The sequence below is a fragment of the Streptomyces sp. NPDC101151 genome (genome assembly GCF_044768335.1).
Taxonomy (GTDB): domain Bacteria; phylum Actinomycetota; class Actinomycetes; order Streptomycetales; family Streptomycetaceae; genus Streptomyces.
This window is the reverse complement of sequence record NZ_JBIWPP010000039.1, coordinates 1-55,813: the sequence shown is the minus strand read 5'-3', so window position 1 is coordinate 55,813 and position 55,813 is coordinate 1. Positions and strand designations below refer to the sequence as shown.

Below are 55,813 nucleotides of genomic sequence, written 5' to 3'. Positions count from 1 at the left end.
GCGCCGGTCTGGTTGGACAGGCCGCTGCCGACCATGGTGGCCACTCCCGCCACCGGCCACCGGGCAGCCCGCGGGGTGGAGCCGGACGCGGCCGTGGGTCCGGTCGTGGCGGCAGGGTGTTCGAGCGCTTGAGGCATGTCCGGATGCTGCGCCACCAGGGTGCTTGCGCAAAATGCATGCGCGGGTCAATCTATACGCTGAACGTATGGATCACGCTGACATCGACCTGCGCCAGCTCCGCTGCCTCGTGGCCATCGTCGACGAGGGCACCTTCACCGACGCGGCCATCGCCCTCGGCGTCTCCCAGGCGGCGGTCTCCCGCACCCTCGCCTCCCTCGAACGGGCCCTGGGCGTACGGCTGTTGCGGCGCACCTCGCGCGCGGTGACCCCGACCGCGACCGGACTGCGCGTGGTGGCGCAGGCCCGGCGGGTGCTCGGTGACGTGGCCGAGCTGGTCCGGGAGGCCACCTCGGGGCACGAGCGGGTGCGGATCGGCTACGCCTGGTCGGCGCTCGGCCGTCACACCGTGGCCTTCCAGCGTCGCTGGACCGCCGCGCACCCCGACACCGACCTGCACCTGGTGCGGGTCAACAATCCGTCCGCGGGCCTCGCCGAAGGCGCCTGTGACCTCTCGGTGGTCCGCAGGGCGCTGGACGACCGGCGCTTCGAGACCGCCATCGTCGGCCTGGAACGGCGCCTGTGCGCGCTGGCCGCCGACGACCCCCTGGCCAGACGGCGCTCCGTCCGGCTCGCCGACCTCACCGGCCGCACTCTCTTCATCGACCGTCGTGCCGGCACCGCCACACCGGATCTGTGGCCGCCCGGCATCCGGCCGGCCGTCGGGGAGACGCACGACGTCGACGACTGGCTCACCGTCATCGCCGCGGGACGCGGCATCGGTGTGACGGCCGAGTCCACCGCGAACCAGTACCCGAGACCCGGCATCGTCTACCGGCCCGTGCGCGACGCCGAACCCGTCGCCGTGCGCCTCGCCTGGTGGCGGGACGACCCGCACCCGGCGCACCAGGCCGTGCTCGAACTGCTCACGGAGCTGTACCGGACGGGCTGAGCCGACTCGGCGTCCTCTTCGAGGGCCTCGACGTGTTCATCCGCTCCATCCCGGACAACCGCGCCACCGCAGTCGGCCGGACCTCCGGAACGGGCCGCTCCGGTGCCGTGTTCGGCCCGTGACTCGGCGGTCAGTTGCTCGCGGTGGGCAACGACGAGGGGGTTTCACCGCCTTCGCCTGGCCGGTGTGTCGTCCATGGTCTTCATCGGCATCGCGGCCCTGCGCCCGGCCCGGAGGCCGGAGCGCGGCGGCGCCGAGCAGCAGGTGAGCGCGGCCCGGTGACCGGAAGGGTGCCGCACCCGGAATCCGGGTGCCCGCGGTTTCACCTCTCGCCGGCCGGCTCCACGTCCAGTCCCGTGCACGCCAGCTTCCCGCCCGCCTCGGCACACGCCTCCACCCCCCGGGGCGAGCGGACGGCGAGCATCGGGCTGGTGCGTCCGGCGGTGTCGTCGGCCGGATAGCTCGCCGACAGCACGTCCTGCCCGGCCCGCACCGACACCTCCCGCGCCAGCGGTGAGCGCATCCCTATCTCCGACCACGCGGTGCCGCAGGCGGGGGAGTAGCGCAGCCGGACGTCGTAGCCGCTGTCCGTGACCGTGCTCCAGGTCTGCGCGTCCCGGGAGCACACCGAGGTGTCGGGCAACTCGCCCTGACAGGAGCGTGCGTGGCAGCGGGGCACGGTCAGCAGCGTCTGCGCGGCGGGAGCGGGGGTACCCTGCCGTCCGGACACGGTGACGGCGGTTGCCACCGCGGCGGCCGTGCCGAGCAGCGCGAGCGCGGACAGCGGAAGCCATCGCGAGCGGGGCCTTTCCTTCTCCTTGGGTGGATGCGGCGCGGGCCGCTCCCCGGCCGCCTCCCACAGGGCCAGTACGGCGGCGGGGTCGGCGCCGGCCAGCCGGCTGAGTGCCTCCACCGCGGACCGCGGGGGCCGCTTGGTGCCCGTCAGATAGCGGTGCCAGGCCGACTTGCTGTACGGGGTGCGCGCGGCCAGTGCCGCCAGGCTCAGTCCCGTACCGTCCTTCAGCTCGCGCAGTCTCACCACCAGTGGCTCGTCCGGCGTGGTCGATCCTTGGGGGTGCCGCATCGTGCGTCCCTCGACTCCCGTTCCGCTATGGGCGCTTTCGCCCCTGTTGTCGGAATGATTTCCCTGGAATCGGGGTCCGCAACACCTGATGAGGTAGGAGGAAGGTGAGGCACGCACGAGTCGAAGGCCCGTTCGAGGAAGGGGAGTTCCCGAACGGACCTTCGACGGTCAGGCCTTACGGCGGTCCGTGGCGGTCAGCACCACGGGACGGCGCGTCCGGTGCGGACGTAGTGGGCGGAGACGTAACCCCGGTGGTGGGGGAGCCGGTACCAGGTGTGATTGCCGTACACCCAGGAGCCGTACCTCTTGCAGCTGAGCGTCAGCAGCCGGTGTGCGTGCCGATGCCCGATCACCCGGTAGTAGGTGCCCGGGCCGGAACGGACGTTCAGCCGGGCGCCGTGCGTGGAGACACGACCGAGCACGGGCAGGCTCCCGCGGTACGACATGCTCTGTCCGGCCGCCCGTGCCGTTCCCGGCACGAGGAAGTGGTGGACGCGGCGGATGTGGTGCCGGCGGTGGTGCGCGCGGTGCGTGACACGCTTGGCGTGGTGGTGGCGGTGCTTGGCGTGGTGCGCCGGGTACTGGGCGGCGGTGACGGGCGCCGGGTGCGAGGCCGTGGCGGCGCTCGCCGGGGCGGCCCCGGCCGCCGTCGGCAGGAACGCGAACACCGCGACCGTGGCCAGCAGGCCGCTCTTGAGAGTCCGTCGGATCATGGAAACCTCCGGCTGTCGTTCTCGTGACCACGAAGGGTGATCACGACAGCCATCGTTGCCGTGACGGACCGTCAGGATGCCGTCCCCGCGTCCCGTGGGACACCGGGGACGTTCCCGGGGACGGACGCCCTCCCCGCGGATCGGCCCGTCTGGTCATCCGCCGGCAGGTGTTCCACCGTCGTGTCCGTCTCCGTGAACGTCCGGGTGACGTGCCGCGAGGGGGTGCATCCACAGAAGGCTCTGTCCGGGCAGAGGGTGCCTTCAGCGACTTGCTTGAGTTGCGCAACGAGACAGCAGACTCGCGGGCATGTCCACGGAGCCGCTTCCCAACGTCCCCCGGCCTCGCCCGAGGTCATCGAGATCGAGCGTGCGCTGACGTGTATCACCTGCCCCGGCACCCGTGCCCGCCGGCACGAGCGGCTGATGGCGTCGGCCGGATTGACGCTGGACCGGGCCGCGGTGGCGCTGTTGCGGCAGGTCGCCGACTCCGAGCCGCTCCGGCCCGGGGAGCCGGCACAGCGGCTCGGCGTGGAGGCCTCCCATGTGACGCGGACCGTGCAGCAGCTGCCGCACGGGGTACGTCACCCGCGTCCCCGACCCGAACGGCCGCAGGGCCCGGCGGACCGGCTCGCCGACGCCGGCCGGCGTTCCGTCGAGCGGGTCCGGGAGGCCGGCGCCCGGGGGATGTGGCTCGCCCTCGGCGACTCGGAGCCCGAGGAGCTGCGGCAGCCGGCCGTGCTCTTCCGCCGCCCGGTCGACGACTTCCTCGCCTGTGCGGTCGACGAAGAGTCCGGCCGGGAGGCCGACGCCCCCGCGGCGACGGCGTGACGGCGACGGCCCCGCCGATCGTTCCGAAGCGGTCTTCCCGGCCTCTACCGTCGAGTAATATCCGGCGGCAGGTCACCAGAGGAGGAACCGTGCCCCGGTCCGAACGCTCGCCCCTGCTGCTCGCCGGCCTGCTGGCCGTCGCAGGGGTCGCCCACTTCGCCGCCCCGCGGCAGTTCGACGCGACGATTCCACGGATGCTGCCGGGCTCGCCCAGGGCATGGACGTACGGCAGCGGGGCCGTGGAGCTGGCCCTGGCGGCCGGGGTGGCCGCGCCCCGGACGCGCGCCGTCGCCGCGAAGGCGGCCGCCGCCTTCTTCGTCGGGGTGTTCCCCGCCAACGTCAAGATGGCCGTCGACTGGCGGCACCGGCCGGCGCCGCAGCGCACCGCGGCCCTGGCCCGGCTGCCCCTCCAGCTGCCCCTGGTGCTGTGGGCCCGTGGGGTCGCCCGCAACGGGGAGGGACGGTCATGACCGAACGTATCGAGGTCGGGGACAAGATCGAGGACTTCACACTTCCCGACGAGACCGGCACCCCGCGCAGCCTCACCGAGCTGCTCGTCGAGGGGCCGGTGGTGCTCTTCTTCTACCCCGCCGCCCTGACGGCCGGCTGCACCGCCGAGGCCTGCCACTTCCGCGACCTCGCCGCGGAATTCTCCGCCGTCGGCGCCCGCCCGGTCGGCATCAGCGGCGACAGCGTCGAACGGCAGCAGGAGTTCGCCGGCCGGCACACCCTCGGCATGCCGCTGCTCTCCGACGCCGACGGGGCGGTCCGTGAGCGGTTCGGGGTCAAGCGGGGCTTCACGCTCGCGCCGACCAAGCGGGTCACCTTCGTCATCGCCGAGGACCGCACGGTCCTGGAGATCGTCCGCAGCGAACTCCGGATGAACACCCACGCCGACCGGGCGCTGTCCGCGTTGCGTACCCATAAGGGGTGAGACCGGCCGTCCCCGCGCTTGATGCCCCGGAACAATCGCATCATCCTTGGGCATATGGAGCGAGTCGCGGCGGCGGCGATCATCGATGCCCAGGGCAGGGTGACGGGGTGGAGCGAGGGCGCCCGGCTGCTCACGGGCCGATCGGCGGAAGAGGTCGTCGGCCGGCCCGCGGCCGACCTGCTCGCCGAGGACGTACCCCCCTCTGCCGTCACCGCCGAGGCCGGCACCCTCGCCCTGCGGCACCGCGACGGACACCGGGTCGAGCTGTCCCTGACCGCCTGCCCGGTCCTCGGCGCCGACGGCGCGCCGGCCGGATACGTGGTCACCGTCGAGCCACCCTGTCCGCCCAGCTCCGAGCTGGCCGCCCAGGCCTTCCAGACGGCCTCCATGTCCATGTCGGTCTTCGACCTCCAACAGCGCTATCTGCGGGCCAACGACGCCGCCTGCCAGGTGATCGGCGTGTCCGAGGAGGATCTGGTCGGCCGGTTCTACCCGGACACCGTCGATGACGGCGAGCACAGCCGGGTCTTCACGCGCCATCTGCGCCAGGTCGCCGAGACCGACCGGCCCGTCCACTACGAGAGCTTCACCAGTGCTCCCGCCCTGACCCGGGAACACGCCTGGAGCATCGAGATGTGGCCGCTGCGGGACGACGCGGGCGAGCCGACCGCCGTCGCCCTCGCCGCCTTCGACAGCAGCGAGCAGTACTGGGCCCGGCGCCGCCTCGCCCTGCTGAACGAGGCGGCCACCTGCATCGGCACCACCCTCGACGTGGTGGGCACCGCCGAGGAACTGGTCGAACTCCTGGTCCCGCAGTACGCCGACTTCGCCAGCATCGACCTGCTCGACTGGGTCCTCGGGGCGGACGAGCCGCCGATGATCCCGGACGGCGGTGTCGCGCTGCGCCGCGTCGCCCACGGCTCCACCCGCGAGGGCAGTCCGGGTGCGGCCCTGAATCTGGGTGAGACGGAGGTCTACCAGCCGTCCTCACCGCCGGCCCGGGCCCTGCACGAGAGCCGGGCGGTACTGGCCCACGCCGGTGAGCCGGCGTTCGATCAGTGGCTCGGCGAGCGCAACGCGCGCTCGCCCGAGGGCCGCCCCTACCGCGTGGGCGTCCACTCCATGATCGCGGTACCGCTCCGCGCCCGCGGCACCACCCTGGGCGTCGCGGTATGCGTCCGTCTGGCCCACCCCAACGACTACGGCCCCGACGACGCCGTCTTCGCCGAGGAACTCGCCAGCCGCGCCGCCGTCTGTGTCGACAACGCCCGCCGCTTCGCCCGCGAACGCACGACTGCCCACGCCCTCCAGCACAGCCTCCTGCCGAGGGGGCTGCCCGGACAGGCCGCGGTCGACGTCGCCCACCGGTATCTGCCCTGCGGGTCGCTGGCCGGCATCGGCGGCGACTGGTTCGACGTGATCCCGCTCTCCGGCAGCCGGGTCGCCCTCGTCGTCGGCGACGTGGTCGGCCACGGCATCCAGTCCTCGGCGACCATGGGCCGGCTCCGGACGGCCGTACGCACCCTCGCCGACGTCGACCTGCCCCCGGACGAACTCCTCACCCATCTCGACGACCTGGTCACCCACCTGGTCTCCGACGAAAGCGGCGAGGAGGTCGCCGAACTCGGCGCCACCTGTCTCTACGCCGTCTACGACCCCGTCTCCCGGCGCCTGTCCATGGCGGCCGCCGGCCACCCGGCCCCCGCCCTCGTCCTGCCCGGCGGCACCCCCGAGTTCGTCTCCATGACCGCCGGACCGCCTCTCGGGGTCGGCGGGCTGCCGTTCGAGGCGACGGAACTCGAACTGCCCGAAGGCTCGGTCGTCGCCCTCTACACCGACGGACTGATCGAGGACCGCGACCGGGACATCGACCACGCCACCGACGAACTGCTCCGTGCCCTCGGCGCACCGGCCGACTCCCTGGAGGCGCTCAGTGACAACGTCCTCAAGGCCGTCATGCCCGAACAGCCCACCGACGATGTCGCGCTCCTCATGGCCCGTACCAGGGCGCTCGGCGCCGACCGCATCGCCACCTGGGACGTACCGCCCGACCCGGCCGAAGTGGCCACCTTCCGGCAGGCGGCCACCGAACGACTGGCCGCCTGGGGGCTGGAGGAGGCCGGATTCGTCACCGAACTCGTCGTCAGCGAACTCGTCACGAACGCCATTCGCTACGGCGTGCCGCCCATCCAACTGCGCCTGATCCGCGACCGCGCGCTCATCTGCGAGGTCTCCGACGGCAGTTCCACCTCACCGCATCTGCGCCGGGCGCACGCCTACGACGAGGGCGGCCGCGGCCTGCTGCTGGTCGCCCAGCTCACCCAGCGCTGGGGCAGCCGGCAGACGGGCAGCGGCAAGACGATCTGGGCGGAACAGCCGCTGCCCGACGCCTGATCACTGGAACGGGCAGCCCGGGTTCGGCGCGTCCTCGGAGAACGGGGAGCCGTGCGGCAGTACGTAGAGCACATCGAGGACCAGCGGGGTGTCGCCCAGATTGCGGCCGATGTGGACGTGGCCGGGACCGAACGGCTCCCGGATCGGCTCGCCCGTCCGGTACACGCCGTCCGAGGCGCAGGTGGAGTCGAAGTGGCTGAGGGTGCCCTGCTTCACGAACCCGTAGAGCGGACCGTCGTGGTAGTGCCATCCGGTGCTCTGGCCCGGTGGGATCGTGATCTCCCGCAGGGTGTAGTCGGTGCCGCCCACGGTGGTCTGGCTGATGATCCGGCCCGTCACCCCCGGCCCCGGCGGAGTCGCCCCGGCGGGGCCGCAGGTCAGAAGGGTGGCGGCGGTCACCGCGCCGGTGACGGCGGTGCGGAGTGCGGTGCGCATGCGGGAGCCTCCAGGGACGCGAGCGGGCTTCGCCGCGAACATAGAGGCAGAGCGGGCGCGTTGGGGGCGGAACCCGGTGATCCGGATTCATGCGGCCCCGCGCCCGGATACTTGAGTCAGTCCTGGCCGGCGTCGGCGGCGACCTGGGCCAGGGTGCGTCCGGTACGGACCGATCGGGCCCGGCGGGGATCCGGGCTGCCGTGCCCGTCCGCCCGGCCTGCGGGGCCCTTGCGGACCAGCAGCCAGGCCTCCTCCTCGTCCTGGGCGCTGCGGAAGCGGGTGAGGGCGTACTCGCCGTGCAGCTTGGCTCCGTGCAGCCGGAAGCCCGCGTGTCCGTGCTCCACCGACTCCGCGAAGTCCACCGGACGGCCCGCGCGGTCGTGACTGAGCGGCTCGTAGGTCCCGCGGTCCCAGACGATCACGGTGCCGCCCCCGTACTCGCCCTTCGGGATCACACCCTCGAAGTCCTCGTACTCCAGCGGATGGTCCTCGGTGGGCACGGCCAGCCGTCTGTCCCCGGGATCCGACGACGGACCCCGGGGGACGGCCCAGGACTTCAGGACGTCTCCGACCTGGAGCCTGAAGTCGAAGTGCATCCGGCGCGCGTCATGGATCTGCACCACGAACCGGGGCCGCCCACCCGGCGTGGCCGCCGGCTGCCCCGACGGCTCGCGGGTCCGCTCGAAGTCGCGCTTGCCCCGGTAGGTCCGCAGCCAGTCCTCCGTCGCCACGAGCGGCCCCCTTCCACGCGGTGACCTCACGGACCCCCGAGTACCCCGCTACGGGCCCGTCAGCCGCCGATGCCGTCCAACTCCGCGACCGCGTCCTCGGGGAGGAATAGAGAGGCCGCGGCGATGTTCTCGCGCAGGTGGTCCGGCGACGAGGTGCCGGGGATGAGCGCGATGTTCGGCGAACGGCGCAGCAGCCAGGCCAGGGCCACCTGCTGCGGCGCGGCGCCCAGCCGCGCGGCGACCTTCGACAGCGTGTCGGACTGCAGCGGGGTGAATCCGCCGAGCGGGAAGTACGGCACGAAGGCGATGTTCTCCACCGCCGTGCGCGCGACCAGGTCGTCGTCCTGCCGGTTGGCCAGGTTGTACAGGTTCTGCACCGTGACCACGGGCGCGATCGACCGGGCCTCCTCCAGCTGCGCGACGGACGCGGCGCTCAGCCCCAGGTGCCGGACCAGGCCCCGCTGCCGCAGCTCCGCCAGAGCGCCGAACTGGTCGGCGACGGAGTCCTCGTTCGGGGTGTCGATGTCGCCGAGCCGCAGATTGACCACGTCCAGCGCCTCCACGCCCAGGTTCCGCAGGTTGTCGTACACCTGCGCCTTCAGGTCCTCGGGATGCCGGGAGACGATCCAGCTGCCGTCGGCTCCCCGGCGGGCGCCGACCTTGGTCACGATGTGCAGACCGTCCGGGTAGGGGTGCAGGGCCTCGCGGATGATCTCGTTGACGACCACGGGGCCGTAGAAGTCCGCTGTGTCGAGGTGGGTGATGCCCGCCTCCACCGCCGCACGGAGCACCGCAACGGCCCGCGCCCGGTCCTTCGGCGGGCCGAAGACATGTGGTCCGGCCAACTGCATGGCGCCGTAGCCCATGCGGGTCAGGGACAGACCGTCGGCCGGGGTGACGGCGCCGCCGAGCTGTGCAGTCATGTCGTACCTCTCGTGATGTGCGTGGCCACCGGTAGCTCCGGTGTCCTTCTCCTTGTTCTCCACGGTGCGCCGGATGCGCCCTCGGGGGCAGTGCCCCCGTGTTCCTGGGAGTGACGGGGCCAGTCACTGCCACCGGTGCGGCCGTACGGTGGTGTCATGGACGGTACGAACGCGCTCGGCGAGTTCCTGCGCGCCCGCCGGGCGCAGGTCAGGCCCGAGGACGTGGGACTGCCCGGCACGGGCCTGCGCCGGGTCCCGGGGCTGCGCCGCGAGGAGGTCGCGATGCTCTCCGGCATCAGTTCCGACTACTACCTGCGCCTGGAACAGGGCCGCGACCGCAATCCGTCGGCGCAGGTCCTCCAGGCGATCGCCAGGGTGCTGCGGCTGGACGCCGACGCCACCTCCTACCTCCTCGGCCTGGCCCAGGACCGGATCGGGCAGGCGCGGCAGGAGCCTCGTGTCCGGTCGGCGCCGCGCCGGCAGCAGGTGCCCGCGGGCCTCCTGCAGCTCATCGACGGCTGGCCCCGCAACCCCGCCTACATCCAGAACCGGTACACCGACTGCCTCGCCGCCAACGCCCTCGCCACGGCCCTCACCCCGAACTACACGCCTGGCGTCAATCTGCTGCGGGCCGTCTTCCTCGACCCCGCCGAGCGCGCACTGCGCCGGGACTGGGACGACCTCACCGAGGAGGGCGTGGCCGCCCTGCGCGTCTACGCCGGGCCCGACACGGACGACCCGCACCTGCGCGACCTGGTCGGCGGCCTGTCCCTGCGCAGCGAACGCTTCCGCATGCTCTGGGCGCGGCACGAGGTGCGGCCCCGGCGCGGCCGCATCAGCCATCTGAGTCACCCGCAGGTCGGCGACCTGGACCTGCACTCGAACAAACTCACCGTGGACGGCACCGACGCACTCACCCTCGTCGTCTTCCACGCCGAGCCCGGCAGCCGCAGCGCGGAGCTCCTCGACATCCTCGGCAGTCTCTCCGCAGCCCGGCCGGGCGCCCCGCACGAGCGCGTCGAGGAGCAGTAGCCACTGTCGAGAACCACTGTCCAGGAGCAGGGACTAGTGTTTTCCGCCGGTCTGCGCCGCGTCCGGGGGACGCAGGCGGGGTGATCTGGAGTAGAGGGCCGTGACACAGGCCGACAGACCCGCGACGCACAGCAGGGCGGGGCCGGGACCGAGGTGCAGCAGCAAGGCGCCGGCGACCGCGCCGAGGAAGACACCGGAGATGGTGGCAAGACGTCGTGCCCGTGGCAGCAGCGGGTCATGGGGAGCGGCCGGGCGCCAGGACATGACGTCCACGAGTGCCTTGACCAGGGTGGTCTGCATGACGGTCGTGGGCATGTCCGGGATGCCTGCCTGAAGCATCACGCGGTTGCGCCATCCCATGGCGGCCGCCAGCAGGACGACGGCGAGGACGGTGATGTGCTCCGGTGGCGTTCGCCGCCCGCTCGTGCCGACGACGACCAGCCCTACGACCAGGACCGTCGTCGTCTCCACGGCGAGGGAGCGCGTGAGCCAGCGCCGTCCTTGACGGCGGAGTCGCCCGACGACGACGTGGGCGGTGGCGACCCCGAACGTGAACGCGGCCAGAGCCTCGGCGGGACGGGCGGTCGGTGTCCCAGCCTTCGCCAGCCCGAACCCGAGGAACAGGACGTTGCCGGTGGCCATCGCGGCGAACGCGCGCCCGAGACCGAGAAAGATGATCGCGTCGATGGAGGCCGCCGTCACGGTCAGCGCGAACATGACGACGGCGATGCGGACTTCTACGCGCGCCGGGTGACCGCTCACGTCGTCGGCGGCCTTCGAGCCGGTCACCGGTCGGTCGCGCTCTCGCCGTTACCCGCGGCCACCGTGTCCATTGCCTCTCCTTTCGGGTGCGCGGAGTTCATCGTCCGGTGACCTGCCGCGGTCCGCACCCGGAAGCGGGTCAACCGGCCCTGTCCCGGACCGCACCCGACCGTGTCGTCCACCCGAGCTCAGGGCTGCGGTGAGGCGAGCAGTGATCAACCGGAAAGGTGGGGGCGAGGGCAGCCGACGGCATGGGCGACGGCACGGACCGGAACACCGGGGCAGGCGGACGACCTGCCTCACGGGATGCCGCCCGACTCGCCGACGTGCCGCACACCGCGGTCTCCTTCGAGTTCGACGGCCGAGCCCGGGGCAACTCTGTCGCCGCGACGCTCCCTGGCTGACACGATTTCCGACAGACCCGTACGGACGACTTTCGGAGCGTGCATGACGACGGACAGGGCCACAGCCGAGCAGGCCTGGCAGACGGAGCGGGTCAAGGGCGTCGAAGTGCGGCCGACGGCCGGGCACATCGGCGCCGAGATCACCGGTGTCGATCTGGCCGGACCGCTCGACGACGCCGTGGTGTCCCTGATCAGGGACGCGGTGCTGCGCTGGAAGGTGGTGTTCTTCCGCGGTCAGCACCTCGACCACGCAGGGCACGTCGCCTTCGCCCGCCGCTTCGGCCGGCCGGTCGTGCTCGGCCGGCGCGGCAGTGCCTCACCGGCCGGATTCCCCGAGGTGGAGACCACCGCCGACCGCCTGGAGCTGGGCGGGCGCTTCGGCATGGAGCACGAGGAGTGGCTGCGGCGCCGCCGGCACACTCTGCTGCGCGGCTGGCACTGCGACCACGGCGCCCGCGTCGACCCGCCGGCCGCGACCGTCCTGCGCGCCGAGACCGTCCCGCCGTACGGCGGCGACACCACCTGGGCCAACCTGGCAGCCGCCTACGCCGGGCTGTCGGCGCCGGTCCGCGCCTTCGTGGACGGACTGCGCGCCGAACACCGGCTCGGCGTCGGCTACCAGCCGCGGCCCGGCGACGACGGGTACACCCGTCATCTTCTGGACCACCAGGTCGCCTCCGTGCACCCGCTGGTCCGCGTGCACCCGGAGACCGGGGAACGGGTGTTGTTCGTCAACGGCTACTACGTGGAGCAGATCACCGACGTCTCCCGCCCGGAGAGCGCGGCGCTGCTTGAGATGTTGCTGGAGCAGGCGGTGCGCCCCGAGTACACGGTTCGCTTCCGCTGGGAACCCGGCAGCGTCGCCTTCTGGGACAACCGGGCCACCATCCACCTGGCCCCCAGCGACAACGCCCACCTGGACTTCCCGCGGATCATGCACCGGGTGATGCTGGCGGGTGACGTACCGGCGGGCGTGGACGGCAGGCGCTCGGAGGCGGTGACCGGCACCGAGCCGGGCCGCTGGTGACCGGGAGCCGGGCGGTCGTACGAACACGACCGCCCGGCCCGGCAGGGCCGTCCTGACTGCGCGCGTGGCGTCGCGTGGCAGACGGCAGTCCGACGAGCGGCCCTAGCGGTATCCGCGCTTCTTCTGCTCGACCCAGACGATCGTAATGCTGACGAGCATCACCAGCGTTGCCGGAAGCGTCAGCCACAGCGGTATGCCCACGAAGAACGACACCACCAACGCGATGATGCCCACGAGTCCGGCGAGGCTCGCCCACATCTCGCGGTCGCTCATCGGCTGTTCACTCATGAATCCCCCTCTCTACGCCCGCTCCCCACGGGCGTCGACAGCCTCACCCCGTCCAACCGCCCGGATCCAGGTCCTGGCGGCCGGCGGGATCAGCCTTCCGGCCGCCACCCCAGGGCAGGGCCCAGCTTCGTCGCCAAGTCCGTGAGGATCTGGACGTAGTCCTCGTGCTCGAAGGTGAACGGCAGCGCGAACGCCACCTCGTCGACCTCGCGGAACGCGGCGTGCGCGTGCAGCCGCTCGGCGAGTTCACCGGAGGTGCCGACCAGGTCGGGGGCGAACAGAAGCCGCGCCGGACCCTGCGGGGAGGCCGTCCGCGGGAGACGCTTCGCCGCGTACTCCGCGTACCTGGCCCGCTGTTCGGGGCTCGCGGAGTCCGTGGGGATCACCACCAGGCCCTGGGAGACCCGGGCCGCGTCCCCGTCGGGATGGTGGGCGCGGAACGCGCGGATGTGGGACAGCTGGATCTCCGCGAAGTCCGCCGGTCCCTCTGGATCCTCGGCCTTGACCACGCTGCTGGTCAGGAAGTTCATGCCGTGCTCGCCCGCCCAGCGCGCCGAGCCGAGGCTGCCGCCGCCGTACCACAGCCGATGGCCCAGCCCGGGGGAGTGCGGCTGGACGACATCGTAGGTGGACTCGACATGCGGCTGCCGCCGTGTGCCCTCGACGCCCTCCACGCCGCTGACGCCGGTGACCGGCTCGCCCCGCACGAAGCCCAGCAGCCGCCGCACCCGCTCATAGCTGAAGTCCTCGGCGTCCGCGGTGTCCGGGTACAGGGCCTCCCTGATCTGCTCGTAGTGCATCGGCGGACCCACACTGACGCCTGGGTTCAGCCGGCCGCCGGACAGGATGTCCACGGTCGCCAGGTCCTCCGCGAGGCGCAGCGGGTTCTCCCAGCCCAGCGGGATCACCGCCGTACCCAGCTCGATGCGGCGGGTGCGCTGCGAGGCCGCCGCCAGCACCGCGACCGGGGACGAGATCCCGTTCTGCAGGTGCCGGTGGCGGACCCAGGCGCTGTCGAAGCCCAGCCGCTCGCCCAGCTCGATGATCTCCAGCGTGGACTCGTGCCCCCGGCCCGGGTCGGCCGCGTCGAACAGACCGATCGTGAGGAAGCCCAGCTTGCGCAGCGGGCGGGGAGTGGACGGCACGGCTCCTCCAGCGGTCGTACGTCGGCTCTGCCCCGATTCTCGCAGGTGAGTGTGACAACCGTGTGATCACTTCAGTGGGATGGTGACCTCGTCCTCGACCGGCGGATCGAGTTCCTGGGCGCGATTTCCGGTCGCGGCGAAGCAGCGCAGCCGTACCGCCTCCGGGGTGACGTCCAGACGCAGGAAGCACTTGAAGAACGGTGGGCTGTAGGTGGCCGAGCCGGGTGAGAACAGCTGGGTGTAGATCTTGCGCACGGGCAGCCGGAACCGGGAGGTGCGGTCGGGCCGCCCGCCGGTGCCCAGCAGGCTCGCGACCAGACGGGTGCGCCGGGTGACCCGGGCGTCCGGGCCGGGCGCGCGGCCCGGCTCGATGCCGAGCCGTTCGGCGACCACGGCCGTCGCCTCGGACTCGGTGAGAGTGAAGAAGCGGCGCAGGCGCAGCCGGCGGCCGTAGAGGCGGCTGTAGAAGGCCAGCGAGTCGCCGCGCAGCGGATAGCAGCGGAAGTCCCGCTCGGTGACGTTCGCGATCGACACCCGCGGGATGGTGTGTGTGGCATGCATGAACGCGCCGCCACCGCCCGAGACCACGTACTGGACGGTCCGGCCGTCCACGTCGACGGGGTAGCGCTGGTAGTTGTGGATGTCGCCGCCGATCGCGGCCACATAGTGATGCTCCGGGTCGCGGACGATGTCGTCGACGGTGCCGCCGCCGTCGATGGCGCAGGGATGGTGCTCGCCGTCCACGTACAGCGGCGAACCGGTGATCAGGATCTTCGGCTTCGGCCCACGGGAGACTTCCCGCAGCCACGCGCCCTGCTCGGCGTCGACCGTGCCGAGCAGTCCCGTGTCGATGCCGACGATCCGCACCGGTCCGGCGTCGATCGCCCAGTACGGCCCCGGCTGCACGGCCTGTTGCCCCGGTGCCGACCGCAACTTCCGTGCGTCGGCGAGGTGTTGCCCGTCAGTCGGGCGTGGCCGGTGCCAGAGCACGCCACGCCACCAGGCCCGGGTGAGCGGCCGGGGTGCGGGCTCGGGGACGGGCGGCGAGGCGTCGGCGCAGAAGACGCGCATGAACGCGCCCAGATCCTCGTACCAGTCGTGGTTGCCCGGTATCGCATATATCGGCGCCGGGTAGTCCTGGTACGGCCGGAAGAACTTGGTGCCGTAGTCGTCCGCGCTGCCGACCGGATAGATCACATCGCTCGCGATCACCGCGAAGTCGGTGTCCTGACCCACCTTCAGAAAGCCCGGCACCACGGCGTACTGGGAGTCGTCCCCTTCACCCGTGTCCCCGATGACCATGAAGGAGAACCGTTCCGGCACGTCCCGTCGGACCACCTTGTCGGCCCTCGCCCCCGCCTCGGACTGCCGGGCCACCAGACGGCTGCGGGTACGGCCCGTCGGATCGCCGAACCACGACGCCAGCACCCCGTTGCGGGCGGCCCACAGGGTCCTCGGGTTCAGCCACGAAATCTTCTCGACGGGGGCGGGCAGGAGCTGACGGTAGGCGCCGTGCTCGGCCGAGCCCCAGCCGGCGCCCTGTGCGGTATCGCGTGAGGAGTCAGACACGCGATGCACCGTAACAACCGGTCGATCACGGGCTGCAGGGCGGGTCCTGACGCGGTGTCGCAGCGGTGCTGGTGTGCCGGTCTGCCGGTCTTCCACCTGAACTGGAACCTGCAATGCCGCACGGTGCAGACAGAACGTGAGCCGGAACCGGAGCGCAGACAGCACCGACCGATGCCCTGGGGTGCAACGTCGCGGCCCTGGCGCCACCTTCGTTCCAACCCGCCATCACCGGGAAAACTCATGCGTGTGGCAACCGTACTCCTCCTGGCCGGCGCTCTGTTCGGGATCGCGCCCGCCACGGCCCAAGCGGGGGTGACCCCGGCTCGTACGTCGCGCTGTCGTCGCAGCGGGGTGGTGGCAGCAGCGGGGGTATCAGCACGGTGGGCGGCCGTGGTGGCGGCGTCGGCAAGACGCGTGGCGGTTACAGGAGTTCGAGCGGCGGCGGCTACTCCTCCGGCAGCAGCGACGGCAGTTCGTCCACCGGAAAGAAGAAGATGCCCCTGTACCAGGCGATCCTCTTCCTGCTCGTCCTGGGATGCTTGATCGTCTGGGTCGTCGTCAAACTCGTGCGGAAGCCGCAGAAGGCTTTCAACGGCTGACGATCGTTCGGCCGTGCTTCTGATGCCCCGGACGGCCCGGCTACTACGGGGACGTGCCTCCCCGGCGCCTGGGCTTGGGGCGGCGCCGAAGAGCGGGAGGCGCCTCTGGCAGGATCACCCGATGTTCGATTTCGGCATCGCGGGCTACCGCTCGGTGTGGTTGAACCGACGCAGCGAAGTCGTGCGGGAGCACGGGTCTCGCCCGAGCGGTCTTGCCGGCCGGACAGCTGCAACGCCTCGCCGAGTTCAGCCCCGTGGCCGGGCGGGCGGATGTCGGCATGGTGGAAACCGGGCCTTTAACTGCACTGTCAGGGCTTCACACAGGCTGCCGCCTGGCTGTCGAGGGGGGTGCCAAGTCGGCCGGCCACGGTGGTGAGAGCTGTTCCCAGGGGGAGCGCGACCCGGGTGAGGGCGTGGCGGTCGCCTCGGGTCGGGTCCCGGTTGACGATCAGCACCGGTTTGTCGGCCTGGGCGGCCTGGCGGACGAACCGGAGCCCGGACATGACTGTCAGCGAGGAACCCAGGACAAGCAGTGAGGTCGCCTCGCGGACCAGCTTGCGGCAGTGATCGACCCGCCGCGGCGGAACGGCTTCGCCGAAGAACACCACGTCGGGTTTGAGGATGCCGCCGCAGACCGTGCAGGGCGCCACGCGGAAGTCCCCGACCTGTTCGTCGGTGAGGTCGGCGTCACCGTCCGGGTTGATTCCGGCGGCCGCCGGCTCGAAGCCCGGATTGCCCTCCTCCAGCCGCCGGGCGAGTTCGCGGCGCGAGCTGAGGGCGCCGCAGGAAAGGCAGACGACCCGGTCCAGGCCTCCGTGGAGTTCTATGACGCCCTCGCTGCCGGCGGCCTGGTGCAGCCCGTCGACGTTCTGGGTGATCACTCCCGAGAGCAGGCCGTGCCGTTCGAACGCGGCCACGGCCAGGTGCCCGGCGTTGGGGCAGGCGCGGCCGAAGGTGCGCCAGCCGAGATGGCTGCGAGCCCAGTACCGGCGCCGGGCGTGGACGCCGGCGGTGAAGTCCTGGTAGGTCATCGGGGTGTGCCGGCTCAGGCTCCCGCCCTCGCCCCGGTAGTCGGGGATGCCCGACTCCGTGGAGAGGCCCGCCCCGCTGAGCACCAGCACACCGCCGCGGCTCAGAGCGTCGGCGACCGGCTCCAGATCCGTGGTGCCCGGCGGCAGGTCCTCGGCAGGGGTCCAGCTCAGGGTGGGGCGCATGCGCATGCCGCCAGGGTACGGAACAGGCTGCCTTCAGTGCCGGGTGGCGGCCGTACCGCCACCCGCCTGTGCTCGCTCGGGGCCGCCCCCGACGGCGCCCATCTGGCCGGCCGGCAACCCGCACCAGCCGGCAGAGGGCGCAGGACCTCGGGGAGAACCAGGGGGAACCCTCGCCGCGCTGGAGACGGAGGGGGGACCGGCGCGGCCGCTGCTGCGGCCGTGGCCGCCTGGTGTACGGGCTGCTGACTCGCGCGCCCGGGAGCTGATGCGTGCGTGTGTCGCGGCGCGAGGCGCTCGCGAAGCCGCTGGGGATCGTGGAGCAGAGACCGCCACGCGCCGCTGGATAGGGTCGGGGGGTGGACCGCAGCAGCAGACAGTGGGACGACGCGTTCGCCGGGGAGGCGCGTGGCGAGCTGTCGCCCCGGCTGGCCCGGGCGCTGTGGTGGGGGTCGGCCGGTCTGGTGCTCGCTGTCCTCGGCACTTCGGTGCTCGTCGCCGGCGCGGAGCACGGCCGACGACTGCCCGTGGCCGTGGCTCTGGTCCTCGCGCAGGCCTGCGCCCTGAGGTGGCAGACGCGCGCCCCGGTCGCCGTACTGGCCGGGAACGCGGTGGCGGGGCTCGCGGTGTGGGCGCTGCTGCCTGCGGTGACCTTGACGGGGGCGTTGCTCGCGGCGCAGGTCGCGCTGTGCGTGCTGTCGGCCACCAGGCCGCGGCGGGTGTCGCTGTGGGCGCTCGCGGCGATGTGCCTGCCGGCGCCGCTGGCGTTCGGGGCGGGCGGTCCCGCGGGGCTGGCGGTCTATCTGCTGACGGTGGTCCTGGCGTGGACCTCGGGGCAGTGGCGCAGGGCGCAGCAGGCACGGACGAGGGCGGAGATGCGCCGGGCCGTGGTGGAGGAGCGGGCGCGGATCGCGCGCGAGGTGCACGATGTCGTGGCGCACACCCTGTCGGTGATGGTCATTCAGGCGGGTGCCGCCGACGATGTGTTCACCCAACGGCCCGAACAGGCCCGTCAGGCGCTGCGGGCCATCGAGACGGGCGCCCGCTCGGCGCTCGGCGAACTGCGTCTGCTGCTCCGTGCGTTCCGGCTCGATGCGGAGGAGGACCCGGCCGGGGGGCAGCGGGAGCCGGGGCCTTCTCTCGCGCGCCTCGACGAGCTGGCCGACACCGTGCGTGCGACCGGGATGACCGTACACGTGCATCGCGAGGGCGCCACCGACGATCTGCCGGCCGCGGTGGACCTGGCGGCGTACCGGATCGTCCAGGAGGCTCTCACCAACACGCTGCGCCACGCGCCCGGCGCCGACGAGGTGACCGTGCGCGTGATGGCCGAAGGGGAATGCGTGAAGGTCACGGTGGTCGACAACGGGGATACGTCGCAGGGCCGGCCGGCCGCGGCGGGAGCGGGACGCGGACTGGTGGGGATGAAGGAGCGCGCACGGCTCGTGGGCGGCAGCCTGCGCGCCGGTCCGCTGCCCGGAGGCGGGTTCGAGGTGGCGGCGCAGCTGCCGGTGGAGCGCGCGTCATGACCGTGCGCGTGGTGGTGGCCGACGACCAGACCCTGGTCCGTACCGGATTCCGCATGATCATCGACGCCCGGGACGATCTCGAAGTGGTCGGTGAGGCGTCCGACGGCCAGGAGGCGGTCCGGCTGACACGGGAACTGGAACCCGACGTGGTGCTGATGGACGTACGCATGCCCGTCGTGGACGGCATCGAGGCGACCCGGCAGATCGCGGAGTGCGGCAGCCGGTCCCGGGTGCTCGTGCTGACCACCTGGGACCTGGACGCGCACGTGGTCGCCGGCCTACGGGCCGGAGCGAGCGGTTTCCTGCTGAAGGACATGCGCCCCGCCGAACTCGTCGACGCGATCCGCCTCACCGCGCGTGGCGACGCCCTGCTGGCGCCGGCCGTGCTGAGCCGTGTCCTCGACCGGTTCCTGCGCACCACGCCCGACCCGGCGCCGCCACCCTCCCTGCAGGGCCTCTCCGGCCGCGAGCGGGAGGTGCTCACCCTGATCGGGCAGGCGCTGTCGAACGCGGAGATCGCCGAGCGGCTGCGCCTGTCGGAGGCCACCGTCAAGAACCATGTCACCGCGGTACTGCGCAAACTGGACCTGCGCGACCGCGTCCAGGCCGTCGTCGTCGCCTACGACCACGGCCTCGTGCGGCCGCGCCACCCCTGACCGCATTGCCTCCTCCTCAGGGAGGAGGCCGGGCCGCAGTCCTCCTGCGTTCCCGGTGCCGGCCCGTTCCCGCGGCCGATCCGTGGCCGGGGCACCCGGACATAGCGTCGAGATGTGATCGACGACCTGCCCTGCCTCATGTATCTGCTCGCCCACGACGAGGCGGCCGAAGGCCCGTACGACCGTTCCCGGGCGCAGCTGCTGCTCCGTGCCGCCGCCCTGGTCGACCTCGCTTTGCGCGGCCGGCTGGGGGAGGACGGCGGCACGGTCACCGTGTCCGGCACGGAACCGACCGGCAATCTGGTCCTGGACGGCGTTCTGCGCGACGCCGCCGCCGGGCACGGCTGGAAGCACCTCATGCGCCGCCACCGCAAGCGGACCCTGACGGAGGTGGAGGACCGGCTCGCCACGGCGGGACTCCTCACCGTGAAAGCGCCCCGCACCCGCTTCGGCACACGGCGGCTGACCATGACGGACCGCGCCGTGCCCGGCGCACTCCGCGCCCGCGTGTCCGCGGCGCTGCACGGGGACGGCCCCGTGCAGGAGATCCCCGCAGCCGACGCCGCACTGCTGGCGCTGGCCGCGGCGGGCGGTGTCCGCTCGGTCGTCTCCCGGCGGGACCACAAGACCTTCCGGGCCCGTATCGACACCTGCACGGGCAATCTGGCCGCCCTCGCGCCCGGCCTGGAGAAAGCTGTACGCGCGCTGCCGACTACCATGATCGCCGCGCGGGGCGGCATGGGCGGCAGCTGACCGGACGGAAGGACGAATGAGCATGCACCGCGTCCTGACCACCCTGGGCTGCGCCCTGGCCACCGTCCTCGCGACGGCCTGGTGTGCAGCGCCACCGGCAGAGCCCGCCCGGTCCGCCCCCGTCACGACGGTACGCACCCACGACGGACCGGTGCGGGGCGCCGCGCACGACGGCTACCGCACCTTCGAAGCCATCCCGTACGCGGCGCCCCCGGTCGGCAGACTGCGCTGGGCGCCGCCCCGCCGTGCGGCCCCCTGGTCCGGGGTACGGGACGCGACCCGGCCCGCGAACGCCTGCCCGCAGCCGGCCGGCGAGGTGCCCGGCGGTAGCACCGACGAGGACTGTCTCCACCTGAACGTCACGACGCCCGACGGCGCAGGACCGGCACACCCCCGGCCGGTGATCGTGTGGCTGCACGGCGGCGGCTTCACCACCGGAGCGGGCGACTCGTACGACGCCCATCGCATGGCCACCCGCGGCGACGTCGTGGTCGTCACCGTCAACTACCGCCTCGGGGCCCTCGGTTTCCTCGCGCACAGCGGGCTGCCCGGCTCCGGCACCTTCGGCCTGGCCGACCAGCAGGCGGCGCTGCGCTGGATCCGCGCCGAGATCGGCGCCTTCGGCGGCGACGCGCACAACGTGACGCTGGCCGGCGAGTCGGCGGGCGGCTACAGCGTCTGCGCGCAGCTCGCCTCACCCGCCGCCGCGGGGCTCTTCGACCGGGCGATCATCGAGAGCGGCCCGTGCACAGGCCGCCCCGACCGGCCTTTCGCCCCGTCCTCCGTCCCCCTGTCCACCGCGCGCGCCACGGGTGCGGACCTCGCGGTCAAGGTCGGCTGCGGCTCCGCCCGCGACGTGCCGGCCTGCCTGCGGCGGGTCGACGTCTCCCGTCTGCTCGCGGCCCAGGACACCGACCAACAGCCCGCTCACACCACCCCGTTGCTGCCCACCGACCCCGCGGCGGCGATCGTCGCCGGCCGCTTCCACCACGTTCCCGTGCTCATCGGCCACAACCACGACGAAGGCAACGGCTGGGCCGCCGGAATCGTCCAGGCCGGCCATCCCATCACTCCCGACACCTGGCCCGACGTCGTGGCCACCTTCTTCCCCGCCCCGGGACAGGCGAAGGCGATCGTCCGCGAGTACCCGGTGCACCGCACCGAGGGCGGCCCGGTGTTCGGCGCGGTCATCGGGGACGCGGACTTCGCCTGCCCTACGGCCCGCACCGACGGCCTGCTCGCCGCCCATGTGCCCGTCTGGCGCTACGAGTTCGCCGACGAGCACGCCCCGCCGCTCACCTCGGGCACGCCGCCGTTCCCGCTCGGCGCACCACACGCGAGCGAACTGCCCTACCTGTTCGACCTGGGCGGCCGCCCCCGCGACCTGACCGCGGCACAGCACCGGCTGGCCGACACCATGATCGACTACTGGACCCGCTTCGCCCGCACCGCCGACCCGAACGGCCCATCGTCACCGCACTGGCCCCGGCAGACCGTCCTGTCCCTGGCGCCGGACCACATCGTCCCCACCCGCACGGCGCAGCCGCGCCACCACTGCGCGTTCTGGAACGCTCTCGGGTGACCACGGCCGGCACACGCGGCTGCCGCCGCGCAGTGAGCCGGTCTCGAAGCGCCGTGCTCTCCTCGAGGATCTTCATCCGGCAGCACTTCACCCGCCTCAGGCTTCCAGGCGTGCGGCAAGCAGACCCGGCGCCCACACCAGGGCCTCCTCGTAGGCACGCCGAAACAACGGCATGACCTGCTCGCCCGCACGGTCCTGCGCCAAGCGGTGCAGGACCCCGGAACGCTGACTGGCCGGCGCCTGCCGGGCCGCCTGCTCGGCCGCCTCCGGCCGGCCGGCCTGCTCGCGTTGGCGCACTCCCTGCAGGCACGGGATGCGATCGCGACCGCTGAGGGCGACGCTGAGGGAGCCCCGCACCCGTGGCCGCCCACCCCACGGATGCCGACATCGGGATAGATGAGTGGCAGCCCGAGTGACAGAGGAGAGAACACCATGCGCATCGCCGTCGCCGGAGCAACCGGGAACATCGGGGCCCGCACCGTCGCCGCCCTGGAACAGGCCGGACACGAAGTCGTGCGCATCAGCCGCTCACTCGGCGTGGACCTGATCACCGGGGACGGCCTCGGCGCCGCCCTGACCGGCGCCGACGCCGTCCTGGACACCACGAGCTACGAGGCAGCTGATCGAGACGACGCGGTCGCGTACTTCGGCACCGTCACCCGGAACCTGCTCGCCGCCGGGGAGCGGGCCGGTGTCCGTCACCACGTGCTGCTCTCGATCGTCGGCGTTGATCGTATTGAAGGCAACGCACACTACGCCGGAAAGCGTGAGCAGGAGCGCCTCGTGACCGAAGGCCCGGTGCCGTGGACGATCGTTCCTGTGACTCAGTTCCACGACTTCGCCGCGACGGTGACGAGCTGGACCGAACAGGACGGCGCCGCAACGATCCCACCGCTGCTCGTCCAGCCGATCGCGCCCGAGGACGTGGCCGACATCCTCGCCGAGATCGCCACGGGCACACCCCAGGGGCGCTACCGCGATGTCGCCGGCCCCGAGCCGCAGGACCTGGTGGACATGGCCCGGCGCACCAACGACGCGCACGGACATGCGGTCAAGCTCGTGCCGACCTGGCAATCGCTGCTGGGTGTGGAGATGGCCGGCGACGTTCTCCTGCCGGGCGAGGGCGCCCGCATCGCGCCAACCACCTTCGACGAGTGGCTTGCGAAGGCGCAATAGCGTCACACCGGCCCAGCACCCTGCGCTGCCGATCGCGGCACAGGTAAGCCGCGGGAGGGTTCAGGAGAAGGCGATGGCCGGTGCCGCGAAGCCGTGCGGTTACGCGGCGGAGAAGTGGCTGGCCTCTCCGTACCGGCCATCGTGCGGCGTCTGGCCCGCCGGACGCTCGATGGGACGGGCAGGGGGGATCCGGCTGAGGGGTGGCGGCGGTATGGCCTGCGGCAGCGTGTGGATGCCCACCGGCGTTGCCTGTGATGCCGGCGGGGAAGACCCGAAGAACCAAGGGGAGGCCCAGGGGTGCGAGGGGTCTCGGCGTCGATACCTCTGCAGCACAGCCTTGGTCGTCAGGAGCCCTGACGTTGTTCATGCAGGAGAGCCGCAGCCTGGAGGTCATTGGTCACCATCACCTGGGCCAGGCTGGCCGCCTTGGTGATCACGGCGCCCCACCCAGGAGCATCGAGATAGGCCTCATCCCGGGCGTCGCGACCCACGGACTGCTGCACAGCCGAGTAGACCGTGCCCAACTCCTCCATGAGTGCGACTTCCTCCTCGGTCCGTAGGCTCTTGCCCAGCCATGGAGCGGGGTCGTCAGCGTTGCAGAAATCGTCGAACAGCACGTGGACCACGTAGTCCAGGTTCTCGAACTCGTCCGGCCGCAGCCACACTTCGCGTTGCCATGAGGGACTCGCCAGAGCGAGAACCGCCGGCACGACGTGCAGCCGAAAAGCGGGGAACTCAATGCCGTGATCAGTGACTCGGCCAGCCTACTGAAGTGGCGGGGGACGCGGCGTCGCCCGAGCACGCAACCGCGCACAGAGCCGGATTCAAAGAGCCTCATCACTCCGGCGGCACTCGGGCGGCGGCGACGGCCGTATCCGCGCCCATGCGGCGTCTGCCGACCCACACCCGACTCCGCCCATGGCTGTCGCGGGCACCCCTCGGTAACCTCTCGGGATCAGCCCTGAGAACGCCACGGCATGACCCCAGCCCGAAGGATGGCGTCGTGGTCCAGAGGCCTGGCGGTCGAAGACAGCTGCGGAAACAACCTGCGGAAAGCGTCGACGGGCCTCTGACTCGCCTCCCGGACGATCTCTACTCGGACGTCCATGCCGGGAGCCTGTCCAGGGTCTGCCGCCTCCTTCCCGGAGTCACAGTCCGCAGCTTCTGGCCGCCGCAGTTGCCGATATCGGGGAGCGTCGCGGTCTGCAGGGGCCTCCGGTGGTGCGGGCGACGGCGGCGTCCGGGGCCTCGGGTGCGATCCGGTCTGCGTTGTGGGGGAGCGGAGGGATCTGGAGGCGTCCGAGCATGTGGTCGGCGTCGAAGCCGACTTGCGAAGCCGAGTCCCGAAGCCGAGTTCCGAAGCTGCGTTACGAGGTCGAGTCCCGAGGCCGAGTCCCGGCAGCTGCCGGTCGGCGCGGTCCGCCGCGCCGTCGTCACCGGCGAACTTGATGATTCATCAAGTCCACTTCATGCCACAGCACTTGGACGCCGAACCGCCCGGGGCGTCCCTGGCCGATCCGTCCGCATAGGGAAAACCCTCGATTGCCCCCGACATGGCTGACATGTGCGGGACAAAGCTGAAATCCTCCCCCAGCACACGGAACCTCCATGGTGTGTTCACAGATCACGGTCCCCGCACAGCTCAGCTCGTCCCGGGCAGCAAACCCGTCTGCCCGGTCTGTCACCGGCCGCGACCCGGCGGCCGCAGCAGGAGGAGTACGAGTGAGACGTCTTCCCCACAGACGGGCAACGGTCGGAGCCGCACTGGTCTCCACCGCCGCCTTTCTCGCCGTCGGTATCCAGTCGGTCCCCGCGACCGCCAAGCCCGAAGGCGCCAAGCCCAGCACCCTCCGTACCGGAGGCCTGGAGGCGAAACTCAGCCCCGCCCAGCACTCCGCGCTGATCAAGAGTGCACGGCAGAAGACCTCCGCGACCGCCCGCACGCTCGGGCTCGGTTCGCAGGAGAAGCTGGTCGTCAAGGACGTCGTCAAGGACAACGACGGCACCGTGCACACCCGTTACGAGCGCACCTACGCGGGCCTCCCGGTCCTCGGCGGTGACCTCGTCGTGCACACCCCGCCCGCCTCGCTGGCCGCGGGCACCGTGAGCACGACCTACAACAACAAGCACCGGATCAAGGTCGCTTCCACCGCCGCGACGTTCACCAAGTCCGCCGCCGAGACCAAGGCGCTCAAGGCCGCCAAGTCCCTCGACGCGAAGAAGGCCACCGCCGACAGTGCCCGCAAGGTGATCTGGGCCGGCACCGGGACCCCGAAGCTCGCCTGGGAGACGGTGATCGGCGGCTTCCAGGACGACGGGACGCCCAGCCAGCTCCACGTCATCACCGACGCCACCACCGGCAAGGAACTGCACCGCTTCCAGGCGATCAAGACGGGTACCGGCAACACCCAGTACAGCGGCACGGTCACTCTTGGCACCACGCTGTCCGGTTCGACGTACCAGCTGTACGACACCACGCGCGGCGGCCACAAGACCTACAGCCTGAACCGGGGTACCTCGGGCACCGGCACGCTGATGACCGACGCGGACGACGTCTGGGGCGACGGGACGGGTTCCAACACCCAGACCGCGGGTGCCGACGCCGCCTACGGCGCGCAGGAGACCTGGGACTTCTACAAGTCCACCTTCGGTCGCAGCGGCATCAAGAACGACGGCGTGGCCGCCTACTCGCGCGTCCACTACAGCAGCGGATACGTCAACGCCTTCTGGGACGACGACTGCTTCTGCATGACCTACGGTGACGGCTCGGGCAACACCCACGCCCTGACCTCGCTGGACGTCGCCGGCCACGAGATGACCCACGGCGTCACCTCCAACACCGCCGGTCTCGAATACAGCGACGAGTCCGGCGGCCTGAACGAGGCGACCTCCGACATCTTCGGCACGGCGGGTGTCGAGTTCTACGCCAACAACAGCTCGGACGTCGGCGACTACCTCATCGGCGAGAAGATCGACATCAACGGCGACGGCTCGCCGCTGCGCTACATGGACAAGCCGAGCAAGGACGGCGGATCCGCCGACAGCTGGTACAACGGCGTCGGCGACCTGGACGTGCACTACTCCTCGGGCCCCGCCAACCACATGTTCTACCTGCTCTCCGAGGGCAGCGGCACCAAGGTCATCAACGGCGTCACCTACAACAGCCCGACCGCGGACGGTGTCGCGGTCACCGGCATCGGCCGGGCCGCCGCCCTGCAGATCTGGTACAAGGCGCTGACCTCGTACATGACGTCGAGCACCAACTACGCCGCCGCACGCACCGCAGCCCTCAACGCGGCGGCCGCGCTCTACGGCGCCAACTCCACCCAGTACGCCGGAGTGGGCAACGCCTTCGCCGGCATCAACGTCGGCGGCCACATCAACCCGCCCAGCAGCGGAGTGACGGTCACCAACCCGGGCAGCCAGACCGCCACCGTCGGCACGGCGGTCAGTCTGCAGATCCAGGCGAGCAGCACCAACAGCGGCGCGCTCACCTACAGTGCCTCCGGTCTGCCGGCCGGCCTGTCGATCAACAGCTCGACCGGTCTGATCTCCGGCACACCCACCACCGCGGGCACCTCGAACACCACGGTCACGGTGACCGACTCCACCGGCGCGACCGGCACCGCGACCTTCGGCTGGACGGTCAACTCCACCGGCGGCGGCTGCTCGTCGACCCAGTTGCTCAGCAACCCCGGCTTCGAGTCGGGCGGCACCGGCTGGACGGCGACCAGCGGCGTCATCACCACCGACAGCGGTGAGGCGTCCCACAGCGGTTCCTACAAGGCCTGGCTCGACGGCTACGGCTCCTCGCACACCGACACGCTGTCCCAGTCGGTGACGATCCCCGCGGGCTGCAAGGCGACCCTGACCTTCTACCTGCACATCGACACCGCCGAGACCACCAGCAGCACCCAGTACGACAAGCTGACGGTGACCGCCGGCTCGAAGACCCTGGCCACCTACTCGAACCTCAACAAGGCCTCCGGCTACAGCCAGAAGTCCTTCGACCTGTCCTCGCTGGCGGGCTCGACGGTCACGCTGAAGTTCAACGGGGTCGAGGACTACTCGCTCCAGACCAGCTTCGTCGTGGACGACACCGCCCTGACGACCAGCTGACCCACCCGTCGCGGTCCCGCACCCGGAAGCCGTCCGGGTGCGGGACCGCTTCATGTCAGCCGAGCGGATCCAGGGTCAGATACGCCTGCTGCGGGCCGCCGTCATGGACCAGCGACTCGTGGTTGCCGACGTCGTCGAAGGCGAAGGCGTACGCCTTGCCGTCGGCCATCTGCGCGTGGATCGAGCGCGCGTAGTGGTTGGTCACCGTGTCCTGATAGAAGTTCGCCGCCGAGGTGTCCGGCTGGTTGGGGTTGACCAGCAGCGTCGAGCGGTTGAAGCCGGCGCACAGCGTACGGGAGATCGGCCCGCGCACGGTGTCGTTGGGCGCGTCCAGCAGCTTGTGGCAGCCGAAGACGCTGTCCGCGTCCGGCTTCTGGAAGCTGGTGACGACCGCGCCGGAGGAGTTGGTGAAGTTCATGACGTTGCCCGAGACCCGGCCGTAGTACTTGGTGTTCGGCTGGTCGGTGAAGGGCGTGACGGTCAGCGTCGACGTCGCGTACTTCTGCCAGACCCGGTTGACGTAGTCGTCCATCACGTTCGCCGGCAGGGCCCCGGTCTCCACGCCGTACAGCGGGGACAGCGCACGCAGTACGGTGCCGTCGGGGCGCGTCTGGACCAGGCCGGCCCAGCCGCCCGGCTGCCGGCGCAGCGCGTCGAAGAAGCCGGTGTAGCCACCGGACTTCAGGTGCCCGGTGCTGCTCACGCTGCCGTCGGCCCGCTGCACGCCGACCGCGTACGGTGCCGAGAACATGTCCACCTGGGTGCTGTTGAGCCACAGCCCGGAGTCGTTCAGCGTGTACTCCGACCAGTTGAACAGGATGTTGCGGTTGGGGTCGGACGGGTTCTGCACGGCCGGCTGCACCAGTCCGCCCGTGGTCAGCCTGAAGTCGAGTTTCTGGCCGTAGGAGAAATAGATCCGGCCGGAGAACTTCGGTATCCGGATCGTCTTGGACTGTCCCGGGGCCGGGCCGGCGATCGCAGCGTCCGGCGCGGGAGTCGGCGGGTTGCCGCCCGCCGGCCAGGCGTGGAAGGTGCCGTTCGCGTCCGCCCAGCCCTGCTGTCCCGAGGACAGCTGGGTGCCGAGGTCGTAGACGTACACAGGTTCGGATCGGCCCGAGTTGTTGGTGATCTTCAGCGGGATGGTGTCCGGCACGGCGGCGCCGGCGCGGTCCGGTGTGGCCAGCGCGAGCAGGCCGCCGACCAGCGCCGCCGCGGCCGCCAGGGGCAGCGCCGGGCGCGTGATGCTGGGGAGCACTCTCCACCTCCGTGTGGGGTCGGGGTCGTACGGACATTGGTCCGTACCTGTTTGAGAGCGCTCTCAGCGTTGCGGTCGGGTGCGTGCATGTCAATGAGGAGGACGGGATCCGGTGGCGTCCGCCCGGCGGCGGACGCCTCGGCCCGGTGTCAGAAAGTGCGCATGAGCAGGTCCAGGAGCGCGGCCCAGTGGCGTTCGTCGCCGGCCCGGTCGTAGGCAGCGGTGTCCGCCTGCGTGTAGCCGTGCGAAGCGCCCGGATAGACCTCGCAGGTGTGCCGCACGCCGGCGGCCGTCAAGGCTTCCTCCAGCCGCCGGATCTGCCCCTCGGGCAGCGACGGGTCCTGGTCGGCGTGTCCGAAGTACAGCTCGGCGGTGATGCGCCCGGCGCCACGGTGCGGGCTGTCGGGGGCGTCGTCGGCCAGCCGTCCGCCGTGGAAACCGGCCGCCGCCGCGACCCGGTCCGGATGCGTGGCCGCCGTCCGCAGGGCCAGCCGGGCACCCATGCAGTAGCCGGTCAGTGCCACTGGGCCGTCGGCGACCAGCGGGCTGTCGGCGAGCCAGCCCAGATAGGCGTCCGCGTCACGCCGGGTCTGGTCCGGGGTGAGCGACACCACGACCGGGCCGATCCGCTCCCAGATCGTCGGATCGGCCGCCGGGTCGATGAACTCCGGCAGCTCCACGACCGGAGCCCGGCCGCGCCGGTAGAACACGTTGGGCACCAGGACCGTGTATCCGGCGCCGGCGATCCGGTCGGCCATCGCCCGCAGCTGCGGCCGCAGGCCGTAGGCGTCCTGGTAGAAGAGGACCCCCGGATGCGGCTGCCCGTCACCGGGGTGGGCGACGTAGGAGTCGGCGACGCCGTCCCCGGTCGGGATGTCGACGGCTGAGCCCTGTACGGCGGTCATGGTGCGAAGCCTCCTGAGGAGTGCGCGGCGGGGCACACGTGCCCCTCGGTGCCCCGAGCACGCCTCATGCTGCCACGCAAGATCCACGCGGCGGCGTCGGCCACGCGTTCATTCGAAACGCGAGGTGTCCCCGGCGCCCCTGCGCACGATCTCCGCTTCGCCTCCGGAGAAGTCCACGACCGTGGTCGGCTCGGTGCCGCAGTCCCCGGAGTCGACGACCGCGTCCACCGCGTTGTCGAGCCGGTCCTTGATCTCCCAGCCCTGGGTCATCGGCTCCTCCTCGTCCGGCAGCAGGAGCGTGCTGGACAGCAGGGGTTCGCCCAGCTCGGCCAGCAGGGCCTGGGTGACCACATGGTCGGGGATGCGTACCCCCACGGTCTTCTTCTTGGGGTGCATCAGCGTGCGGGGCACCTCACGGGTGGCCGGAAGGATGAAGGTGTAGCTGCCGGGAGTCGAGGCCTTGATAGCCCGGAACACGTCATTGTCGACGTGCACGAACTGGCCGAGCTGCGCGAAGTCCCGGCACATCAGCGTGAAGTGGTGCCGGTCGTCCAGATGGCGGATCGAGCGGATCCGGTCCATCCCGTCCCGGCTGCCCAGGCGGCAGCCCAGCGCGTAGCAGGAGTCGGTCGGATATGCGATGAGCGCACCCGACCGCACCGCGTCGGCGACCTGACCGATGCTGCGCGGCTGCGGGTTCTCGGAGTGCACGTCGAAGTACTTCGCCATCCGCCGAGCTTATGCCTTCGCCGGGTGCCGCGCGCGCAGCTGCGCGCCCTGCGTGATGCCGACGGAGTGTGCGGCGCGTCGCCTCGGGGCTCGTCGACCGACCGGCCGCGCCGCACTGGGCCCTGGACCGCCCGGCCGACCGCGACTTCGCCCACCCCGAAGTCCCGGGGCGACCTCCATCTGCCGCGGCACCTCGCCGAGCACGGGGGCGTCCCGGTCCGCGAGACCGCGGCGACCTGCTGACGAAGCCCGACAACGGCAGCGCACCGATCTCCCAGCTCACGGGAGCGGTCCTGGTGGAGCGCCGGACGGACAGCGCCGACAAGCGGATCGCGCGCCGGCAGCGCGCGCCGGTCGCCCGGCGGCGCCCGGCCGAGGTACGCGCGCACCCACCGACACGGCCACCGCGCTCCGCCCGGCGGCAGCGCTCACCCGCCGTCGCCCGGCGGCGCGATCACCGATCACCCGGGATCGGCCGTGAGCCGCCGCTTCCGCGGAGTTGCAGGCGCCACCTTCTCCGGGCAGGGTGACCAGCGCCTGTCTGCCGGCCTCGCCGTGGCCGAAAGCGTCCGTCGCCTCCGCCCTCTCCCGGTCGGCGGTCCCCACCGTGACCGCCTGCGGAGTCGCGCCTTTCACCGCTCAGGACTGGCTGAGCCGCGCCTGGGGTAACGTCCACGTTCGAAAGCCGAGGTCAACCCGACGACGAGGAGAAGGGCGACGTGGCCGGTCGAGCCGATGGGGGCCCCTACGCCCAGCAGCCGCACGGCACCGACGCGGCCTGGGCGGAGCAACTGCTCGATCATCTGCGTCCCGCCGGCCGAGAACCACGCCGGGTGGTCACCTGGCTCGGGCGGGCCGTCGGGGCGACCGTCTGCCTCCAGGACGGGACCGGCGGCCTCCTCGCCGGTGAGTGGCTGCCGCTCGACGCCGCCGTGCTCGCCGATCTGGTCACCGGCAGGATCTCCGCGGCCGCCCTGGAGGACGGCGAACGCCATGTCCGCATGGTCGGGATCCGGCATCCCGAACAGGGTCCGGCGGCGGGAGCGGTGCTGGCGGTGGCCCGCCCGGAGCCCTTCGACCGGCGCGCCGCCGACATCGTGAACCGCACCGCCTGCGTGCTCGAACTGCTCCTGAGGGAGAGGAAGCTGACGGACGCCGGGCGCCGGCTGCGCCGGGCCACGGCCGACCTGCGGCTGGCCATCCTGCAGCTGCTGATGGTGGAGGACACCGTCTCCGCCCGCCGGGTCGCGGCAGGCCTGTGGCCGGGCCTGCTGGAGGAGGACACCGCCCGCGTGTATGTCGTCGAGGGTGCGCCCGCCGAGCGGGACACACTCGCCGAGGCATGCGCGGACGCCACCGAGGGTCACGCGCTCGTCGTGCGCTGTCCCGCGATGGACGGGCACGTCATCGTCGTCAGTCCCCGGCCGGCGGCGGGGGACCGGCTGCGCTCCCTCGTCGACGGGCGGCCGGGCACCTTCCTCGGCGGCAGCCTGCGCCAGCGCCTGGCCCGGACCGCCACCGCCTACGGGCAGGCCATCAGCGCCCTCGCCGTCGCCCGCTTCCACCCGGACCAGACGGCCGTCTACGCCGAACGCACCCACCCCGAACGGCTCATGGACCCCGCCGCGCTGCGCGCCTGGTCCGCCGGGGTGCTGCGCCCCCTCGACATACTGCCGCACCACATCCGCGGCGAACTGCTCGCCACCACCCGGCTGGGCCTGGAGTTCACCGCAGTCAACGCGGCCAAGGTCCTCGGTGTCAGCCGCAACACCGTCCGCGCCCGCATGGACCGCGTCGAGACGCTGCTCGGCACCGACCTCTCCCACCTCACCACCCGTGCCGCCGCCCATCTCGCGCTCAACACCGAGGCGGTGCAGGGGCCGTACGACCCCGACGGCACGGCCCCGCACGCGTCGGCCCCCGTGCACCTCGGCGACATGCTCGCCTCGACCGCGCTGCGCACCTGGGCCCAGGACCTCCTGGGCCGCCTCGACGGAGACGGCCGTGATCTGCGCGGCACCCTGCGCGCCTGGATCGCCGCGGACTCGAACGCCGAACGCACGGCCCGGGACCTGGGCGTCCACGCCCAGACCGTGCGCGACCACGTCCGGGCCGCCGAACCGGTCCTGGAACGCCAACTGCTGGCCATGGGCAGCGACCTGTACGAGGTCGTCCTCGCCCATCTGGCCACCGGTGCCCTCGCCACACCCGCCCTCGGCGGGGCGAACCGGGCTCAACCGGACTCACCTGTGCACGACTGAGTCCTCGCCGGTCAGGAAAGGGCACCGGCGCGATACCCAGGGCCGGGCCCCGCACGTAAGTTCAGCAGGCGCGGGGCACGACCGGAACGGGGGACCGGTCGGAGCCCCGCCCGTTTCTCACATACCCAGCCGGACCGGCACCTCCTGCCAGCCGTGGGCGATGAACGAGGGCACGTGCCGCAGCTCGTCCGTGCCGACGGCCAGGCGCAGTCCCGGGAAGCGGTCGAACAGCGCGGGCAGCGCCGTCAGCGCCTCCATGCGGGCCAGCGGAGCGCCGATGCAGCGGTGCACGCCCACCCCGAACGCCAGATGGTCGTCGGCGCCGCGCGCCGCGTCGAAACCCGCCGCGTCCGACCCGTACTGATCAGGGTCCAGGCCCGCCGCCGCGTACGTCGTGATGATCGCGTCCCCGGCCGGGATCGTCACCTCCCCGACCTTCAGGTCCGCCACCGCGAACCTGAGCGGCAGCGCGGCGATCGACGGATGCACCCGCAGCGTCTCCTCCACCACCGCCTCCCAGCCGACCTCTGCGGAGCGCACCGCGGCCAGCTGCGCCGGATGCGTCAGCAGGGCCACAACGGCGTTGCCGATGAGATTGACCGTGGTCTCGAACCCGGCGCCGACCACCAGCAACAGCGTGTGCAGCAGTTCCTCGTCGGAGAGCCGGCCGCCGTCCTCGTCCCGGACCCGGATCAGCTCCGTGGTGAGATCGTCGCCCGGATCCTTCCGCCGGTGCGCGAGCAGTGCCCCCAGTACCGTGCCGATCCGCTCCTGCACGGACGCGGCGTGCTCGGGGCTCGGGTCGGAGGTGTCCATGATGTCGGCGATGAGGCGAGCGGCGTCCGAGCGCAACTCCTCGGGTGCGCCCAGCAGTTCGCAGATCATCCGCATGGGAAGCGGGTGGGCGAGCCCGGCCCGCAGGTCGACCACGCGACCGTCGGCGCCCTCGTCCGCCAGCGCGTCCAGCAGGCCGGCGGTGATGGCCGCGACGCGCGGGCGCAGCGCCTCGGTGCGGCGGTGGGTGAAGCTCGGCGCCACCAGTTTGCGCAGTCTGGTGTGGTCGGGGCCGTAGGTGGAGAGCATGTTGACCACGCCCACCCAGTTCAGGATCCAGCTCCAGGTGGGTTGCTCACCGGTCTGCGGCCACAGCCGCCAGTGCCGGCGCGCGTCCTTGCTCACCAGAGGATCGAGGATCAGTTCTCTGAGGACGTCGTGCCCCGTCGGCGCCCAGGCGGGGATGCCACCGGGCAGCTCCACGGGGACGACCGGGCCGAGGGCCCGCAGCCGGGCGCTCTCCGCAGCGACGTCGGTACCGAACGGGTCGAGCGGGATGCGGTCGGAGACGGTCACCACGGCTCTCCTGCCTGGTCGGCTCTCGCGAGGCGGTCACCGTCCAGTACACACCGCCGTCGGCCGGCTGCGAACAGCGCGTCCTCGACTCGACCGGAACCCGTCCTGTACGCGACCTCACCTGGCCGCGGGCTGGGCCGGCAGGTTGAAGACGTGGTTCGGAGAGATGATCTTCGTGACCGCCTCGCCGAACAACGTGCTCGGTTCCTGGCCGTCGTGATCGATGTCGGTGTTGAGCAGCACCACCAGGGTCGCCCGCGCCGACGGGAGGTAGACGGTCAGGGACTCGTAGCCCGGCAGGGAGCCGTTGTGGCCGATCCAGCCCTGCACGTTGAAGATGCCGAGGCCGTATCCGGCGCCCGGGATCGGCGTCGCCGGTGTGATCAGCCGCTGCTTCTGCGTCGCCGGGCTGACCATCCGGGTGCCGTCGGGGAACTCGCCGGTCGCCACCGTGCGTGCCCACACCCGCAGGTCCTCCTGCTTCGAGATCATCGCGCCGGCCGCCCACCCCCAGGACGGGTTCCAGTCGGCCGTGTCCGCGACCTTGCCGTCGGCCGTCTGGTCCGTGTAGCCCTGCGCGTGGGGGGCGGGGAACTCCGCACCGCTCGGGAACAGGGTGTCCTGCATACCGGCGGGGTCGAGGATGTGCCGGTGGATGTAGTCACCGAGCTGCTGCCCGCTCTGCTGCTCTACGACCAGGCCGAGCAGGATGAGGTTGGTGTTGGAGTAGGAGAACTTCTGCCCCGGCGGGAAGAGCACCGGATGCCTGAAGGAGTAGTCGAGCAACTGCTGGGGCGTGAAGCTGCGTTGCGGATCCGACGTGAGCGCCTTGAAGAAGTCGTCGTCCTCGGAGTAGTTGAACAGCCCGCTCCGCATCCCGGCTAGCTCCCGCAGCGTGATCCTGTCCCCGTTCGGCACCCCGTCGACGTACTTGCCGATCGGATCGTCCAGGCCGACCTTGCCCTGGTCCACCAGCTGCAGCAGCGCCGTCACCGTGAAGGTCTTGGTCTCGCTGCCGATCCGCATGTACAGGTCCGACGCCATCCGCCGGTCATTGCGCTTGTCGGCGACACCGAACGAGCTGATGTAACTTCCGCGGTCGGGCGTCCAGATGCCGACCGTCACGCCGGGCACGTTCGCCGTGCGCATCACCTGTTGCACGGCGGAGTCGAGTTGGCGGGCCACCTCCGGGGAAAGGGCGCGGACGTCCGACGAAGTGGAGGGGGAAGGCGAGGGGCCGGGCGGGTCGGCGGCGAACGCGGCGGGTGCGGGGGCCGGTCCCGCCCCCGCGGGGGCGCCGGCGAGCGGCACCATCAGCGTCCCCACCATGGCGGCGACCGTTGCCCCCCTGCGCAGGCGTGCGGACGATTGCGGCATGGGTTGACTCCAAGCACGTGAGAGCCGGACGTGCGGTGGGCGGGACGTCGGCCCTGTCTCCTCAGGATAGGAGCGCTCATCCCGCGGCGCCTGTCGGTCCTGGACGCCCTGCCGCCTGCTGCGGGATGTTTGTCGGACGGGCGGAACGCCCCGTTCGAGGGGTGTGGTCACCCGACCCGGTGAGCGGGCGGGTCGGGGCGTGCCGACGGCGTGCCCCGGGCGTTGCCCCGGCATGAACGTCATCGACCGCGCGGACCCCACGGACCGCAGGGATCGGACGATCCGCAGGGTCCCGGTGGACCGGACCTGTGAGCCGATCTACGCCCAACTCGTCGCGGAGTGGGGGGCCCAGGGACGAACCGTGCCTGCCGAACCGGACGTCCTGTGGGTCGCTCTCGCCGGCTTGGTGCTGCGCAGACGGCCCGCATCCGAAGGCTCCTGATCAGCCGGGCCTACCGCTCGCACAGCGGCGCGAGGACCGACAGCGTGCCATTGGCCTGCCGCAGCGCCGCCTCCAGGGTGCCGGGCGCGTGCAGCGTTCCGCTGCCGTCCGGCGGGACCAGCCACTCCAGGTAGCGGGCGGGCCGGTACGGCGGCGGTACCGCAACCCAGGACCCCTTGGTCGCGTACCGCACGCCGGCGCCGACCCAGCCCCCCGACGGCTCGGGCGGCAGGAAGAACCCGACCCGTCCCGCCGCGGTGTCCACCAGGGTCGGCCCCGGTACGGGCAGCGCGGGTCGCCACAGCAGGTCGAGGGTGAGCAGGCCGAGCCGGTCGGGAACGCTGAGGACGTCCCAGAAGCGGCCCGCCTCCAGCAGCGCGATGCCCTCGCCGTGGTCCCACTCCCATTTGCACGTGCGGGGGTCGGCCGCCGCCGCGGCGAGCCACTCCACGCCCCGCATCCACATCGTGTTCGTCATGCGCTGCTCCGGATGATCCTCGCTTGTCCGCCATGGGCGCGGGAAACGGCCGTGACCGGGCACTCGGCGCGCCTGCACGCCAACCCGGCATATGCATGCTCGTAGATATTTCTACCTGGCGGAAGGGGTGGCGTGGCCTGGCGTTTCAGGTGATGCGTTCGAACCACGAGCGCTGGTTCGCCGGTCGGGAAAAGGGGAAGTGCGTCACTCCCGCGGGCCCCGCAGGTCCCCGTGTACCCGGTAGGCGCTTGTTTCGAGCGTGCCAGCAGCTGATTCGATCGCGTTCTCTTGTTGAGAGGGCATTTTCCGCCGTACGCTCACGCTGTCCGTCACCGCATCCAGCGAGGTACTCCATGGACCGCACGCGTCTGCGCGCCCTCCTGGCCCGCGAGAGCGCCGAGGCCGAGCGCCGCAACCCGCGCTCCAGGACCGCCTACGCGCAGGCCGACCACCTCTTCGGCCGAGTGCCGATGACCTGGATGAACAAGACCGCCGGTGCCTTTCCCCGGTATCTGGCCGGGGCGCGCGGCGCCCGCGTCACCGACGTGGACGGGCACGAGTACATCGACTTCTGCCTCGGTGACACCGGCGCCATGGCCGGTCACTCGCCCGCGGCGGTCGCCGAGGAGGTCGACCGCCGGTTTTCCGGCCTGGGCGGAGTCACCGCCATGCTGCCCACCGAGGACGCCGAGTGGGTCGGCGCCGAGCTGACCCGTCGGTTCGGCCTGGCCCGCTGGAGCTTCTCGCTGACCGCGACCGACGCCAACCGATGGGCTGTCCGCCTCGCCCGGGCCGTCACCGGGCGCCCGAAGATCCTGGTGAACAGCTACTGCTACCACGGCAGCGTCGACGAGTCGCTGATCGTCGTCGGCCCGGACGGCCACGGCATCGCCCGCCCCGGAAACGTCGGCGCCCCCTGCGACGTCACCCTGACCAGCCGGGCCGCCGAGTTCAACGACCTCGCCGCACTGGAGCGCGAGCTGGCCCACGGGGACGTCGCCGCCGTCCTCATGGAGCCCGCGCTCACCAACATCGGCATCGTCCTGCCCGAACCCGGCTACCTCGCCGGCGTACGGGACTTGACCAGGCGCTACGGCAGCCTGCTCATCAACGACGAGACCCACACCTTCTCGGCCGGCCCGGGCGGCTGCACGGCCGCCTGGGACCTCGAACCCGACCTCCTCACCATCGGCAAGGCGATCGGTGGAGGCATCCCGGCCGGCGCCTACGGCCTGTCCGCGGACCTCGCCGAGCGGCTGCTGGCCCGTGCCGACCTGGACCTGGTCGACATGGGTGGCGTTGGCGGCACCCTCGCCGGCAACGCCCTGTCGGTCGCCGCGACCCGGGCCACCCTGGAGCACGTCCTCACCGACGAGGCCTTCGCCCGGATGGCGAAGCTCTCCGAGCGCTTCGAGGCGGGCGTCCGGGCCGGTATCGACGCCCACCGCCTGCCCTGGTCCGTCAGTCGCCTCGGCGCCCGCACCGAGTACCGCTTCACCGCGCCGGCGCCCCGCACGGGCACCGAGTCCGCTGCGGCCGCCGACCCGGAGCTGGAGGACTTCCTGCACCTCTACCTCGCCAACCGGGGCATCCTGCTCACGCCGTTCCACAACATGGCGCTGATGTGTCCCGACACCACCGGGCAGGACGTCGACACGCACACCGAGGTCTTCGCCGCGGCCCTGGCCGAACTGGCCGGATGAACCGGGACGTTCCCCCAGGACGACACGGTAGGGAGAGACATGGACGAGATCGACCGGGCCATCCTGCGGGAGCTGCAGACCGACGGCCGTATCGCCTATGCCGACCTCGGCCCCAAGGTAGGCCTGTCCGCCTCGGCGGCCCGCCAGCGGCTGCAACGCCTGCTGGACTCCGGGGCCGTGCAGGTCGTGGGCGTCACCGACCCGATGGCCATGGGCGGGCAGGCCATGGCGCTGCTCGGCATCGGCGTCGCCGGCGACCCGCGCACCGTCGCCGACGCCCTCGCGGAACGCCCCGAGGTGGTCTACTCGGTGCTCACCTCCGGCGGGTTCGATCTCTTCGCGGAAGTCGTCACGCCCGGCCCCAAGGACCTGCTGGACTTCGTCAACGACGTGGTCCGGCCCCTCGAGGGCGTCCGCGCGATCAGCTCCTTCCCGTACTTCGGGATCCACACCCACCGCTTCCTCTGGGACGTGGGCTGACCCCTGTGCCCGCGGGGGGTACCGACTGCCGGGGTGATCAGGGTGAGTGTGTTCGGGTGACCGGTGGCTGGGGTGTCAGGACCAGCAGGGTGGCGTCGTCGCGGACGTCGTACTTCCGAACACCCAGGTCCGCCCACACGGCGTCGGCCAGCTCGCCGGAACCGGTGTCCGCGAAGGCGGTCAGCCGCTCGGGAAGCGGATAGAAGGCGCCGGAGGCGTCCCGGGCCTCCCAGACACCGTCGGACGCCAGCAGCAGGCGGTCGCCCGGCCCGAGCGGCACGGTGACCTCCTTGGGTGGTTCGACGTCGACCAGTCCGAGGCCCAGCGGAGCAGCGGACGCGACGGTCACCTCCCGGGCCCGCCCGCCCTGCAGCAGCACGGGTGCCGGATGCCCGTAGACGACCACCCGCACCGCTCGTGCGTCGGGCGTGAACTCCAGCAGGACCGCCGTCGCGAACAGTTCCGCATGCCGCACGCCCGCCGAGTCCACCACCAGCCTGCGGTCCATCCGGGACGCGACGGACTCCAGGTCGGCCTGTTCCAGCACCGCCTCGCGGAACGCACCCAGCAGCGACACCACCGTCGCCATCGCCGACAGTCCGTGCCCCTGCACGTCCCCCATCACCACCCGTACGCCGTACGGCCCCGCCCGCACGTCGAAGAAGTCCCCGCCCACCAGCGTCCCGTCCTGGGCGGCCCGGTAGAAGCCCGCGCACCCCACCCGCCCGACGCGCTCCGGCAGCGGCGGCATCACGGCCCGCTGCACGGCTTCACCGATCGCCTGCTCCATGACCAGCTGAGCGTCCCGGCGGCTGCGGACGAAGGACACGAACACACTCAGCAGGGCGACGAACACGACGGTGAGCAGATCCGTCTGGCCGGGGCGGTCCAGGTGCGTGGCCGGAACGTTCAGCACAACGATGACCAGCGCGCCGAGGAGGGCGGTGGCCAGGGGCCCGTACGACAGGACGGCGAGCGGCGGGATCGCGCCCAGCAGGAAGCCGAGGTCGCGTGCATGGGGGGTGACGAGCGTGGCCAGGGTCACGGTCACCAGCAGCAGCACCGGCAGTACCCGCACCCAGCGCGGCGGTGGCGCGCCCCGCAACCAGCCGCGCTCCCTCCGGTTCCGCCGCGACGACCAGCCGCGCACCGATCTCACATCCTCACGCTACGCCGTCGCCGGGAGGGGGGCCTCCTCCCCGATCCCGGTGCCCGGACGGCAAAGGCGCGGACGTTCCCCGGAGCGCGGCCCGGCGGCCCCGTGACCCGCGCCGCGAAAAAGCGGTCGCCTCCGCCCTGCCGACCCCCTAGCGTGTGCAGCACGCCCAAGCAGACGGAGGGAGGCGCGCCATGCAGACGACAGTCATCCAGCGCTCCCCCCTTTCCCTTTCTTGGGCGTACCACGTCTGACCGGACCGGGAGCGCGCACCGCTGAACGCAGCACGCATCCCGGAGGAATCCATGACCGCTGTGGTCATCCGCACGCTCGACGAGAGCAGTGCTCACCTTTTCGACGCCCTGCCCGACCCGCTGGCACTGCGCGAGAAGCACCGGCAGACCCGGTACCGCCCCGACTGGAAGCGCGTCGCCCTGCGGGACGGCCGGGTCGCGGCCCGCGCCGCCTGGTGGGGCAGGCCCGAGGACCCCGAGCCGCTCCTCATCAACTGGTTCGACGTGGCCGAGGGCGAGGAGGACGCGGGAGCCGAGCTCCTGCGGACGGCACCCTGGCACACCCAGGAACTCGAACTCGACCTGCCCGCCGGCTGGCGGGACGCCCCCGGCCTGCCGGCCGCCGTCGCCACCCGCACCGCCGCGGCCCGCAAAGCCGGATACGAACCGCTGGTGGAACGCTTCCTGTACCGCTGGACCCCGGAGCACGGGCTGCCCGAGCGTCCCGGACGCCTGGTCTTCTCCGCCGAACCGGACGACAGCGTCGTCTTCGACGCTCTGCGCCGCATCCACTCCGTCACCCTGGACGCCCACGCCCGCCGGGCCATCGAGCAGGGCGGAGTGGAGCAGGCCGCCCAGGAGGAACTCGACATCTTCCACTGGTTCCCGTCACCGCGCGAGTGGTGGCAGCTCGCTCGTACGCCCGAGGGCGACCCGGTCGGCATCCACATCCCGGCCCGCAACTCGTCCGGACCGTGCATCGGCTTCATCGGAGTCCTGCCGGAACACCGTGGCCGCGGCTACGCCTACGACCTGCTCGCCGAGTGCACCCACTTCCTCGCGGAACGAGGCGCCGAGTTCATCGCCGGGGCCACCGACCAGGGCAACTTCCCCATGGCCGCGCACTTCACGAGGGTCGGATACCCGGTCGTACGGGAACGCCTCAACTTCTGGGCCGACCGCGTTGTCAGTGCCGGGTGACATGCTGACGGGGTGGTGAGCGGCGGCGGAACGGGGGAGGGGTCATGGCGTTCGGCGGTGGGGTGTGGCGGGTGTGTGCCGGGGCGGAGCCGGTCGGTGAGATCCTGATCGACGACGCCGACTTCCCCTGGCTTTCGGGCGGGTTCACCGCCGGCCCCGGCTTCACCGCCGTGCAGGACCTCTTCGCCCGTGAACTCGCGCTGATGGACCGGGACGACGAGAAGGGCTGGGAGGAGTGGGAGTCCTTGTACGACGAGATACGGCGCCGCGTCTCCCTCTCCTCGCCGGACGGCCCGGTCCCCGAGTTCCTGCTGCACATCGAGGGGGACCGAGCGTGGTTCCGGTGGAGCGACGAGCCGTTCGAGCAGGAGTAGGCGACCGGGGGCCGAGGGGAGCCGGGGCCGTGCCGTCGGACAGGCCCTAGTCGGCCGGCTCCCCGGCCAACCGGGCTTCCGCCGTCGCGAGGATCTCGGTGACACGCAGGCCGAACGCGGCGTCGCAGGCGTGCGGTCGGCCCGTGCGGGCGGCGGTGCGCAGGGCGTCCGCGGCGCGGGCGAGGGCGGGGACCGCACCCTCGCAGCTCCTCGGCAGGAGCGAGACGCCGGACTCGCCGCGCAGTTCGAGATCGGCGCCGGCCGCCGCCGGCGGTGCCGACAGGCTCAGCGTCAGCGTGCTCGACGCGCCCGTGGCATGGTCGAGGACCAGGTGCACAGTGTCGGAGGGACCGTACGCCGCCGCCAGGACCTGCCGTACGTCTCCGAGGACCGGCAGCAGGACGGACAGCGCGTGCGGCCCCACGTCCCACAGCGCGCCCTTCTCCTGCCGCCACGGCGAGGCGGCGAACGGACTGTCGCTCGTGAACACCGCCCCCAGCCACTGAGCCCGGGCCGTGAACCAGCCCGGCGCTGCGGCCTGTTCGTCGATCCAGGCCTCCGGTTCCTTCTGGAACCGTGTGGTGAAGAACACGACCGACGCCACCCCGGCCCGCTCCACCGCCTCGGTGACGGCCCGCGCCTCGGCGACCCCCAGCGCCAGGGGCTTGTCCAGCAGCAGATGGCGGCCCGCCCGCGCGGCCCGCACCGCCAGCTCGGCCTGCACGGACGGGGGAAGGGCCACCGCCACCGCCTCCACGTCGGCCAGCAACGCGTCCACGTCCTCGTACGCCCGGACGCCGTGCTGCTCCGCCAGCGCGGTGGCCGCCTCGGGGCGGCGGCCCCACACCCCGGCGAAGTCCAGACCGGGGTGCCCGGCGAGGGCGGGGGCGTACGCCGCCTGGGCCCACGGGCCCGTTCCCAGCAGTCCGATGCGCATGTCGCGTTCCTTTCTCCGGGCCGGTCCGCGTGGCATCACGATGCCGCGCCCCGGTCGCAGTTGACGTACGGCACTGCCTCTTCACCGTCCCCGGCCAGCCATTGCGCGATGGTCTCGGCGATCGGCTGGCCGGTGTCCATCTCGACGAAGCCGAACTGGCCCGACTGGTTGCACTCCAGGAACCACCAGATCCCGTCCATGTCCTCCGCGAAGTCGAAGGCGCCGTACGCGAGCTCGGCATCCTTCATATATCGGTGGACGGCCTCGGCGACACGCAGGGGTACGTCCGCCGGGAGCCAGGGGGAGACCGACGGGGCGAAACGGACGTCCACGTCGTCGGGGTGGGCGCCCGGGTCGGCCGGCTTGCGCGCGGCCAGCAGCCGGTCGCCGACGACCGTGAGCCGGATGTCGGCCCGCTTGGGGACACGCCGTTGCAGCAGGGTCGGACCGTAGGCGACCGCCCCGAAGTCGGTGTCCGGGGCGACCCGGCTGGTGGGCACCGCCCGCGGCGGCTCCTGCGGATGCGCGCCGGAGACGGGCTTGACCACCAGGTCCGGGAACCGCTCCGCGAACTCCCGGGCCGCCTGCGGAAAGGTCGTGATCAGCGTGGCAGGCACCGCGAGTCCGCTGTTCTGGGCGAGGCGCAGCTGCCAGGGCTTGTGGCGGGCCCGGCGAGCCGCGTCCGGATGATTCATCCAGCGCGCGTCCGTACTGCGCAGCATGCCGTACAGCGCCTGGGCGGACTCCTCCGTCAGCCAGGCGGACGGCTGGGCGGCGCGTGCCGCCGCGTCCCCCGGCCTGCGCACCCAGACGGAGCGCAGGCCGTTCATGCTCACCAGGCGCCCGCCGACGGACAGGTGTCCGCGGCAGGCGCCCTGCACGAACTCGCCCGACAGAGCCACCCCGTTGGTGAGGTCGGCGGGATCGAGCCGGACCACGGGCACAGCGGCCTCGCGCAGCCGGAGGACCACCATGTCCGCCGTCACGTCTTCTTCACTGGTCAGGATGAGCACGGTCATCTTGCGTGGGCCCGTGCTCAGTCGTCGAAGTGGGTCTTGGACCCGGCCGTGGAGGTCGTCGTCCCCAGCGCTCTCAACGTGGCGTGGTCGGTGGCGGCGATCCGTCCGTCCGGGAGGACGTTCAACTGCAGTCCGGAGTCGTACGCGTACGGAGTGGTGACGTCCAACTGCACAGCGGGGCGTGCGTAGTTGAGCGTGAACGGTTGCATGGTCTCTCCCTGATTCGGCTTTCACGTCCTTATACGAATCGAACGGGTGGTTGGTTTCCTTACGCTCCGTAACCATGGTCCGGAGCGGGGCCGTTCGGCGTCGCGTAGTAGGACGCCGGCCGGGCCGAGGAGGCTGCGCGTCCGCGCCGGCGAATCATGCCCTCAGGGCGTCGCGGGCGACGGAGAGAGCCTGTTCCGCGTAGCCGCGCCCGAACAGCACCGCGTGCACCAGGAGCGGGAAAAGCTGGTGCATGCCGACGCGTTCCCGCCACCCGTCGGCCAGCGGTGCCGCCTCCTGGTATCCCGCCAGCACCTGGTCGAGATCCGGGCAGCCGAACAGCCGGAGCATCGCCAGGTCGGTCTCCCGGTGCCCGCCGTGCGCGGCCGGGTCGATGAGACGTACCTCACCGTCGGCACCCCAGAGCACATTGCCGTTCCACAGGTCGCCGTGCAGCCGGGCGGGCGGCTCGGCCGGCCCGTCGAGGTCCGGGAGCCGCTCGCAGGCGCGCTCGATCACCGCGGCCTCCCCGGGCCGCACCGTGCCGGTGTCGACCGCGCTGCGCAGGTACGGCAGCACGCGGTGCTCGGTGTACCAGTCCGGCCAGTCGGCCCCTGGTGCGTTCCGCATGGGCGCGAGGCCGATGTACGCCTCCTCGGGACCCTCGGGCGGCGGCGCGCCGAACGTCGGCGCCCCGGCGGCGTGCAGGGCCGCGAGGGCGTGGCCGAAACGCAGCGCCGCCTCGCGGTCGGGATGCCCGGTCGGCACGCGCTCGGTGACCATCCACCGCTCGTCGTGGCCGAGCACCGCCGGCACCCGCACCGCCTCCGCCTCGCCGAGCCAGCGCAGTCCGGCCACCTCGGCGCGCACCGCCCCGGGAGCGTCGCCACGCTTGACCATCACCGCCGTCCCGCCCTCGAGCGTCACCTCGGTGGGTGACCCGGACCCCGCCCGCGCACCCGTGACCCGGCGCCCGGTGAGCCGGAACGCCGCCTGCCCTGGATCCTCGTCTCGATTGACCACGCCTCAGCGTACGACTCGCAAATGAGGTTCCCATGAGGGCACTTCGACGGTTGATACGACTGTTTTAGGCCAAACCCAGGTAGTTACTACCCGTGTTGACCTTGTACGGCTAGCGTGAGGGCGCCGCGTCGCCACACCAGGGGCACAGGGCCCTCCAGGGACTAGCGCGCGGCGGAGGAATACCCCCGTGACCACAGCATCCGTGCTGATGGCCGACGTCTTCGAAGTTCAGCCCTACACCTCCCATTGCAAGGTCATATTCGGCGAGGGCGCACACGCTGTGATCGGTGTGTCCCCGGGCAACAGCTACTTCTCCGCCCAACGCCTGCACGACCTCGCCCGCTGGGGGCTGGACCACTTCGACAGGGTCGACTTCGTCTACACCGACCTGTACGTGGCCGAGATGTACGAGGCATCCGGCTACCCGCCGGACGAGGCCCGCCGCAAGGCGGTGAAGAACCTGCGGGGCGTGCGGGCGAAGGTCCGCGACGCGGTGACCGTGGCCGACCCGGACGGCACCCGGCTCGACTGGCACCCGATGTCCGCCTTCCGCACCAACCCCGCCTACCAGGAGATCCACCGGCAGCTGAAGGACAGGCTGCACTCGGACGGCGACTTCCGCGCCGTCTGCAACGCCCTGGTCAGCCGCTTCCTGTCCACCCGCGGCGAGACGGCGAGCGAGCGGCAGCGCGATGTGTGCCTGGAGTACGTGTGCGCCGAGGCTCCGCTGTTCCTGGACACCCCCGCCATCCTCAAAGTGCCCTCCTCCCTCAACTGCTACCACCAACTGCTGCCGATGGCCGAGCTGTTGTACTCCCGTGGCGCCGGACTGCGCGCCTCCCGGAACCAGGGCCACGCCATCGTGACGCCCGCCTCCCAGGAAGGAGCCGCGGCATGACCGCCGCCCCCGACATCCACGCGGAACAGCCGCTGCTGGACTTCCCGTTCTCCTGGGACGGCACCCGGGTTCCCGCCGAGGTCGAGGACCTGCGCGCCACCACCCCCGTACGGCGCGTGCGGACCATCGCCGGCGACGAGGCGTGGCTGGTGTCCTCCTACGAGCTGTGCCAGCAGGTCCTGAAGGACGACCGCTTCTCCCTCAAGGACACCTCCGCGCCCGGCGTCCCACGGCAGTACGCCCTCACGATCCCGCCCGAGGTCGTGAACAACATGGGCAACATCACCGGGGCGGGGCTGCGCCGGGCGGTGATGAAGGCGCTCAACCCCAAGGCGCCCGGCCTGCTGGACCGGCTGCGCGAGGACGCGCACCGCTTGGTGGACCTGATGGTGGCCGAGGGGCCGACGGTGGATCTGCGCGGGGCGTTCTGCGAGCCGTACTCGGCGGGCATGCACTGCCACATCCTCGGTATTCCGCAGACCGAGGCCCCCGCATTCCTGCGCAGCCTCGACATCGCGTTCATGAACTCGCAGTGCCCGATCACCGGTGCCAAGATCAACTGGGATCGGGACATCGCCCGGATGGCCGCCCTGCTCGACGATCCGGCCACGCACGGATTGATGGGCGAACTGGCCGCCCTGCGCGGCGACCCCGAATACGCCCACCTGAGCGACGAGATGCTCGCCACCGTCGGCGTCACCATGTTCGGCGCCGGTGTCATCTCCACGTCGGGCTTCCTGGCCATGGCCCTGGTCTACCTGCTCACCCACCCCACGGCCCGCGATCTCCTGCGGGACACCCCCGACCTGATCGACCCGGGCGTGGAGGAGCTGCTACGGGTGAACCTCTCCATCGGCGACGCCCTGCCGCGCCTCGCCCTGGAGGACCTCCGGCTCGGCGACGTGGAGGTCCGCAGGGGCGAACTCGTCCTGGTCCTGGTGGAGGGCGCGAACCTCGACCCGGAGAAGTTCCCGGACCCGCACCGCTTCGACGTCCACCGCGACAACACCGCAGACCACCTCTCCTTCGGTGGCGGCGCCCACTACTGCCCCGCCACCGCCCTGGGCCGCACACACGCCCGGATCGCCCTCGAAGTCCTGCTCGACCGTCTGCCGGACCTCGCGCTCGCCGTGCCGTCGAGTCAGCTGGTGTGGCGCACCGGGTTCATGAAGCGGATCCCCGAACGGCTGCCGGTGACCTGGTAGCCCGCGGGCCCTCCGTACGTCCTGTACGGCGTCCCCGGCCCGGCACCCCGGGCGGGGACGCCGACGTATGCTGCCGTCAACGCCCCGCGAACCGCTGCCTGGTCAGCCCCACCGGGTTGCCGGGCGGCAGCAGCCCCGCATCCTCGACGGTGCGGGCCAGCGGCTCCAGCAGCCCGGCGAGGCGGGCGGTGCGCTCCGCACCGAGCGCGGTCCACGGGCGCTCGGCCGCCTCGTCGGTCCGTGTCTCGATGAACGCACGTGCGGCCACGCCCGCGCGGGTCAGCGATCCGTCCTCCCTGACGAAGCCGCGCTCGCGCAGGGCGGCCTCGGCAGCCGCCCAGTCCTCCGGCTCCCATTTACGGGTCTCGCGCAGGAACGGCCCGTCCGACTCCCCGGCGGCCGCCTTGAGCACCATGGCCTCGACCGGCCCGACCCCCAGACCCACCAGGACCGCGACATGCCCGTCGCCACGGTGCTCGCGCAGGGTCGTCAGGGCCTGCCACAGCCGCACCGTCGGCCGCTCGGGCCGCTCCAGCGCCTGGTTCGCGGCGGCCAGCACCCGCCCCGGCATGTCCGCCGCGGCCGCCGCCTCCCACGCGAGATCGGCCGCCTCCGCAAGCTCCGCCGACCCCACCACATCCGGCCCGAACAGACGGGTCATCGCCGCGTCCATGGCCTCCCAGCGCGCCGCCAGTACGTCCCGCGGAGCCGCGTGCCCCCAGGCGTCGGGCAGTGCACGGGCCACCCGTGCCGGGTGGAAGACGTAGAAACTACTCGCCACCACGGGCGGGGACACCGCGCCCAGCGGCGCCGCCCGGAGCGCGAAGTACCCCATCCAGAACCCGCGCATCCCCAGCGCGTCCGCCGTCCGCCGTGCCTCGGGTGCGAAGTACACGAGATCGTGCACCGGTTCGTACCGCTCCCACATCGCCCGCGCCGTCCCGCCCGCCACTGCTTCCTCCCACCGCGTCGGCCTGCCGTGTTCTCGGCACCAGCCTGAGCTATGACTGCTGTCATAACAAGCGGTCGCGGCCGAGTTCCTCCCGTAGCCGACTTCCTCCGGGGGCGGACTTCCTTCCAGGGCGGACTCTCACCCAGGAACGGGACCCGGTCGGCATCAGTCCCCCGGCGCTCGACGGGGCGGGATCGGGACGTGCCCGATGCCATTGCCGAGCAGTTCGGTGAACCACACCCCGCGATCGGGGCCGGAGGCGATCCGGAACGGCACCTTGTCGGCGCCGTCCTTCACCGCGAGGGCCGTGATGCTGCCCTGTGGTCCGACCCGCCCGATCCGGCCGGACTGGTCGGCATACCACACCTGCCCGTCCGGCCCGAGGGCGATGCCGCTGGGGCTGCTGTCCGGGCCGGGCAGCGGGAACCGGGTGACGTGTCCGGTGTGGTCGATCCGGTCCACCGAGTTCGAGCCGGACGCGGTGAACCACATGCCGCCGGGCCCGGCGACGATGTCGTCGGGGGAGTCGGAACCACCGGGCAGCGCGAATTCGGTGATCCGGCCGGTGCGGTCGATCCGCCCGATCTTCCCGCCGGCCAGTTCGGTGAACCAGAGGGCGTCGTCCGCGCCCGCCGCGATGGAGAAGGGGGAGGCGCTCGGCGTGGGGACCCGGTACTCGGTGATGTGGCCGGAGGTGGTGATCCGGCCGATCCGGTTGCCGTTCTCCTCGGAGAACCACAGGGCGCCGTCCGGCCCGGACGCGATCCCGGCCGGGAAGCTGTCCGCCGTCGGCACCGGGAACTCCGTGAGATGCCCCGAAGTGGTGATCCGGCCGATCTTGTTCGCGTTCCCCTCGGTGAACCACAGCGCGCGATCGGGTCCGGAGGTGATGGCGAAGGGGAAGCTGTCCGGGCCGGCCGTGGGGAAATCGGTGACCTTGCCGTCCACGGTGACGCGCCCGATCCGGCCGGCCCCGGACGCCGCGAACCACAGCGCCCCGTCCGGTCCGGTGGTGATCCCGGCGGGCAGGGTGTCGGCCGTCGTGGTGATCGGATACTCCGTCACCTCGCCGGCGTCGGCCCGGGCCGGGACGGCCACGGCGGCGACCCCGATCAGGGTACCCAGGGACGCGGCGAGCAGGCGGCGCGTCGTGCGTCTGAACCTGGCGGCGCCGGACATGGGGCGGCTCCTTCTCGACGGGTCGGGGGACCGGGGCGCCGCCGTCGTGTGATGGATCGTCGCATTCAGGCTATGGATGCCCCCGCGGCCGTAGCGCCGGATCGGCCCGGACGGGGGACGGCTGCCGCACCGCGGTGCCAGGCGGATCAGAGCGCGGCCCGCACCTGCCGCGCCGTCACCCCCGAGACTGCGGACCGGACCGAACCTGCGGACCGAACCTGCGGACCGGACCTGCGGACCCAACCTGCGGGCCGGACCTGCGGACCGGACTGGGCCGAGCCGTCCGTCGCGCCCCGGCCGAACCCGAGCGGAGCGAGGCAGCGGGAGACCGACCACGGCGAACAGGGCTCCGGCGACGAACCGGCCGGGTCGCCTCCATATGCATCGGCCGGGCGTGGGAGCGGGGACTGCCCGGCGGACGGCCGACCTGGGGGCCCGCGGGGCGGGCGGCGCTGGGCCGGCTGTCGGCCGACCGGCGTGCCACCGGGTGACACGGACGGGTCCGGACGGGGGTGTTCCGGCGTGTCGCTGGGACAGACGGGTGGAGCTCTGACCCGGCTGGACGGCCCGGATGGTGCGCGGCAACCGTCTGGCTGACGGTGGTTCATGTCGAGGCCGGGTCCATTCAGCTGATGTCGTATCCGCTGCCCGGCCACGGCGGAAGGACCTCGATATGCGTTCTGCCCGCATGCTCCTCGCCACGGCAGCCGCCACGGCCGCCCTCTCCTTTGCCACGCCCGGCGCCGCGTTCGCCGTACCGGCCGGGGACGACGGCGGCCGCGACGACTCCTCGTACAGCAGGGACAACGACAGCGAATCCGACCGCGGCAGCGATTCCGGCGGCGACCACGACAAGGGCTCCGGCCGCGACAAGGGTTCGGACAGCGGCCACGACGATGACTACAGCACGGACCGCGACAAGGGCGGCAGCCACGACGGGCCGCGCGGTGGAATGCACACCGGCGGCGGTGCCCTCGCCGCGGTGCGGGGCGACGACTGGAGCCCTGACGACGATGACAGCAGGTTCGACCCCGAGACCTACAAGGACAAGGGCGGGAAGGACGACGGAGGCGGCAAGGACGACGGAGGCGGCAAGGAAGGCGGAGGCGGTAAGGAAGGCGGGGGCGGCAAGGACGACTGGGGTGGCGGCGACGACCACGACAAGCCGCGCGGCGGCATGCACACGGGAGGCGGCGCCCTCGCTTCTCCCGGTGTCACCGCGGGCGGGCTCGCCGTACTCGCCGTAGGCGCCACCGGAATGTACGCGCTGCGCCGCAAGAAGGCCGCCTAGCCGGCGTCCTGACCCGGTCTCCCCCATGTCAGGGAATGCGGCCGCCGCCGGCGCACACCGTGCCGGCGGCCCGCCCCTGGTCCCCCGAACCTTTGCTGCCGTGCCCGAGTGAGGTGGTGTCCGATGGCAGCAGATCCCTCCTCCTCGCCCCCTGCCGACCCGGCGAAGGACGAGCAGAACCCCGGCCGCGGCGGGCGGCTCACCCTGTGGGGCGTGGCGATCGTCGTCATTGCCGTCAGCCTGTTCGGCGGCCACCACGGTTCGGACGACACGCCGGATGCGGCCAGCGCCTCGGGCGCGACCGGCACCGCGTCGACCGGCACGCACCGGGCAGGCGAGCCGCTGCCCCGTTCCACGCCACTCCGGCTCCTCATCCCGAAGATCTCCGTGGATGCCCCCTTCGCCGCCCTCTCCATCGGTTCCTCCGGTCAGCTCGAGCCCCCGCCGGCGGACAACGTCAATCTGGTCGGCTGGTACGCCAAGGGCGTCACGCCCGGGGAATCGGGCACCTCGATCATCGCCGGGCACGTCGACACGGTGACCTCACCGGCCGTCTTCGCCGAACTCGACCAGCTGGAGCGCGGCGACCGGTTCTCCGTCGACCGTGCCGACGGGCGGAAGGCGGAATTCGTCGTGGACGACAAGGAGACCTACGCGAAGGACGACTTCCCCAGCGACCACGTGTACGCCGATACGACGCGCCCCGAGGTGCGGCTCATCACCTGCGCGGGGGACTACGACCACTCGGTGCGGGACTACACCGACAACCTGGTGGTCTTCGCCCACCTGGTGTGAGGGATGTGCTGACCGGTACGGGTCAGCAGGCGCCGCCGGCGAAGGGACCGCCCCGGCCTAAGGCCAGCGCGGCGAAGCGTTCGCCGATCCGGCGGTGCGTGGCGGCGTCCGGGTGGAGGTTGTCGGGCAGCGGCAGCTCGGCGACATCGGCCTCCCCGTAGAGGTCACGGCCGTCGAGGTGGTGCAGATGCGGATCCTCGGCGGCCCGCTGTCGTACGATCCGGGTCAGCTCCTCCCGGATCACACCCAGGGTGAGTTTTCCGTACGCCCGTTCCGCCGGGTCGCCGGTGGCCCGGAACCGCAACTGCCCGGAGCCCAGGGCGCTGAGATCCGCGGCGCTGGGGCCCGGCGTGTCCTCGTGGATGGGGCACAGGATCGGCGAGACCACAAGCAGCGGGATGTCGGGGTGACCCTCGCGGACGGTGTCGAGAAAGCCGTGGACGGCCGGGCCGAAGGCGCGCAGCCGCATCAGGTCGGTGTTGACCAGGTTGATGCCCAGCTTCACGCTGATCAGATCGGCGGGTGTGTCGCGCAGCGTGCGCGCGGTGAACGGATCGAGGAGGGCACTGCCGCCCAGGCCGAGGTTGGTCAGTTCCACCCCGCCGAGCGAGGCGGCGAGCACCGGCCAGGTGGTGGTGGGGCTCGCGGCGTCGGAGCCGTGGCTGATCGAACTGCCGTGGTGCAGCCACACCTTGCGGCCCGCGTCCGGCACCGGTTCGACGGGCGCGTCGGTGCGCAGCGCGACCAGTTCGGTGGTCTCGTTGTGCGGCAGCCAGATCTCGACGTCCTTCACCGCGCCGGGCAGGCCGGAAAAGCGGACGGTGCCGACCGGGCCGGGCCGCCGCTCCGCGGTGCCCACGGCCACGTCGATCGTCAGCGTGTTGCCGCCGGTCACGGAGGCACTGCCGGCCGGACGCCCGTCGACGAGCAGGTCGTACACGCCGTCCGGGCGCGACGGGGCGCCGACGTAGACCCGCTTGGTCGGCAGTGTGTCGAGTTCGAGAGCGGTGGCACGGGTGCGGAAGGCCAGCCGTACACCGGAGGGCTGGGACTCCGCCATGTGCAGCTGAGGGTCGGTGCACTGGGCCCGGGCCCGGGCCGGCAGCCGGTGCGGCAGCAGCCCGTGCTCGGTGCGTTCCAGGTCGAGGGCGCCGCGTACGAGGTCGGCGGTGAGGGGGGTGGTGATCCAGTCGTACGTGGTGGAGGACATCGGTGCGAGCCTGTCGAGAGGGGATGACGAGGGGGAGAGGAGATGAGGAAGGGGGAGGGAAGGGTCAGGGCGCCGGCCAGTTGCGCAGCAGCGCATCGAGGGCGTCCAGGATCCGGGTCCACGACTCCTGCGAGTCGGGTTCGCTGTGGCTGAACCCGCCGGCCGCTTCGAGGCTGACGTAGCCGTGGAAGACACTGCCGAGCAGCCGGACCGCATGCGTCTGGTCGGGTTCGGTCAGGTCGTAGCCGCGCAGGATCGCCCGGGTCATCTGAGCGTGCCGGCCGCCGGCGCTCGCGGCGGCCGTCTCCGGGTCCAGTCGGAACCGGGCCGCTTCGTAGCGTCCGGGGTGTTCCCGGGCGTAGTCGCGGTACACGTTCGCGAAGCTCTGGAGGGCGTCCTTGCCGGCCCGGCCGGCCAGCGCTTCGGCGGCGCGGTCGGCGAGTTCCTCCAGCGCGAGCAGGGCGATCCTGGTCTTGAGGTCCTGGGAGTTCCTCAGGTGCGAGTAAAGGCTGGCGACCTTGACGTCGAACCGCCGGGCCAGCGCGGACACGGTCACCTGGTCGAAGCCGACCTCGTCGGCCAGCTCCGCCGCCGCACGGACCAGACGCTCCGTGGTCAGACCTACACGCACCATAAGCTTCCTCCTGATTGCCAGAATCGATTATGCAGATGCCTAAAGCTTTTAGGCAAATGGAATAGCTACGTAGCCGACGCTGCGGTCAACGATGTAGTCGGATCCCGCCGGGAACGGGCGTCAGCCTCCCGTCGAGTCGCGGATCACCAGGAGGAAGCGACTGACGAACTCCTCCCTGTCAACAGGCGGCCGCGCCCGCCCGATCCGCGCGGCCGACAGTGCGACCACCTCCGCGGCCATCTGCTCGTGGTCCGGATCCACGGTGGACAGCGAGGGAACGAGGAACGCGCTCTCGCCGGCGTTGTCGGAGCCGGTCACCTCGACCTGTCCCGGCACCCGCACCCCGGCATCGGCCGGGCCGCGCGGCGCGCCCGTCGCCACGGTGTCCGTCACACAGAACGCGCCGTCGAGGTGCAGCCCGCCCGTCACCATCGCCCGGGCCCGCCGGGCGGCGGCGTCCATGGTCGGCGTCGGCACGCTCTGCGCCAGGGGCGGATCCACGGGCGGGCCCGCGGCCTCCAGCACCTGCCGGTGGCCGGCGTGGCGCAGGCGCGACACGCGACCTCGTCGAGAACACCCACTTTTTTGTGGGTACTTGGCAGCCCTCTCCCGCCGGGAGAGGCTGTTGTCCGAGGTCAGGAGCTGCCGGGCAAGCGGAACGGAGGCGATGGTGGCAGCGTGTCAGGAGGCCGGCCGGGCCTCGGCGAGCCTCTCGAGGCGGCGGTGGCCCCAGTCGGACAGGGGAGCCAGGGCCTCGGACAGGTCGCGGCCGAAACCGGTCAGTGAGTACACGGTCTTCGGGGGCAGAACGTCGTGCACCTCCCGGTGCACCAGCCCGTCCGACTCCATCTCGCGCAGCGCCTGAGTCAGCACCTTCTCGCTCAACCCCGGCAGCAGGCGCCGCAGTTCGCCGGGACGGTGCGAGCCGGACTCCAGCAGCCACAGCAGCGAAGTCTTCCATTTGCCGTCGATCACGGCGATCGCGGCGGTCACTCCGCACACGTTCGGATCCTGGGCACGGCTGCGCGTCATCCTCGTCCTCTTCGTTTCTCCGCCGGCCGTTGGGCCACTTTTCTTCACTTATACGGGAGTTGAATCATGTCTACACCCTCCGGGCAGTCCACGGTCACCGTGCTCGGTCTCGGCCCGATGGGCCGCTCGCTGGTCGGCGCCTTTCTGCGGGCCGGGCTGCGGACCACGGTCTGGAACCGTACGCCGGGCAAGGACCGCGAGCTGATCGGCGAGGGCGCGGCCGCCGCCAGGTCCGCCGAGGAAGCCGTCGTATCCAGCGACCTGATCGTCGTCTGTGTGGTGAACAACGACGCGGCCGACGCCGTCCTGCGACGGGACGCGGTCACCCGAGCCCTCAAGGGCCGCACCGTCGTCAACCTCACCGCCGACACCCCGGACCGCGCCCGGGACACGGCCGACTGGGCCGCCGCCCACGGCATTCGCTATCTGGACGGCGCCATCATGACGCCCGCGCCCAGTATCGGCACGCCCGACGCCGTGTTCCTGCACAGCGGCCCGCGGGAACTCTTCGAGGAGCACCTGCCGCTGCTGCAGGCCCTGGGCGGCACGCACACCCACCTCGGCGACGAGATCGGGCGCGCCGCCACCTACGACATCGCGCTGCTCGACATCTTCTGGACCGCGATGGCGGGGTACGCGCACGCCGTGGCGATCGCCCGGGCAGAAGGTGTCACCGCCCGGGAACTGGCACCCTTCGCCCAGGGCATCGGTGCGATCCTGCCGCCGCTCTTCGCGGAGTTCGCCGAGGATGCCGACAGCGGCACCTACTCCGGCTCGATCAACCCCATCACCTCGGCCGTCTCGACCATGGCCCATGTCGTCGCCGTCTCCGAGGCCCACGGCATCGACGCGGGCGTGATGCGTGCCACGGAGGGCATGGCCCGCCGGGTCATCGGCCTCGGCCACGGCACGGACGGGTTCATCCGAGTGGCGGAGGTGCTGGCGCGCCACTGATGGTGCGCTCGCGCCTCGGTGACACGCCGGGCCCGTCCCGCAGTGTCGCGGGTACGAACGTGCCCCCCTTGTCGTTCAGGGGGGCACGGTGGACTTCTACCTCTTGAGGAGGTGGAGCAGCAGGCCGATCACCCCCACTCCGACAAGGATCGCCGCGCCCAACACGGGGTTGGCATAAGCGACGTAAGTTGTGATTCCTCCCACTGTGAGGAGAACAATGGCGGTGAGGCTGATGAGTGGACCGTTGTTCATGGGCCTACGGGCTCGCCCAGCGCTTGGCCGGCAGGTGGGCGAGCCCGGTTCCTCCTTTTGTGGTTCGAACCGTCACCGAATGACGAGAGCCCCGCATGCGCGGGGCTCGCTCTGCTCATCGACGCCTTTGGGACACGGCTTTAGTTCATGATCACGATCTGGTGATACACATAACGGGCAAAGTGGATGTCACGCTGGGTGCAACCGCTCAGCCTTCGCCAGGGAAGGCCGCCGAGTGCTGTCCACCCACCTGGGTCTGAGCCGGACGGAACGGCGAATCCACCTCGCCCGGGTCCGGGAATCGCGAGCCGTACGCACCTCCTGTCTGGACTTTCCTGAGGCGGGACAGCGGCGGACTGCCGCCCCGGCGAAGCGGCTGGGAGTGCCGGCCTGGCGCCGTCCCGGGGACCCGCTCGGACAACGTGCGGACTGTTGTTCGCGTGTTGTCCGTGGGGGTGGTTTTACGGGTCGGGGTGTTTTCGGCCGGATCGGTTCGCCCGTTGTGGCTTCCCTGCCAGGTTCCGCAGCCGGCCTGCGCCGGCGTCGCGCCTTTCGTGGTGGCTGTCGCCCTTGCCCCCGAGTGGGGTGATCCTCGCGGCGGTGGGACGGCCAAGGCTGAGCCGGCCGTGTGATCTTCGTGAGTCCCCGGGTGCGGCGCACGCCGGGTCGCTCCGGCCCGCGCGATGGATGTGCCGCCGGTTGTCGAGCGGAGTGTGAAGCGGTGCGCGGCCCCGTAGTCCTGTCAGGCGCGGCGACTTGTGGTGTCTGGGGTCCGCGCGCCAGGAGCAGGCGGCCGCCGTCTTCCGGCAGGACGACGAGAAAGCTCCAAGAGCTGTGCTCGACGCGGGCGAGCCCGATCGTCGTAGCGGCGCCGAATGCCTGGGATGCGGGTCGCGCGCCCTCGGCCAAGGCGTCGAGCCGTGCGTAGGGTCGCCGTCGGACCGTCGGACCGTCGAGCCACAAGGCCACCCTCGCGCCCTTCGCAAGCCCGATGGGGAGGGCGTCGCGGGCCTCTCCCGGGGCGGCGGTCCGGACCAGCTTGTACGGTCGTTCCAGGGACTTGGTTGCGTCGGTGCGGCGTGGGCCTGCCGACTGCACTGTGGACTCGCCAGAGGTTCCCCAGGTGCGAACAGGTGCCTGTAGCAGGTGACTTGGCCCTCTGGAATGCCGCACACCGTTCCGCTGCCCGCCATGGCGTGCTCGGGCCGCCGTCGGCGCCAGCTCAGCCTTGGTGCGCGCTCCGCTCCGCGGTCTGCGCGCCGTCGCCCCGGAGTGCGCCAACGATGTCAACGACGAGCCATGCGTCGTCATCGAGAGCTGACCTGGCCGGCAACATCACGATCCGCCGGCGGGGGAGGGGTATCCGCCCGTCGGCCGGCCTGCGTATGTGCGGTCGTCCTTGTCGCATGGGAAGTGCTCGTACGGCTGGCCCGCGGGCGGGGGCTAGTAGGACTCCGTTAGGTCTGTCTTGATCTTGGTGTGGGTCTGCTGGGCAGGGGTTGGTGGCAGGTGGTGCAGGTGCCGGTCCAGCAGTTCAG

General features: G+C 71.9%; 54 protein-coding genes and 1 pseudogene (1 of these 55 cut by a window edge). 25 read left to right on the top strand and 30 right to left on the bottom strand.

From position 1 onward, the window contains the following. A protein-coding gene (locus ACIRU3_RS39800) for an EamA family transporter (protein ID WP_404067602.1) crosses the window boundary here: on the bottom strand, positions 1-44 show its beginning. It extends 769 nt beyond the left edge of the window; 44 of the gene's 813 nt are visible here — the first part of the coding sequence; its start codon is at positions 42-44; its stop codon lies beyond the left edge, outside the window. Between the two features lie 161 nt (positions 45-205). Here ACIRU3_RS39800 and ACIRU3_RS39795 point away from each other — a divergent pair, with 161 nt between their 5' ends. Continuing rightward, positions 206-1,069: a LysR family transcriptional regulator gene (locus ACIRU3_RS39795; protein WP_404067546.1), complete on the top strand. Its 864-nt coding sequence runs from the start codon at positions 206-208 to the stop codon at positions 1,067-1,069. A 322-nt stretch (positions 1,070-1,391) separates the two neighbouring features. On the opposite strand, the gene ACIRU3_RS39790 is transcribed toward ACIRU3_RS39795, so the two are convergent. Both ACIRU3_RS39790 and ACIRU3_RS39785 read right to left on the bottom strand, forming a co-directional pair. Beyond that, entirely contained in the window at positions 1,392-2,153 is a 762-nt protein-coding gene (locus tag ACIRU3_RS39790; protein WP_404067543.1) for a DUF2690 domain-containing protein, read from the bottom strand. A gap of 194 nt (positions 2,154-2,347) precedes the next feature. Beyond that, positions 2,348-2,866 carry a hypothetical protein gene (locus ACIRU3_RS39785; protein WP_404067540.1) on the bottom strand — a complete coding sequence of 173 codons (519 nt, stop codon included), beginning with the start codon at positions 2,864-2,866 and terminating at the stop codon, positions 2,348-2,350. A gap of 307 nt (positions 2,867-3,173) precedes the next feature. Between ACIRU3_RS39785 and ACIRU3_RS39780 the strand changes: the two are divergent. The 4 genes and pseudogenes from ACIRU3_RS39780 to ACIRU3_RS39765 all read left to right on the top strand — a co-directional run bounded on the left by ACIRU3_RS39780 (position 3,174) and on the right by ACIRU3_RS39765 (position 7,022). Further along, positions 3,174-3,694: pseudogene (locus ACIRU3_RS39780) on the top strand (MarR family winged helix-turn-helix transcriptional regulator). 89 nt (positions 3,695-3,783) lie between these two features. Further along, positions 3,784-4,164, top strand: coding sequence for a DoxX family protein (locus tag ACIRU3_RS39775; protein WP_404067537.1), 381 nt, complete (start codon positions 3,784-3,786; stop codon positions 4,162-4,164). Next, positions 4,161-4,628 (top strand): peroxiredoxin, encoded by a 468-nt coding sequence (locus ACIRU3_RS39770; protein WP_404067534.1) that lies wholly within the window; start codon positions 4,161-4,163, stop codon positions 4,626-4,628. Before ACIRU3_RS39775 ends, ACIRU3_RS39770 begins: the two co-directional genes overlap by 4 nt. A gap of 54 nt (positions 4,629-4,682) precedes the next feature. Further along, positions 4,683-7,022, top strand: a complete 2,340-nt coding sequence (locus ACIRU3_RS39765) for a SpoIIE family protein phosphatase (RefSeq protein WP_404067531.1) — start codon at positions 4,683-4,685, stop codon at positions 7,020-7,022. Here ACIRU3_RS39765 and ACIRU3_RS39760 read toward each other — a convergent pair whose 3' ends face one another. From ACIRU3_RS39760 to ACIRU3_RS39750, 3 genes are all read right to left on the bottom strand, one after another. Beyond that, positions 7,023-7,457: a cupin domain-containing protein gene (locus ACIRU3_RS39760; protein WP_404067529.1), complete on the bottom strand. Its 435-nt coding sequence runs from the start codon at positions 7,455-7,457 to the stop codon at positions 7,023-7,025. 116 nt (positions 7,458-7,573) lie between these two features. Beyond that, entirely contained in the window at positions 7,574-8,188 is a 615-nt protein-coding gene (locus ACIRU3_RS39755; protein ID WP_404067526.1) for a DNA polymerase ligase N-terminal domain-containing protein, read from the bottom strand. Positions 8,189-8,247: 59 nt separating this feature from the next. After that, on the bottom strand, positions 8,248-9,111 hold the full coding sequence (locus tag ACIRU3_RS39750) for an oxidoreductase (RefSeq protein ID WP_404067523.1): 864 nt from the start codon (positions 9,109-9,111) through the stop codon (positions 8,248-8,250). A 156-nt stretch (positions 9,112-9,267) separates the two neighbouring features. Between ACIRU3_RS39750 and ACIRU3_RS39745 the strand changes: the two genes are divergently transcribed. After that, a complete protein-coding gene (locus tag ACIRU3_RS39745; RefSeq protein ID WP_404067520.1) occupies positions 9,268-10,143 on the top strand; it encodes a helix-turn-helix domain-containing protein in 876 nt (291 codons plus the stop codon). 33 nt (positions 10,144-10,176) lie between these two features. On the opposite strand, the gene ACIRU3_RS39740 is transcribed toward ACIRU3_RS39745, so the two are convergent. Beyond that, complete coding sequence (locus ACIRU3_RS39740; protein ID WP_404067517.1) at positions 10,177-10,932, bottom strand: YoaK family protein; 756 nt, start codon at positions 10,930-10,932, stop codon at positions 10,177-10,179. Between the two features lie 420 nt (positions 10,933-11,352). Between ACIRU3_RS39740 and ACIRU3_RS39735 the strand changes: the two genes are divergently transcribed. Beyond that, complete coding sequence (locus ACIRU3_RS39735) at positions 11,353-12,336, top strand: TauD/TfdA dioxygenase family protein (RefSeq protein ID WP_404067514.1); 984 nt, start codon at positions 11,353-11,355, stop codon at positions 12,334-12,336. A gap of 102 nt (positions 12,337-12,438) precedes the next feature. On the opposite strand, the gene ACIRU3_RS39730 is transcribed toward ACIRU3_RS39735, so the two are convergent. The 3 genes from ACIRU3_RS39730 to ACIRU3_RS39720 all read right to left on the bottom strand — a co-directional run bounded on the left by ACIRU3_RS39730 (position 12,439) and on the right by ACIRU3_RS39720 (position 15,338). After that, positions 12,439-12,624, bottom strand: coding sequence for a hypothetical protein (locus ACIRU3_RS39730; protein WP_404067511.1), 186 nt, complete (start codon positions 12,622-12,624; stop codon positions 12,439-12,441). A gap of 89 nt (positions 12,625-12,713) precedes the next feature. Next, a complete protein-coding gene (locus ACIRU3_RS39725) occupies positions 12,714-13,769 on the bottom strand; it encodes an LLM class flavin-dependent oxidoreductase (protein WP_404067508.1) in 1,056 nt (351 codons plus the stop codon). Between the two features lie 66 nt (positions 13,770-13,835). Beyond that, positions 13,836-15,338, bottom strand: a complete 1,503-nt coding sequence (locus tag ACIRU3_RS39720; RefSeq protein WP_404067506.1) for a metallophosphoesterase family protein — start codon at positions 15,336-15,338, stop codon at positions 13,836-13,838. Positions 15,339-15,718: 380 nt separating this feature from the next. Between ACIRU3_RS39720 and ACIRU3_RS39715 the strand changes: the two genes are divergently transcribed. After that, the gene (locus ACIRU3_RS39715; RefSeq protein WP_404067504.1) at positions 15,719-15,937 is read left to right on the top strand and encodes a hypothetical protein; all 219 of its coding nucleotides are present in this window, start codon (positions 15,719-15,721) and stop codon (positions 15,935-15,937) included. A gap of 308 nt (positions 15,938-16,245) precedes the next feature. On the opposite strand, the gene ACIRU3_RS39710 is transcribed toward ACIRU3_RS39715, so the two are convergent. After that, positions 16,246-17,157, bottom strand: coding sequence for an NAD-dependent protein deacetylase (locus ACIRU3_RS39710; RefSeq protein WP_404067501.1), 912 nt, complete (start codon positions 17,155-17,157; stop codon positions 16,246-16,248). 350 nt (positions 17,158-17,507) lie between these two features. Between ACIRU3_RS39710 and ACIRU3_RS39705 the strand changes: the two genes are divergently transcribed. From ACIRU3_RS39705 to ACIRU3_RS39690, 4 genes are all read left to right on the top strand, one after another. After that, entirely contained in the window at positions 17,508-18,677 is a 1,170-nt protein-coding gene (locus tag ACIRU3_RS39705) for a sensor histidine kinase (protein ID WP_404067499.1), read from the top strand. Continuing rightward, on the top strand, positions 18,674-19,333 hold the full coding sequence (locus ACIRU3_RS39700) for a response regulator (protein ID WP_404067496.1): 660 nt from the start codon (positions 18,674-18,676) through the stop codon (positions 19,331-19,333). Before ACIRU3_RS39705 ends, ACIRU3_RS39700 begins: the two co-directional genes overlap by 4 nt. Positions 19,334-19,447: 114 nt before the next feature. Beyond that, entirely contained in the window at positions 19,448-20,086 is a 639-nt protein-coding gene (locus tag ACIRU3_RS39695; protein ID WP_404067494.1) for a GPP34 family phosphoprotein, read from the top strand. Positions 20,087-20,102: 16 nt separating this feature from the next. Further along, the gene (locus tag ACIRU3_RS39690; protein ID WP_404067491.1) at positions 20,103-21,668 is read left to right on the top strand and encodes a carboxylesterase/lipase family protein; all 1,566 of its coding nucleotides are present in this window, start codon (positions 20,103-20,105) and stop codon (positions 21,666-21,668) included. Positions 21,669-21,764: 96 nt separating this feature from the next. On the opposite strand, the gene ACIRU3_RS39685 is transcribed toward ACIRU3_RS39690, so the two are convergent. Then, positions 21,765-21,965, bottom strand: coding sequence for a hypothetical protein (locus ACIRU3_RS39685; RefSeq protein WP_404067488.1), 201 nt, complete (start codon positions 21,963-21,965; stop codon positions 21,765-21,767). A gap of 135 nt (positions 21,966-22,100) precedes the next feature. Here ACIRU3_RS39685 and ACIRU3_RS39680 point away from each other — a divergent pair, with 135 nt between their 5' ends. Continuing rightward, a complete protein-coding gene (locus ACIRU3_RS39680; protein ID WP_404067485.1) occupies positions 22,101-22,844 on the top strand; it encodes an SDR family oxidoreductase in 744 nt (247 codons plus the stop codon). A gap of 344 nt (positions 22,845-23,188) precedes the next feature. Here ACIRU3_RS39680 and ACIRU3_RS39675 read toward each other — a convergent pair whose 3' ends face one another. Next, the gene (locus ACIRU3_RS39675; RefSeq protein ID WP_404067483.1) at positions 23,189-23,554 is read right to left on the bottom strand and encodes a hypothetical protein; all 366 of its coding nucleotides are present in this window, start codon (positions 23,552-23,554) and stop codon (positions 23,189-23,191) included. A 1,012-nt stretch (positions 23,555-24,566) separates the two neighbouring features. Here ACIRU3_RS39675 and ACIRU3_RS39670 point away from each other — a divergent pair. Then, entirely contained in the window at positions 24,567-26,963 is a 2,397-nt protein-coding gene (locus ACIRU3_RS39670) for a M4 family metallopeptidase (RefSeq protein WP_404067481.1), read from the top strand. 55 nt (positions 26,964-27,018) lie between these two features. On the opposite strand, the gene ACIRU3_RS39665 is transcribed toward ACIRU3_RS39670, so the two are convergent. The 3 genes from ACIRU3_RS39665 to ACIRU3_RS39655 form a co-directional block, all read right to left on the bottom strand. Beyond that, positions 27,019-28,218: a glycoside hydrolase family 64 protein gene (locus tag ACIRU3_RS39665; RefSeq protein WP_404067479.1), complete on the bottom strand. Its 1,200-nt coding sequence runs from the start codon at positions 28,216-28,218 to the stop codon at positions 27,019-27,021. A 149-nt stretch (positions 28,219-28,367) separates the two neighbouring features. Next, entirely contained in the window at positions 28,368-29,123 is a 756-nt protein-coding gene (locus ACIRU3_RS39660) for a dienelactone hydrolase family protein (protein ID WP_404067476.1), read from the bottom strand. A 108-nt stretch (positions 29,124-29,231) separates the two neighbouring features. After that, complete coding sequence (locus tag ACIRU3_RS39655) at positions 29,232-29,852, bottom strand: L-threonylcarbamoyladenylate synthase (protein ID WP_404067474.1); 621 nt, start codon at positions 29,850-29,852, stop codon at positions 29,232-29,234. Positions 29,853-30,571: 719 nt separating this feature from the next. On the opposite strand from ACIRU3_RS39655, the gene ACIRU3_RS39650 reads away from it, so the two are divergent. Then, the gene (locus ACIRU3_RS39650; RefSeq protein WP_404067472.1) at positions 30,572-32,113 is read left to right on the top strand and encodes a helix-turn-helix domain-containing protein; all 1,542 of its coding nucleotides are present in this window, start codon (positions 30,572-30,574) and stop codon (positions 32,111-32,113) included. A 117-nt stretch (positions 32,114-32,230) separates the two neighbouring features. On the opposite strand, the gene ACIRU3_RS39645 is transcribed toward ACIRU3_RS39650, so the two are convergent. Further along, positions 32,231-33,463, bottom strand: a complete 1,233-nt coding sequence (locus ACIRU3_RS39645) for a cytochrome P450 (protein WP_404067470.1) — start codon at positions 33,461-33,463, stop codon at positions 32,231-32,233. Between the two features lie 117 nt (positions 33,464-33,580). Next, positions 33,581-34,840 carry a serine hydrolase domain-containing protein gene (locus tag ACIRU3_RS39640; RefSeq protein ID WP_404067467.1) on the bottom strand — a complete coding sequence of 420 codons (1,260 nt, stop codon included), beginning with the start codon at positions 34,838-34,840 and terminating at the stop codon, positions 33,581-33,583. Positions 34,841-35,072: 232 nt separating this feature from the next. On the opposite strand from ACIRU3_RS39640, the gene ACIRU3_RS39635 reads away from it, so the two are divergent. After that, positions 35,073-35,282, top strand: a complete 210-nt coding sequence (locus ACIRU3_RS39635) for a hypothetical protein (protein ID WP_404067465.1) — start codon at positions 35,073-35,075, stop codon at positions 35,280-35,282. A gap of 10 nt (positions 35,283-35,292) precedes the next feature. Here the strand turns inward: ACIRU3_RS39635 and ACIRU3_RS39630 are convergent, their stop codons facing one another. After that, positions 35,293-35,760 carry a hypothetical protein gene (locus ACIRU3_RS39630; RefSeq protein ID WP_404067462.1) on the bottom strand — a complete coding sequence of 156 codons (468 nt, stop codon included), beginning with the start codon at positions 35,758-35,760 and terminating at the stop codon, positions 35,293-35,295. Between the two features lie 353 nt (positions 35,761-36,113). Here ACIRU3_RS39630 and ACIRU3_RS39625 point away from each other — a divergent pair, with 353 nt between their 5' ends. Beyond that, positions 36,114-37,463, top strand: coding sequence for a transaminase (locus ACIRU3_RS39625; protein WP_404067460.1), 1,350 nt, complete (start codon positions 36,114-36,116; stop codon positions 37,461-37,463). A 39-nt stretch (positions 37,464-37,502) separates the two neighbouring features. Beyond that, positions 37,503-37,943, top strand: a complete 441-nt coding sequence (locus ACIRU3_RS39620; protein ID WP_404067458.1) for an Lrp/AsnC family transcriptional regulator — start codon at positions 37,503-37,505, stop codon at positions 37,941-37,943. 37 nt (positions 37,944-37,980) lie between these two features. Here the strand turns inward: ACIRU3_RS39620 and ACIRU3_RS39615 are convergent, their stop codons facing one another. Beyond that, positions 37,981-39,102: a PP2C family protein-serine/threonine phosphatase gene (locus tag ACIRU3_RS39615; protein WP_404067457.1), complete on the bottom strand. Its 1,122-nt coding sequence runs from the start codon at positions 39,100-39,102 to the stop codon at positions 37,981-37,983. Positions 39,103-39,404: 302 nt separating this feature from the next. Between ACIRU3_RS39615 and ACIRU3_RS39610 the strand changes: the two genes are divergently transcribed. Both ACIRU3_RS39610 and ACIRU3_RS39605 read left to right on the top strand, forming a co-directional pair. Next, complete coding sequence (locus ACIRU3_RS39610; protein WP_404067455.1) at positions 39,405-40,313, top strand: GNAT family N-acetyltransferase; 909 nt, start codon at positions 39,405-39,407, stop codon at positions 40,311-40,313. Positions 40,314-40,357: 44 nt separating this feature from the next. After that, positions 40,358-40,687, top strand: a complete 330-nt coding sequence (locus ACIRU3_RS39605) for a hypothetical protein (RefSeq protein ID WP_404067452.1) — start codon at positions 40,358-40,360, stop codon at positions 40,685-40,687. A gap of 46 nt (positions 40,688-40,733) precedes the next feature. On the opposite strand, the gene ACIRU3_RS39600 is transcribed toward ACIRU3_RS39605, so the two are convergent. From ACIRU3_RS39600 to ACIRU3_RS39585, 4 genes are all read right to left on the bottom strand, one after another. Beyond that, the gene (locus ACIRU3_RS39600; protein WP_404067450.1) at positions 40,734-41,624 is read right to left on the bottom strand and encodes a Gfo/Idh/MocA family protein; all 891 of its coding nucleotides are present in this window, start codon (positions 41,622-41,624) and stop codon (positions 40,734-40,736) included. Between the two features lie 35 nt (positions 41,625-41,659). Beyond that, entirely contained in the window at positions 41,660-42,643 is a 984-nt protein-coding gene (gene tgmB / locus ACIRU3_RS39595; RefSeq protein ID WP_404067446.1) for an ATP-grasp ribosomal peptide maturase, read from the bottom strand. Between the two features lie 17 nt (positions 42,644-42,660). After that, positions 42,661-42,852 (bottom strand): putative ATP-grasp-modified RiPP, encoded by a 192-nt coding sequence (tgmA, locus tag ACIRU3_RS39590; protein WP_020938095.1) that lies wholly within the window; start codon positions 42,850-42,852, stop codon positions 42,661-42,663. Positions 42,853-43,006: 154 nt separating this feature from the next. Continuing rightward, positions 43,007-43,873, bottom strand: coding sequence for a fructosamine kinase family protein (locus ACIRU3_RS39585; RefSeq protein WP_404067443.1), 867 nt, complete (start codon positions 43,871-43,873; stop codon positions 43,007-43,009). 187 nt (positions 43,874-44,060) lie between these two features. Here ACIRU3_RS39585 and ACIRU3_RS39580 point away from each other — a divergent pair, with 187 nt between their 5' ends. Both ACIRU3_RS39580 and ACIRU3_RS39575 read left to right on the top strand, forming a co-directional pair. Next, complete coding sequence (locus tag ACIRU3_RS39580; RefSeq protein ID WP_404067440.1) at positions 44,061-44,771, top strand: tRNA-dependent cyclodipeptide synthase; 711 nt, start codon at positions 44,061-44,063, stop codon at positions 44,769-44,771. Next, the gene (locus tag ACIRU3_RS39575) at positions 44,768-45,976 is read left to right on the top strand and encodes a cytochrome P450 (RefSeq protein ID WP_404067437.1); all 1,209 of its coding nucleotides are present in this window, start codon (positions 44,768-44,770) and stop codon (positions 45,974-45,976) included. Before ACIRU3_RS39580 ends, ACIRU3_RS39575 begins: the two co-directional genes overlap by 4 nt. A gap of 76 nt (positions 45,977-46,052) precedes the next feature. Here ACIRU3_RS39575 and ACIRU3_RS39570 read toward each other — a convergent pair whose 3' ends face one another. Together ACIRU3_RS39570 and ACIRU3_RS39565 are read right to left on the bottom strand one after the other, a co-directional pair. Continuing rightward, a complete protein-coding gene (locus ACIRU3_RS39570; protein ID WP_404067434.1) occupies positions 46,053-46,928 on the bottom strand; it encodes a hypothetical protein in 876 nt (291 codons plus the stop codon). 165 nt (positions 46,929-47,093) lie between these two features. Beyond that, positions 47,094-48,107: a hypothetical protein gene (locus ACIRU3_RS39565; protein ID WP_404067431.1), complete on the bottom strand. Its 1,014-nt coding sequence runs from the start codon at positions 48,105-48,107 to the stop codon at positions 47,094-47,096. 673 nt (positions 48,108-48,780) lie between these two features. Between ACIRU3_RS39565 and ACIRU3_RS39560 the strand changes: the two genes are divergently transcribed. Together ACIRU3_RS39560 and ACIRU3_RS39555 are read left to right on the top strand one after the other, a co-directional pair. Beyond that, on the top strand, positions 48,781-49,398 hold the full coding sequence (locus ACIRU3_RS39560) for a hypothetical protein (protein ID WP_404067428.1): 618 nt from the start codon (positions 48,781-48,783) through the stop codon (positions 49,396-49,398). Between the two features lie 123 nt (positions 49,399-49,521). Further along, positions 49,522-50,193, top strand: a complete 672-nt coding sequence (locus tag ACIRU3_RS39555; RefSeq protein WP_404067425.1) for a class F sortase — start codon at positions 49,522-49,524, stop codon at positions 50,191-50,193. A gap of 22 nt (positions 50,194-50,215) precedes the next feature. Here the strand turns inward: ACIRU3_RS39555 and ACIRU3_RS39550 are convergent, their stop codons facing one another. From ACIRU3_RS39550 to ACIRU3_RS39535, 4 genes are all read right to left on the bottom strand, one after another. Next, entirely contained in the window at positions 50,216-51,403 is a 1,188-nt protein-coding gene (locus ACIRU3_RS39550; protein WP_404067423.1) for a GDSL-type esterase/lipase family protein, read from the bottom strand. 64 nt (positions 51,404-51,467) lie between these two features. After that, positions 51,468-52,037: a TetR/AcrR family transcriptional regulator gene (locus tag ACIRU3_RS39545; protein ID WP_404067421.1), complete on the bottom strand. Its 570-nt coding sequence runs from the start codon at positions 52,035-52,037 to the stop codon at positions 51,468-51,470. Positions 52,038-52,157: 120 nt separating this feature from the next. Next, positions 52,158-52,595 carry a substrate-binding domain-containing protein gene (locus tag ACIRU3_RS39540; RefSeq protein ID WP_404067418.1) on the bottom strand — a complete coding sequence of 146 codons (438 nt, stop codon included), beginning with the start codon at positions 52,593-52,595 and terminating at the stop codon, positions 52,158-52,160. A gap of 123 nt (positions 52,596-52,718) precedes the next feature. Then, on the bottom strand, positions 52,719-53,069 hold the full coding sequence (locus ACIRU3_RS39535) for a winged helix-turn-helix transcriptional regulator (protein ID WP_404067415.1): 351 nt from the start codon (positions 53,067-53,069) through the stop codon (positions 52,719-52,721). Between the two features lie 66 nt (positions 53,070-53,135). On the opposite strand from ACIRU3_RS39535, the gene ACIRU3_RS39530 reads away from it, so the two are divergent. Then, positions 53,136-54,023 (top strand): NAD(P)-dependent oxidoreductase, encoded by an 888-nt coding sequence (locus tag ACIRU3_RS39530; RefSeq protein ID WP_404067412.1) that lies wholly within the window; start codon positions 53,136-53,138, stop codon positions 54,021-54,023. Positions 54,024-55,813: the final 1,790 nt, after the last annotated feature.

What these genes read in the sequence shown, in the direction of transcription:
- ACIRU3_RS39790 (WP_404067543.1), bottom strand. Translation starts at nt 2,153, where the DNA reads ATGCGGCACCCCCAAGGATCGACCACGCCGGACGAGCCACTGGTGGTG.
- ACIRU3_RS39635 (WP_404067465.1), top strand. Translation starts at nt 35,073, where the DNA reads ATGAACGTCATCGACCGCGCGGACCCCACGGACCGCAGGGATCGGACG.
- ACIRU3_RS39795 (WP_404067546.1), top strand. Translation starts at nt 206, where the DNA reads ATGGATCACGCTGACATCGACCTGCGCCAGCTCCGCTGCCTCGTGGCC.
- ACIRU3_RS39700 (WP_404067496.1), top strand. Translation starts at nt 18,674, where the DNA reads ATGACCGTGCGCGTGGTGGTGGCCGACGACCAGACCCTGGTCCGTACC.
- ACIRU3_RS39640 (WP_404067467.1), bottom strand. Translation starts at nt 34,840, where the DNA reads ATGCCGCAATCGTCCGCACGCCTGCGCAGGGGGGCAACGGTCGCCGCC.
- ACIRU3_RS39550 (WP_404067423.1), bottom strand. Translation starts at nt 51,403, where the DNA reads ATGTCCTCCACCACGTACGACTGGATCACCACCCCCCTCACCGCCGAC.
- ACIRU3_RS39690 (WP_404067491.1), top strand. Translation starts at nt 20,103, where the DNA reads ATGAGCATGCACCGCGTCCTGACCACCCTGGGCTGCGCCCTGGCCACC.
- ACIRU3_RS39735 (WP_404067514.1), top strand. Translation starts at nt 11,353, where the DNA reads ATGACGACGGACAGGGCCACAGCCGAGCAGGCCTGGCAGACGGAGCGG.
- ACIRU3_RS39710 (WP_404067501.1), bottom strand. Translation starts at nt 17,157, where the DNA reads ATGCGCATGCGCCCCACCCTGAGCTGGACCCCTGCCGAGGACCTGCCG.
- ACIRU3_RS39770 (WP_404067534.1), top strand. Translation starts at nt 4,161, where the DNA reads ATGACCGAACGTATCGAGGTCGGGGACAAGATCGAGGACTTCACACTT.
- ACIRU3_RS39625 (WP_404067460.1), top strand. Translation starts at nt 36,114, where the DNA reads ATGGACCGCACGCGTCTGCGCGCCCTCCTGGCCCGCGAGAGCGCCGAG.
- ACIRU3_RS39545 (WP_404067421.1), bottom strand. Translation starts at nt 52,037, where the DNA reads ATGGTGCGTGTAGGTCTGACCACGGAGCGTCTGGTCCGTGCGGCGGCG.
- tgmA (WP_020938095.1), bottom strand. Translation starts at nt 42,852, where the DNA reads ATGCAACCGTTCACGCTCAACTACGCACGCCCCGCTGTGCAGTTGGAC.
- ACIRU3_RS39745 (WP_404067520.1), top strand. Translation starts at nt 9,268, where the DNA reads ATGGACGGTACGAACGCGCTCGGCGAGTTCCTGCGCGCCCGCCGGGCG.
- ACIRU3_RS39730 (WP_404067511.1), bottom strand. Translation starts at nt 12,624, where the DNA reads ATGAGTGAACAGCCGATGAGCGACCGCGAGATGTGGGCGAGCCTCGCC.
- ACIRU3_RS39605 (WP_404067452.1), top strand. Translation starts at nt 40,358, where the DNA reads ATGGCGTTCGGCGGTGGGGTGTGGCGGGTGTGTGCCGGGGCGGAGCCG.
- ACIRU3_RS39760 (WP_404067529.1), bottom strand. Translation starts at nt 7,457, where the DNA reads ATGCGCACCGCACTCCGCACCGCCGTCACCGGCGCGGTGACCGCCGCC.
- ACIRU3_RS39575 (WP_404067437.1), top strand. Translation starts at nt 44,768, where the DNA reads ATGACCGCCGCCCCCGACATCCACGCGGAACAGCCGCTGCTGGACTTC.
- ACIRU3_RS39655 (WP_404067474.1), bottom strand. Translation starts at nt 29,852, where the DNA reads ATGGCGAAGTACTTCGACGTGCACTCCGAGAACCCGCAGCCGCGCAGC.
- tgmB (WP_404067446.1), bottom strand. Translation starts at nt 42,643, where the DNA reads ATGACCGTGCTCATCCTGACCAGTGAAGAAGACGTGACGGCGGACATG.
- ACIRU3_RS39660 (WP_404067476.1), bottom strand. Translation starts at nt 29,123, where the DNA reads ATGACCGCCGTACAGGGCTCAGCCGTCGACATCCCGACCGGGGACGGC.
- ACIRU3_RS39630 (WP_404067462.1), bottom strand. Translation starts at nt 35,760, where the DNA reads ATGACGAACACGATGTGGATGCGGGGCGTGGAGTGGCTCGCCGCGGCG.
- ACIRU3_RS39565 (WP_404067431.1), bottom strand. Translation starts at nt 48,107, where the DNA reads ATGTCCGGCGCCGCCAGGTTCAGACGCACGACGCGCCGCCTGCTCGCC.
- ACIRU3_RS39750 (WP_404067523.1), bottom strand. Translation starts at nt 9,111, where the DNA reads ATGACTGCACAGCTCGGCGGCGCCGTCACCCCGGCCGACGGTCTGTCC.
- ACIRU3_RS39765 (WP_404067531.1), top strand. Translation starts at nt 4,683, where the DNA reads ATGGAGCGAGTCGCGGCGGCGGCGATCATCGATGCCCAGGGCAGGGTG.
- ACIRU3_RS39600 (WP_404067450.1), bottom strand. Translation starts at nt 41,624, where the DNA reads ATGCGCATCGGACTGCTGGGAACGGGCCCGTGGGCCCAGGCGGCGTAC.
- ACIRU3_RS39560 (WP_404067428.1), top strand. Translation starts at nt 48,781, where the DNA reads ATGCGTTCTGCCCGCATGCTCCTCGCCACGGCAGCCGCCACGGCCGCC.
- ACIRU3_RS39680 (WP_404067485.1), top strand. Translation starts at nt 22,101, where the DNA reads ATGCGCATCGCCGTCGCCGGAGCAACCGGGAACATCGGGGCCCGCACC.
- ACIRU3_RS39535 (WP_404067415.1), bottom strand. Translation starts at nt 53,069, where the DNA reads ATGACGCGCAGCCGTGCCCAGGATCCGAACGTGTGCGGAGTGACCGCC.
- ACIRU3_RS39530 (WP_404067412.1), top strand. Translation starts at nt 53,136, where the DNA reads ATGTCTACACCCTCCGGGCAGTCCACGGTCACCGTGCTCGGTCTCGGC.
- ACIRU3_RS39555 (WP_404067425.1), top strand. Translation starts at nt 49,522, where the DNA reads ATGGCAGCAGATCCCTCCTCCTCGCCCCCTGCCGACCCGGCGAAGGAC.
- ACIRU3_RS39610 (WP_404067455.1), top strand. Translation starts at nt 39,405, where the DNA reads ATGACCGCTGTGGTCATCCGCACGCTCGACGAGAGCAGTGCTCACCTT.
- ACIRU3_RS39620 (WP_404067458.1), top strand. Translation starts at nt 37,503, where the DNA reads ATGGACGAGATCGACCGGGCCATCCTGCGGGAGCTGCAGACCGACGGC.
- ACIRU3_RS39785 (WP_404067540.1), bottom strand. Translation starts at nt 2,866, where the DNA reads ATGATCCGACGGACTCTCAAGAGCGGCCTGCTGGCCACGGTCGCGGTG.